The organism is Ruegeria sp. SATB045 (assembly GCF_059613525.1).
Window position 1 is genome coordinate 282728 of the sequence record NZ_JBXWSR010000037.1, and the last position, 55915, is coordinate 338642.

Annotated in this window: 56 protein-coding genes, 1 tRNA gene and 1 other RNA gene (1 of these 58 only partly in view); 23 read left to right on the forward strand and 35 right to left on the reverse strand. The window is 58.8% G+C overall.

The features are described 5' to 3' along the window. Positions 1-25: 25 nt before the first annotated feature. Positions 26-868: an HTH-type transcriptional regulator BhcR gene (gene bhcR, locus AC2FNR_RS21055; protein WP_353393648.1), complete on the forward strand. Its 843-nt coding sequence runs from the start codon at positions 26-28 to the stop codon at positions 866-868. On the opposite strand, the gene AC2FNR_RS21060 is transcribed toward bhcR, so the two are convergent. Further along, positions 833-1576 carry a rhomboid family intramembrane serine protease gene (locus tag AC2FNR_RS21060; protein ID WP_496851249.1) on the reverse strand — a complete coding sequence of 248 codons (744 nt, stop codon included), beginning with the start codon at positions 1574-1576 and terminating at the stop codon, positions 833-835. The two genes, bhcR and AC2FNR_RS21060, sit on opposite strands and share 36 nt — an antisense overlap. A gap of 42 nt (positions 1577-1618) precedes the next feature. Continuing rightward, a complete protein-coding gene (gene putA, locus AC2FNR_RS21065) occupies positions 1619-5020 on the reverse strand; it encodes a bifunctional proline dehydrogenase/L-glutamate gamma-semialdehyde dehydrogenase PutA (protein ID WP_496851251.1) in 3402 nt (1133 codons plus the stop codon). Between the two features lie 103 nt (positions 5021-5123). Between putA and AC2FNR_RS21070 the strand changes: the two genes are divergently transcribed. Together AC2FNR_RS21070 and AC2FNR_RS21075 are read left to right on the forward strand one after the other, a co-directional pair. Then, a complete protein-coding gene (locus AC2FNR_RS21070; protein WP_170753285.1) occupies positions 5124-5612 on the forward strand; it encodes an Lrp/AsnC family transcriptional regulator in 489 nt (162 codons plus the stop codon). Between the two features lie 30 nt (positions 5613-5642). Next, positions 5643-6209, forward strand: a complete 567-nt coding sequence (locus AC2FNR_RS21075; protein WP_496851253.1) for a tetratricopeptide repeat protein — start codon at positions 5643-5645, stop codon at positions 6207-6209. 45 nt (positions 6210-6254) lie between these two features. Here the strand turns inward: AC2FNR_RS21075 and AC2FNR_RS21080 are convergent, their stop codons facing one another. From AC2FNR_RS21080 to AC2FNR_RS21110, 7 genes are all read right to left on the reverse strand, one after another. Continuing rightward, the gene (locus tag AC2FNR_RS21080) at positions 6255-8144 is read right to left on the reverse strand and encodes a PhoX family protein (RefSeq protein WP_496851255.1); all 1890 of its coding nucleotides are present in this window, start codon (positions 8142-8144) and stop codon (positions 6255-6257) included. A gap of 207 nt (positions 8145-8351) precedes the next feature. After that, positions 8352-9344, reverse strand: coding sequence for an ABC transporter ATP-binding protein (locus AC2FNR_RS21085; RefSeq protein WP_496851257.1), 993 nt, complete (start codon positions 9342-9344; stop codon positions 8352-8354). Next, positions 9341-10375, reverse strand: a complete 1035-nt coding sequence (locus AC2FNR_RS21090; protein WP_496851259.1) for a Gfo/Idh/MocA family protein — start codon at positions 10373-10375, stop codon at positions 9341-9343. The genes AC2FNR_RS21085 and AC2FNR_RS21090 overlap by 4 nt, the downstream gene beginning before the upstream one ends. After that, positions 10372-11211, reverse strand: a complete 840-nt coding sequence (locus AC2FNR_RS21095; protein ID WP_170352414.1) for a carbohydrate ABC transporter permease — start codon at positions 11209-11211, stop codon at positions 10372-10374. The genes AC2FNR_RS21090 and AC2FNR_RS21095 overlap by 4 nt, the downstream gene beginning before the upstream one ends. Before the next feature lie 10 nt (positions 11212-11221). Continuing rightward, complete coding sequence (locus tag AC2FNR_RS21100; RefSeq protein ID WP_170352415.1) at positions 11222-12136, reverse strand: carbohydrate ABC transporter permease; 915 nt, start codon at positions 12134-12136, stop codon at positions 11222-11224. A 65-nt stretch (positions 12137-12201) separates the two neighbouring features. Then, the gene (locus tag AC2FNR_RS21105) at positions 12202-13455 is read right to left on the reverse strand and encodes an ABC transporter substrate-binding protein (RefSeq protein ID WP_170352416.1); all 1254 of its coding nucleotides are present in this window, start codon (positions 13453-13455) and stop codon (positions 12202-12204) included. Positions 13456-13472: 17 nt separating this feature from the next. Further along, a complete protein-coding gene (locus tag AC2FNR_RS21110) occupies positions 13473-14366 on the reverse strand; it encodes an N-acetylmuramic acid 6-phosphate etherase (RefSeq protein ID WP_496851262.1) in 894 nt (297 codons plus the stop codon). A 168-nt stretch (positions 14367-14534) separates the two neighbouring features. On the opposite strand from AC2FNR_RS21110, the gene AC2FNR_RS21115 reads away from it, so the two are divergent. The 8 genes from AC2FNR_RS21115 to AC2FNR_RS21150 all read left to right on the forward strand — a co-directional run bounded on the left by AC2FNR_RS21115 (position 14535) and on the right by AC2FNR_RS21150 (position 23441). Further along, complete coding sequence (locus AC2FNR_RS21115) at positions 14535-15410, forward strand: glucosamine kinase nucleotide-binding domain-containing protein (RefSeq protein ID WP_496851264.1); 876 nt, start codon at positions 14535-14537, stop codon at positions 15408-15410. Continuing rightward, positions 15397-16146, forward strand: a complete 750-nt coding sequence (locus tag AC2FNR_RS21120) for a GntR family transcriptional regulator (RefSeq protein WP_496851266.1) — start codon at positions 15397-15399, stop codon at positions 16144-16146. The genes AC2FNR_RS21115 and AC2FNR_RS21120 overlap by 14 nt, the downstream gene beginning before the upstream one ends. 19 nt (positions 16147-16165) lie before the next feature. Continuing rightward, positions 16166-17194, forward strand: coding sequence for an SIS domain-containing protein (locus AC2FNR_RS21125; protein ID WP_496851268.1), 1029 nt, complete (start codon positions 16166-16168; stop codon positions 17192-17194). Then, positions 17191-18327, forward strand: a complete 1137-nt coding sequence (gene nagA / locus AC2FNR_RS21130; protein WP_496851270.1) for an N-acetylglucosamine-6-phosphate deacetylase — start codon at positions 17191-17193, stop codon at positions 18325-18327. Before AC2FNR_RS21125 ends, nagA begins: the two co-directional genes overlap by 4 nt. Before the next feature lie 112 nt (positions 18328-18439). Continuing rightward, a tRNA-Gly gene (locus tag AC2FNR_RS21135) sits at positions 18440-18514 on the forward strand. A gap of 127 nt (positions 18515-18641) precedes the next feature. Beyond that, entirely contained in the window at positions 18642-20462 is a 1821-nt protein-coding gene (locus tag AC2FNR_RS21140; RefSeq protein ID WP_480867766.1) for an ABC transporter transmembrane domain-containing protein, read from the forward strand. Positions 20463-20614: 152 nt separating this feature from the next. Further along, a complete protein-coding gene (locus tag AC2FNR_RS21145) occupies positions 20615-22504 on the forward strand; it encodes an acyl-CoA synthetase (protein WP_496851271.1) in 1890 nt (629 codons plus the stop codon). A 13-nt stretch (positions 22505-22517) separates the two neighbouring features. After that, a complete protein-coding gene (locus AC2FNR_RS21150) occupies positions 22518-23441 on the forward strand; it encodes an alpha/beta hydrolase (protein ID WP_170753261.1) in 924 nt (307 codons plus the stop codon). Here AC2FNR_RS21150 and AC2FNR_RS21155 read toward each other — a convergent pair whose 3' ends face one another. The 16 genes from AC2FNR_RS21155 to AC2FNR_RS21230 all read right to left on the reverse strand — a co-directional run bounded on the left by AC2FNR_RS21155 (position 23442) and on the right by AC2FNR_RS21230 (position 40851). Next, positions 23442-24278, reverse strand: a complete 837-nt coding sequence (locus tag AC2FNR_RS21155; RefSeq protein WP_496851272.1) for an alkaline phosphatase family protein — start codon at positions 24276-24278, stop codon at positions 23442-23444. A 138-nt stretch (positions 24279-24416) separates the two neighbouring features. Next, positions 24417-26054: an ABC transporter ATP-binding protein gene (locus AC2FNR_RS21160; protein ID WP_496851274.1), complete on the reverse strand. Its 1638-nt coding sequence runs from the start codon at positions 26052-26054 to the stop codon at positions 24417-24419. Beyond that, entirely contained in the window at positions 26051-26866 is an 816-nt protein-coding gene (locus AC2FNR_RS21165) for an ABC transporter permease (RefSeq protein ID WP_170352427.1), read from the reverse strand. Before AC2FNR_RS21165 ends, AC2FNR_RS21160 begins: the two co-directional genes overlap by 4 nt. Then, on the reverse strand, positions 26863-27819 hold the full coding sequence (locus AC2FNR_RS21170) for an ABC transporter permease (RefSeq protein WP_170352428.1): 957 nt from the start codon (positions 27817-27819) through the stop codon (positions 26863-26865). Before AC2FNR_RS21170 ends, AC2FNR_RS21165 begins: the two co-directional genes overlap by 4 nt. 16 nt (positions 27820-27835) lie before the next feature. After that, positions 27836-29422: an ABC transporter substrate-binding protein gene (locus tag AC2FNR_RS21175; protein ID WP_496851277.1), complete on the reverse strand. Its 1587-nt coding sequence runs from the start codon at positions 29420-29422 to the stop codon at positions 27836-27838. A 125-nt stretch (positions 29423-29547) separates the two neighbouring features. Further along, positions 29548-31539, reverse strand: coding sequence for a CocE/NonD family hydrolase (locus AC2FNR_RS21180; RefSeq protein ID WP_496851279.1), 1992 nt, complete (start codon positions 31537-31539; stop codon positions 29548-29550). 51 nt (positions 31540-31590) lie between these two features. Further along, the gene (locus AC2FNR_RS21185; RefSeq protein WP_496851280.1) at positions 31591-32694 is read right to left on the reverse strand and encodes a DUF4147 domain-containing protein; all 1104 of its coding nucleotides are present in this window, start codon (positions 32692-32694) and stop codon (positions 31591-31593) included. Next, entirely contained in the window at positions 32694-33131 is a 438-nt protein-coding gene (gene dtd, locus AC2FNR_RS21190; protein WP_480867756.1) for a D-aminoacyl-tRNA deacylase, read from the reverse strand. Before dtd ends, AC2FNR_RS21185 begins: the two co-directional genes overlap by 1 nt. A gap of 15 nt (positions 33132-33146) precedes the next feature. Beyond that, positions 33147-33815, reverse strand: coding sequence for a nitroreductase (locus AC2FNR_RS21195; protein ID WP_496851282.1), 669 nt, complete (start codon positions 33813-33815; stop codon positions 33147-33149). Positions 33816-33904: 89 nt separating this feature from the next. Next, the gene (locus AC2FNR_RS21200) at positions 33905-34993 is read right to left on the reverse strand and encodes a TFIIB-type zinc finger domain-containing protein (RefSeq protein WP_496851284.1); all 1089 of its coding nucleotides are present in this window, start codon (positions 34991-34993) and stop codon (positions 33905-33907) included. Then, on the reverse strand, positions 34990-35532 hold the full coding sequence (locus AC2FNR_RS21205) for a hypothetical protein (RefSeq protein ID WP_496851286.1): 543 nt from the start codon (positions 35530-35532) through the stop codon (positions 34990-34992). The genes AC2FNR_RS21200 and AC2FNR_RS21205 overlap by 4 nt, the downstream gene beginning before the upstream one ends. 3 nt (positions 35533-35535) lie before the next feature. After that, positions 35536-36684: an SPFH domain-containing protein gene (locus AC2FNR_RS21210; protein ID WP_480867748.1), complete on the reverse strand. Its 1149-nt coding sequence runs from the start codon at positions 36682-36684 to the stop codon at positions 35536-35538. A 22-nt stretch (positions 36685-36706) separates the two neighbouring features. Continuing rightward, the gene (locus AC2FNR_RS21215; RefSeq protein WP_496851288.1) at positions 36707-37663 is read right to left on the reverse strand and encodes a DUF2927 domain-containing protein; all 957 of its coding nucleotides are present in this window, start codon (positions 37661-37663) and stop codon (positions 36707-36709) included. Positions 37664-37667: 4 nt separating this feature from the next. Beyond that, the gene (locus AC2FNR_RS21220) at positions 37668-38858 is read right to left on the reverse strand and encodes a toxic anion resistance protein (protein WP_496851290.1); all 1191 of its coding nucleotides are present in this window, start codon (positions 38856-38858) and stop codon (positions 37668-37670) included. A gap of 30 nt (positions 38859-38888) precedes the next feature. Next, entirely contained in the window at positions 38889-39803 is a 915-nt protein-coding gene (locus AC2FNR_RS21225; RefSeq protein WP_496851292.1) for a 5-bromo-4-chloroindolyl phosphate hydrolysis family protein, read from the reverse strand. A gap of 175 nt (positions 39804-39978) precedes the next feature. After that, positions 39979-40851 (reverse strand): pseudouridine synthase, encoded by an 873-nt coding sequence (locus AC2FNR_RS21230; protein ID WP_480867742.1) that lies wholly within the window; start codon positions 40849-40851, stop codon positions 39979-39981. Here AC2FNR_RS21230 and AC2FNR_RS21235 point away from each other — a divergent pair. Further along, on the forward strand, positions 40850-41305 hold the full coding sequence (locus AC2FNR_RS21235) for a nucleoside deaminase (RefSeq protein WP_496851294.1): 456 nt from the start codon (positions 40850-40852) through the stop codon (positions 41303-41305). The two genes, AC2FNR_RS21230 and AC2FNR_RS21235, sit on opposite strands and share 2 nt — an antisense overlap. A gap of 13 nt (positions 41306-41318) precedes the next feature. Here the strand turns inward: AC2FNR_RS21235 and AC2FNR_RS21240 are convergent, their stop codons facing one another. Together AC2FNR_RS21240 and AC2FNR_RS21245 are read right to left on the reverse strand one after the other, a co-directional pair. Next, a complete protein-coding gene (locus AC2FNR_RS21240; RefSeq protein ID WP_496851296.1) occupies positions 41319-42296 on the reverse strand; it encodes an adenylate/guanylate cyclase domain-containing protein in 978 nt (325 codons plus the stop codon). A gap of 7 nt (positions 42297-42303) precedes the next feature. Next, positions 42304-42996 carry a metal-dependent hydrolase gene (locus tag AC2FNR_RS21245; RefSeq protein ID WP_496851298.1) on the reverse strand — a complete coding sequence of 231 codons (693 nt, stop codon included), beginning with the start codon at positions 42994-42996 and terminating at the stop codon, positions 42304-42306. 58 nt (positions 42997-43054) lie between these two features. Here AC2FNR_RS21245 and AC2FNR_RS21250 point away from each other — a divergent pair, with 58 nt between their 5' ends. Continuing rightward, on the forward strand, positions 43055-43705 hold the full coding sequence (locus AC2FNR_RS21250) for a ceramidase domain-containing protein (protein ID WP_496851299.1): 651 nt from the start codon (positions 43055-43057) through the stop codon (positions 43703-43705). Here the strand turns inward: AC2FNR_RS21250 and AC2FNR_RS21255 are convergent. After that, positions 43702-44265, reverse strand: a complete 564-nt coding sequence (locus AC2FNR_RS21255) for a DUF4202 domain-containing protein (protein WP_496851301.1) — start codon at positions 44263-44265, stop codon at positions 43702-43704. The two genes, AC2FNR_RS21250 and AC2FNR_RS21255, sit on opposite strands and share 4 nt — an antisense overlap. Positions 44266-44390: 125 nt before the next feature. Continuing rightward, positions 44391-44549, reverse strand: a complete 159-nt coding sequence (locus tag AC2FNR_RS21260; RefSeq protein WP_496851303.1) for a hypothetical protein — start codon at positions 44547-44549, stop codon at positions 44391-44393. A 226-nt stretch (positions 44550-44775) separates the two neighbouring features. Here AC2FNR_RS21260 and gatC point away from each other — a divergent pair, with 226 nt between their 5' ends. The 5 genes from gatC (at position 44776) to rnpB (ending at position 48478) form a co-directional block, all read left to right on the forward strand. Then, positions 44776-45063 carry an Asp-tRNA(Asn)/Glu-tRNA(Gln) amidotransferase subunit GatC gene (gene gatC, locus AC2FNR_RS21265; protein WP_496851305.1) on the forward strand — a complete coding sequence of 96 codons (288 nt, stop codon included), beginning with the start codon at positions 44776-44778 and terminating at the stop codon, positions 45061-45063. Between the two features lie 3 nt (positions 45064-45066). After that, a complete protein-coding gene (gatA, locus tag AC2FNR_RS21270; protein WP_496851307.1) occupies positions 45067-46554 on the forward strand; it encodes an Asp-tRNA(Asn)/Glu-tRNA(Gln) amidotransferase subunit GatA in 1488 nt (495 codons plus the stop codon). A 35-nt stretch (positions 46555-46589) separates the two neighbouring features. Next, positions 46590-47300: a hypothetical protein gene (locus tag AC2FNR_RS21275; RefSeq protein WP_496851309.1), complete on the forward strand. Its 711-nt coding sequence runs from the start codon at positions 46590-46592 to the stop codon at positions 47298-47300. Further along, positions 47251-47952 carry an N-acetylmuramoyl-L-alanine amidase gene (locus AC2FNR_RS21280; protein ID WP_496851311.1) on the forward strand — a complete coding sequence of 234 codons (702 nt, stop codon included), beginning with the start codon at positions 47251-47253 and terminating at the stop codon, positions 47950-47952. Before AC2FNR_RS21275 ends, AC2FNR_RS21280 begins: the two co-directional genes overlap by 50 nt. A 132-nt stretch (positions 47953-48084) precedes the next feature. Then, positions 48085-48478: RNase P RNA component class A (gene rnpB / locus AC2FNR_RS21285), an RNA gene on the forward strand. 9 nt (positions 48479-48487) lie between these two features. Here the strand turns inward: rnpB and AC2FNR_RS21290 are convergent. From AC2FNR_RS21290 to AC2FNR_RS21300, 3 genes are all read right to left on the reverse strand, one after another. Beyond that, entirely contained in the window at positions 48488-48820 is a 333-nt protein-coding gene (locus tag AC2FNR_RS21290) for a GYD domain-containing protein (protein WP_496851313.1), read from the reverse strand. Between the two features lie 65 nt (positions 48821-48885). Beyond that, positions 48886-49728: a DUF2182 domain-containing protein gene (locus tag AC2FNR_RS21295; RefSeq protein WP_496851315.1), complete on the reverse strand. Its 843-nt coding sequence runs from the start codon at positions 49726-49728 to the stop codon at positions 48886-48888. Positions 49729-49740: 12 nt separating this feature from the next. Next, complete coding sequence (locus AC2FNR_RS21300) at positions 49741-50376, reverse strand: DUF1326 domain-containing protein (protein ID WP_170753217.1); 636 nt, start codon at positions 50374-50376, stop codon at positions 49741-49743. A gap of 293 nt (positions 50377-50669) precedes the next feature. Here AC2FNR_RS21300 and rpmG point away from each other — a divergent pair, with 293 nt between their 5' ends. Beyond that, positions 50670-50837 (forward strand): 50S ribosomal protein L33, encoded by a 168-nt coding sequence (gene rpmG, locus AC2FNR_RS21305; protein WP_010441901.1) that lies wholly within the window; start codon positions 50670-50672, stop codon positions 50835-50837. A gap of 215 nt (positions 50838-51052) precedes the next feature. Further along, on the forward strand, positions 51053-51559 hold the full coding sequence (locus tag AC2FNR_RS21310) for a hypothetical protein (protein ID WP_170352453.1): 507 nt from the start codon (positions 51053-51055) through the stop codon (positions 51557-51559). A gap of 131 nt (positions 51560-51690) precedes the next feature. Here AC2FNR_RS21310 and AC2FNR_RS21315 read toward each other — a convergent pair whose 3' ends face one another. Continuing rightward, positions 51691-52467: a Bax inhibitor-1/YccA family protein gene (locus AC2FNR_RS21315; protein ID WP_170352454.1), complete on the reverse strand. Its 777-nt coding sequence runs from the start codon at positions 52465-52467 to the stop codon at positions 51691-51693. Between the two features lie 180 nt (positions 52468-52647). Continuing rightward, the gene (locus AC2FNR_RS21320) at positions 52648-52857 is read right to left on the reverse strand and encodes a DUF1127 domain-containing protein (RefSeq protein ID WP_209195018.1); all 210 of its coding nucleotides are present in this window, start codon (positions 52855-52857) and stop codon (positions 52648-52650) included. A gap of 127 nt (positions 52858-52984) precedes the next feature. Here AC2FNR_RS21320 and AC2FNR_RS21325 point away from each other — a divergent pair, with 127 nt between their 5' ends. Continuing rightward, positions 52985-53866, forward strand: a complete 882-nt coding sequence (locus AC2FNR_RS21325) for a LysR family transcriptional regulator (RefSeq protein ID WP_496851318.1) — start codon at positions 52985-52987, stop codon at positions 53864-53866. A gap of 5 nt (positions 53867-53871) precedes the next feature. On the opposite strand, the gene AC2FNR_RS21330 is transcribed toward AC2FNR_RS21325, so the two are convergent. Beyond that, positions 53872-54828 carry an NADPH:quinone oxidoreductase family protein gene (locus AC2FNR_RS21330; RefSeq protein WP_496851320.1) on the reverse strand — a complete coding sequence of 319 codons (957 nt, stop codon included), beginning with the start codon at positions 54826-54828 and terminating at the stop codon, positions 53872-53874. Positions 54829-55160: 332 nt separating this feature from the next. Here AC2FNR_RS21330 and AC2FNR_RS21335 point away from each other — a divergent pair, with 332 nt between their 5' ends. After that, positions 55161-55532 (forward strand): helix-turn-helix domain-containing protein, encoded by a 372-nt coding sequence (locus tag AC2FNR_RS21335; protein ID WP_170352458.1) that lies wholly within the window; start codon positions 55161-55163, stop codon positions 55530-55532. Between the two features lie 44 nt (positions 55533-55576). Beyond that, positions 55577-55915 carry the start of a histidinol-phosphatase gene (hisN, locus tag AC2FNR_RS21340; RefSeq protein WP_353393718.1) on the forward strand. 453 nt of this gene lie beyond the right edge of the window, so 339 of the gene's 792 nt are visible here — the first part of the coding sequence; the start codon lies at positions 55577-55579; its stop codon lies off the right edge, out of view.

Here is a 55915-nt window from a genome sequence, read left to right on the forward strand (position 1 = left end):
GGCGTCGCAAACCGGAGAAAATGGGATGGAATCTTCAAAAAGACAGCGCGGTAGACCGAAGTCCTTGTTCAAGGAAAGCACGGCCGGGACGATGCAGTCGCTGGATCGCGCGCTAGGTGTTTTGACCGAAACTGCCCGGCTGGAGCGCGCAGCATTAAGCGATCTGGCACGTGAGACTGGTGTACCTACGGCCACCACCCACCGCATTCTGATGACTTTGCAGAAACACGGGTTCGTGGCCTTCGACGAAGAACGACAGGAGTGGATGATCGGGATCGAGGCTTATCGGACCGGGGCCTCGTTCCTGCGACGTAATAGTGTGATCGAGATTGGGCGGCCAGTCCTGCGCAGATTGATGCAGGACAGCGGAGAAACGGCCAATCTGGCGGTCCCGGACGGGGCGCAGGTGGTGTTTGTCGGTCAGGTTGAAACAGCAAACCCGATCCGGGCGTTTTTCCCACCGGGGGCGCGGACGCCGATGTATGCCTCGGGGACGGGAAAGGCGATTCTGGCCGCGATGGGAGAGGCCGCGCTGACCAGATTGATGACCGGGGCCAAACCGGAACGCTTCACGCCTCATACTTTAATAGACGACACCCGGTTGCAGGCAGACTTGGATCAAACCCGCGCGCGGGGATGGTCATTAGACCGGGAGGAGCGATATCAGGGAATGTCCTGCATCGGCGCAGCCATATTCAACGACCGGGGCGAGCCTTGTGCAGGTATCTCGGTGTCTGGTCCAACGGTCCGGTTCAACGCTGAACGCGCGCCGGAACTGGGGGCGCTGGTCCAGGCCGCCGCGCAAGAGGTAACGCGGCAAAGCGGTGGTCACTTACCGGCGCGGGATGCGGGGAATGCGGGATTGTGACAGCTTGTATTCGTGCTCGGGGTGGGGCGGGTGGCCGTGGGTGCGGTTCCAATAAGACATCGCGCCGCGCCTTAGCCACAAGGGGACGCAAAGGATCAGACCGACGAGGAACCCACCGGTATGTGCCCAATAGGCGACACCGCCCTTGTCAGGATCGCTTGCCAGGCTGCCGAGGAACTGCGTTCCCAACCACACCCCCAACATGACAAAGGCCGGGATAGTAAATACGCGGAAATAGACGACTAGGATCAACAGGATGTCGACGCGGGCTTTGGGGAACATCAGAAGATACCCGCCCAAGACGCCAGCAATGGCACCAGACGCGCCAATCGTGGGGATCACTGATTCAGGAGCCGTCACGACGTGGATCAACCCCGCTCCGATACCGGCCAGCACATAAAACAGCAGAAAGGGTAGATGCCCCATTTCGTCTTCCAGGTTGTCTCCGAAAATCCACAGAAACAGCATGTTGCCCGCCAGATGCATCCAGCCGCCATGCAAAAACATAGAGGTCACAAGCGTTTCCAGCGCAAATCCATCCGTGATACGGGCCGGGATTACCGCATAATCGAAGTAAAGTTGATTGAGTAACCGCGCGTTATCCATGATCCCCACATAGCTGAGGAAGATCACGATATTCGCTGCCATCAGCAGATAGACGACGTAAGGCGTGCGCCCCGAGGGGTTATGGTCACGGATTGGAAACATGGCGCGACGCTGGGCTTTTCGCGGCCCAGCGTCAAGGTCCGGTTACGCCGCACCCCCAAGCAGGGCGGCGTTGCCTCCTGCGGCGGTTGTGTCGACACAAACGTGACGTTCACTCAGCACACGCGCGCAGTCGGGCAGGCCGGGAATCAGAGGCAGGATCGGGCCATGGCGGCGGGCCAGATGCTGTTCGATCTGCCGCGCGGTGGCCTCATCGCCCCACCACAACACGCCTGAGATGTTCGCGATGTTCTCCAGTCGGTGCAGGTCGATCATGCCGGACGCACGGATCGCGGTGCCGCCAAGGGCCTCAACCGCTTGGGCCTGCGCCTGAACGGTATCTGTACCCGGACCCATGCATAGCAGCGGCGCGCGGGGGAATTCGCTGAGCCGGTTGGATTCGCCGGTGGGGCCGGGCAGCGACCGAGTGCGCAGCGGGGCCGGCTGGCCTGTGGGGTCGGGCAGGTCATTGGCGGTGTTGTCCCATATGGCATCCACCTTTTGCCGGTCCGGCGCGCAGAACCTCGCCATATAGTTTGGCCCGCCCGCCTTGGGCCCCGTCCCCGACAGCCCCTCACCCCCGAAGGGTTGCGAGCCGACAATGGCGCCGATCTGATTGCGATTGACGTAGATATTGCCCGCGTGAACGGCCTCGGTGATGTGCTGCACGCGGTCGTCGATGCGGGTGTGCAGGCCGAATGTCAGGCCATAGCCCGTGGCGTTGATGTCGGCGATGACCTGATCCAGATCTGAGGCCTTGAACCGCGCCACATGCAGCACGGGGCCGAATATTTCGCGCCCAAGTGCCGCAATGCCGGGGATTTCAATCAGGGTGGGGGCGATGAAAGTGCCCTCGGGCGGGGTTCTCAGTTCCTTCAGTACCCGACCTTCACTGCGAGCCTGTGCGATGTGGTCGGCGATGCCTTGCCGCGCGTCGCGGTCAATCACCGGGCCGCAATCGGTTGCGATCAGCCACGGATCGCCCACCACCAGGGCCTCCATTGCGCCGGTCAGCATGGTCAGCAGATCGTCGGCGATATCCTCTTGCACATAGAGGCACCGCAGGGCCGAGCATCGCTGACCCGCCGATTGAAACGCGCTTTCGATGATGGATTGCACGGCCTGTTCGGGCAGGGCAGTGCTGTCGACGATCATCGCATTCAGTCCGCCGGTTTCCGCGATCAGAGGCGTGCCGGGTTGCAGATGATCCGCCATCGCCGCGCGGATTTTCAACGCCGTGCCGGTCGAGCCGGTGAAGGCCACGCCCGACACGCGTGCATCGGATGTCAGCGCAGCCCCCACGCGTGGGCCACCCGGCAGCAGTTGTAGCGCATCGCGCGGCACACCCGCCTCGTGCAGCAGTTGCACGGCCCGATGTGCGATCAGAGGTGTCTGTGGTGCCGGTTTGGCCAGAACGGCATTGCCGGTGGCCAGAGCCGCCGAAATTTGCCCGGTGAAAATCGCCAGTGGGAAGTTCCACGGGCTGATACAGGTGAAAATGCCCGCGGGGTCGGCATTGGGGATATTGGCGGCGTAGTAGCGCAGGAAATCCACGGCCTCGCGCAGTTCTGCCACTGCGTCGGGCAGAGACTTCCCGGCCTCGCGCGCCAGCAGGGCGAACAGTTCGCCGAAATGCGCCTCGTAAAGATCAGCGGCTGCGTTCAGCACCTGCGCGCGCTGGGCGGATGGGGCTTGCCACGGTGCGGAAGAGGCCAGCGCCAGTTCCACATCTGCGGTACTGGCCGGGGCGACCGCTCCGGGGCGGTCTTGTGGCTGGGCGGGGTTGGTGACGGGCTGATCGCCTTCGGGGCGCGCATCGTCCGACAGCAGGGGCTGCGCGTACCAGTGATGTGCACGAAAGGCATCGCGCGCGGCGTCGATCCGATCCAGCGTTGGCGTGTGGTGCAGGTCGAACCCGCGCGAATTGGGGCGCTCGGGCCGGAACAGGTCGGGGCCGGTGGGCAGGGGGCGGGCGGCGTCGATGATCGTGACAAAGGGATCGGCGGCGACCACTTCGGGCGGCACGTCCTCATCCACGATCTGGTTCACGAAGGAGGAATTCGCACCATTTTCCAACAGGCGCCGCACCAGATAGGCCAGCAGGTCACGATGTGCACCCACCGGCGCATAGATGCGGCAGCGGGTGGCGTTCTGGTCCTTGACCAGCCCGTGCAGCGTCTCGCCCATGCCGTGCAAGCGCTGGAATTCGAAGGGCTGCCCATCAGCCATGTGCAGGATCGCGCTGACCGTATGGGCGTTATGGGTTGCGAACTGCGGATAGATCCGATCGGTCATGCCCAGCAATTTGCGCGCATTGGTGATGTAGGAAATATCGGTCGCCGCCTTGCGAGTGAAGACGGGAAAGCCATCGACGCCTTCGACCTGCGCGCGCTTGACCTCTGTATCCCAATAGGCGCCTTTCACCAGCCGCACCATCAGCTTGCGGTCGTGGCGTTGCGCCATGTCATAGAGCGTGTCCAGAACCACCCCGGCGCGGGGGCCATAGGCCTGCACCACGATCCCGAACCCGTCCCATCCGGCAAGGGCGGGTTCTGACATCACCTCTTCGATCACTTGCAGAGACAAAGACAGGCGGTCGGCCTCCTCGGCGTCCACGTTCAGGCCCATCCCGGCGGCTTTGGCCAGCAGGCACAAGGCGCGCAGGCGGGGAACAAGCTCATCCATCACGCGCTGTTCCTGCGCCAGCTCATAGCGCGGGTGCAGGGCGGACAGCTTGACCGAGATCCCGGGATTGGCGCGAATGTCATCATGCGTGCAGGCATCGGCAATGGCCGCAATCGCGCGCGAATAAGATAGGTGATAGCGGGCGGCGTCAGCCTCGGTCCGGGCGGCCTCGCCCAGCATGTCATAGGAATAGGTATAGCCTTTGGTTTCCATCCCTTTGGCGCGGTCCATGGCGGATTGGATCGTCTCGCCCAGAACGAACTGACGGCCCATTTCCTTCATCGCGCGGCCCACTGCGGTGCGGATCACCGGCTCACCCAGCCTTTTGATCGCCCCGCGCAGGGCACTGACCGGTGAGGCTTTGCCTTCGTCCAGAACCTTACCCGTCAGCATCAGGGCCCAAGTCGAGGCATTGACCAGCGAGGACGAGGATTGCCCCAGATGCTTGCCCCAGTCCGAGGGCGCGATTTTATCCTCGATCAGCGCGTCGATCGTGTCGGCATCGGGCACCCGCAGTAGCGCCTCGGCCAGACACATCAGCGCGACGCCTTCATCGGTGGAGAGGCCGTATTCGGCCAGAAAGACCTCCATCATCCCCGGCGAGGTGCTGGCACGGATGTCGCGCACCAGTTGGGCTGCGGCCGTACAGATGGCGGCACGATCCGTGTCGCTCAGATCGGCCTGCGCGATCAGGCTGTCCAGAACGGCCGACGGGTCGGCATAGGTTTGGGCGTCAATATGGGTGCGCAGGCTGTGTGACATGAATCCTCCGGTGCTTTGGTTAAATATAGGATCGCTTTGGCGGGCTGATTGCCCTAAATTTCGCAGTATGCAGTCGATTGGACTAATTTGAGGGGCGGATGTGATGCAAATGGACTTTCCCGACTTGGATCGGTTCGACCGCGCCATTCTGGCGATTCTGTCCGAGGATGGGCGCATCTCGGTCGCGGACCTCGCGCGGCGGATCGGTTTGTCAAAATCGCCCACTCAAGCACGTGTGAAGAAACTTGAGGCAGACGGGATCATCACCGGGTACCGCGCCCTGCTGGACCCGATCCGCCTTGGACTGGACCATGTGGCCTTTGTAGAAGTGCGCCTGACCGACACCCGAGAAAAGGCACTGGCCGAGTTCAATGCCGCAGTACGGAAGGTGGGCGAGATCGAGCAAGCCCATATGATCGCGTCGAATTTCGACTATCTGCTGAAAATCCGCACCGGGTCGATGTCGGAATACCGCGCGGTTCTGGCCGAGAAAATCTCTTCCTTGCCGCATGTGGCCAGCACCTCGACCTTTGTGGCGATGGAGGCCGTGAAGGAAACCGGCGTCTCGGGCGGGATCGATGCAGTGGGTTGACGAACGTGTATGGCGCGTCACCATTGAGACATGAAACAGATCGCTACAGCTTTTGCATTTCTGGTCTCGGGCACAATAGCGGCCCAGTCCGAGGGGTGCCCCGCTGCGCCGGACCACTCGGACGGAGTTGCCGGGATCATCACGCAAATCCAGCAAGCCGAGAATGAGCGCGCCGCGCAAATCCTTTCAAACCAGCTGTGGGAATTTTGGGCCGACGCACCGGACGACAGCGCACAGGCCGTGCTGGATCGTGGCATGACCCGCCGTAGCCAATGGGATTTGTTGGGCGCGATCGAGGATTTCGACAAACTGGTCGAATATTGTCCCTCTTACGCTGAAGGCTATAACCAGCGCGCCTTTGCGCATTTTCTGCGACAAGACTATCAGGCGGCGCTACCTGATCTGGACCGTGCGATCGAACTGTCGCCCAACCATGTGGCTGCGATCAGCGGTAAGGCGCTGACCTTGTTGGGCTTAAAGCGGGTTGATGAAGCGCGTGAGACTTTGCAACAGGCGTTGAAGCTTAACCCGTGGTTGTCCGAACGCCATTTGCTGGACGCCGGGGGACCACTTGCCCCGAAGGGCGAAGACATCTGAAGATCAACGCCCCCGAAAAGAACTCCGGGGGCGTTGGTGCGTTAGTTAACCGACAAGACCGTTATCAGCGCGCTTGATTGCGATGACAGACGAGCGTGGCGTACCACCATCAGGCCAGTTGCTGCCGGGGTGCTGGATGCCAACAAACATGGTGCGCAGATCTGTGGACCACGCCAGACCGGTTACCTCACAGCCGTTCGGGCCGGTCATGAAGCGTGCAATTTCACCGGTCACGGGATCACCAACCAGCATCTGGTTGTTGCCGTTGCCTGCGAAATCTTCCTCGTTGTCGTCATTCCCGTCTGTCTGGATCCAGATCAGACCGGTCGAATCGATCACCATACCGTCGGGCGAGTTGAACAGGTTGCCCTCGTTCACATTAGGCGATCCGGCGCGGTCATCCGAGTGTACAGTCGGGTTGCCCGCCATGACGTACAGGTCCCAATCGAAAGCGTCGGCGGCGTGGTCGTCATTGGCCGGGCGCCAGCGCACGATCTGACCGTATTTGTTGGCTTCACGCGGGTTGGCCGCGTTGACCGAGGTATCATCACCACCGGCGTTTGGTTTGACGCCGCGGTTCTTGTTGTTGGTCAGGCAGCAATAGGCTTCGACCGCAACCGGGCTGGAGGCGACCCATTCGGGGCGATCCATGGTGGTGCCGCCCGCTTTGGAGGCCGCCATGCGGGTAAAGATGCGAATCTCGGCATCGTCCATTCCGGTTGTTTCCGGGGTCAGAGCCAGCCATTCACCCTTCATGTCGTCGTTGAACTTGGCGACATAAAGCGTACCGTCGTTCAGCAGGCTCTCGGTTTCACCACCGGGCTGATAGGTGCCGTTCGAGACGAATTTGTACAGGTATTCGCCACGTTCATCGTCGCCCATGTAGACAACCACGCGACCGTCGGCAGCCAGGGTGACTTCGGCGTTTTCGTGCTTGAAGCGACCCAGACCGGTGTGCTTGACAGGCGTGCTGTCAGGTTTGGTCGGGTCGATTTCAACGATCCAGCCCGCACGGTGCGGCTCGTTGGGGTTTTTCGATGTGTCGAAACGGGGATCAAAGAACTCGTAACCGTTCCAGCTTTCGGCCTTGATACCGTAGCGCGCCATACCGTCCGCGACCTTCTGGTCATAGGCGGCATTTTCATCCGATGAGCCGAAGTAGCCATTGAAGTTCTCTTCGCAGGTCAGATAGGTGCCCCAGGGCGTCTTGCCCGCACCACAGTTGTTCATGGTGCCCAGCGAGGTGGTGCCGGTCGGGTCAGCCTCAGTTTTCAGCAGGTCATGACCGGCTGCGGGGCCAACGATTTTCATCGGAGTGTTGTGATGAATACGGCGGTTGAAGGGGCTGTCCTTGACAACCGACCAGCCGTCAGGGCCTTCGGTGATTTCCATGACTGTCACGCCTTGGATGTTTTGCAGCTTCAGAACATCGTCTGCGTTTGCCGGAACACCTTCCGCAGCGGCCGGCAGGTTGATCTTGCGGTTGGGGTATTCGTGGTTGATCGCGATCAGTTCGTGACCCTGGAACGAAAAGGTTTCCATCCCGTCAGTGTTCTCACCAAAGATACGGTCGGATTTTTCGACCGAACCACCATCGGCGATGTCATAGCCGTCGGCATCCGAGAACAGCGGATCGCCCCAGCGCATCATGACTTTCCACTCGTACCCTTCGGGGACGTGAACGGTGCCATCAGTCTGGGCTGCGATCGGGGTGAAGGCAAAGCGCGACGCGTCAGCGGCCTGCGCCGAGGTCGAGCTGAGCAGACCTGTGCCCATTGCGGCAGCACCCGATCCAAAGGCCACCACACCGGCCAGAAAACCACGGCGGGAAATGGCGCTTTCGACCACGCGGTCAAAGTCGTTTTCCTCGGGGCGGGGGAAGTGCAGCTCGTCCCAGTCGTCTGCGGATAGTGTGGTGTTGTCGACGTCTTTCATGGATGGCTCCTGGCTAAAATGAAAGTTGATGAACGGGATTTAAGAGGTCTTTGTGACAGGTTCTTAACAGCGCTATTAAAGCCGCTGTATTTCGACCTGAAAATAGATTCATTTTTGTTACGCTAAATCGCGCCGAAGCCCTGCCTGCGCGACGCAGACAGGGTTTTACAATCATCAAAATTGATTGATCACATCGCCGTGATCGGGTTAACACAGCCGCTGCCCATCGGCATTGAACCGATACGCTTTTTCGGGCGCGAACCCAAGGCGCAGGTCTTGGCCTTCGGATATTGCATGTTGCCCGAACAAGCGCGCCGTCACCGAATGGTTCTGAACGGTCGCAATGACGTTGGTATCACCGCCCAGCTTTTCGACATGGCTGACCTGCGCTGACAGAGGGCCGTCGTCAGACAGAAACAGATCCTCTGGCCGAATACCAAGGGTGTCTGACCCCTGATTCAGCAGGCTTTCGGGCAGGAAGTTCATCGAAGGAGATCCAAGGAATCCCGCGACAAACTGGTTGGCGGGGTTGTTATACAGCTCCATCGGGCTGCCAATCTGTTCGACCCGCCCATCGCGCAGCACGACGATCTTGTCGGCCAGCGTCATCGCCTCGGTCTGATCGTGGGTGACATAGATCATCGAGGCATCCAGCGCCCGGTGCAGGTTTGCGATCTCAATCCGCGTGTTCATCCGCAGCGCCGCGTCGAGGTTCGAAAGCGGCTCGTCAAACAAAAACAGTTTCGGCTCGCGCACGATGGCCCGCCCGATGGCGACGCGTTGGCGCTGACCGCCGGACAGCTCAGATGGATAACGGTCCAGATATTCCTCAAGGTTCAGCATCCGGCTGGCAGTGGCGACGCGCTCCTCGATCACCGCTTTGGGCTGTTTCTCCTGTTTCAGCGCCAGTGTCATGTTCCCGCGCACGTTCAGGTGCGGATAGAGCGCATAGCTTTGAAAAACCATCGCAATCCCGCGCTTCGACGGCGGCACCAGATTGACCTGCTGGCCGTCGATATTGATCTCACCCGAGGACGCATCCTCCAACCCCGCGATCACGCGCAGCAGGGTGGATTTGCCACAGCCCGAAGGGCCGACGAAGACAACGAACTCGCCTTCTTCAACCTCGAGCGAGATGTCTTTGAGGACATGCACCTCGCCAAAGGATTTGTTCACATTGGTCAAGGTCAGAGCAGTCATGTTGCGGACTCCTTAAGCGAAACGGGCTGGCCGGTGCGGATGCTTTCATTGGCGGCCAGACAAATGGCAAGGGATTGGACGGCGTCATTCATATGGCGCGTCAGGTCGATATCGTCAGTAATGGCGCGCAGCATATACGCCTGCTCGGCGTCACACAGTTCCTGATGGCCGGGCTCATCGTGCATCTCGACGGTACGATCGCCGCCCGGCGTGTGGATCAGCAGCCCGCCCACCTTGGTATGGCCGTCGATATCCGCCGACGCGTCCTTGTTGCCGTCGGTAATCGAGACCGAGCCATTGGGCGAGACGATATCTTTCACGAAAAACGCGGTTTCGGACATCATCGGGCCCCATCCGGCCTCATACCAGCCGACCGAGCCGTCCTCAAAGATCACCTGAAACTGGCCGTAATTATACATGTCCTCGGCGATCTCATCAGACAGGCGCAGGCCCATGCCATGCACGCGGACGGGCTGCGCATCGGTGATCTGGCACATCACGTCCACATAATGAACGCCGCAGTCCACGATAGGCGAGGTGGTCTGCATCAGCGCCTTATGAGTCTCCCACTCCGCCCCCGAGGATTGCTGATTCAGGTTCAGGCGGAACACGTAAGGCCCGCCCAGATCGCGCGCCTCGGAGATCAGGCGCATCCACGAGGGGTGATGACGCAGGATATATCCGACGACCAGTTTGCGGTTCAGGCGGGTGGCGGTTTCGACCACGCGCCGTGCATCGGCCACGTTGGTGGCCAGCGGCTTTTCGACAAACACATGCGCACCTGCCTCCATCGCGGCGCAAGCATAGTCGGCGTGGCTGTCGGAATAGGTGGCGACGACCACCAGATCGGGATTGGTCTCGGCCAGCGCGGTGTGGAAATCCGAATAGGCGGGGTATTGGCCCAGCTCGGGGTGATCCACGCGACCGGACCGGTTCACCAGCCCCACGATCTGCGCGTCGGGGTGGTTGTGATGGGCCAGTGCGTGGCTGAGACCCATATTGCCAAGGCCAGCGATCAGAACTTTGGTCATTTGACAGCTCCGGATGTGATGCCGCGGATCAGTTGGCGCGAGAAGATGACATACAGAACCAGCACTGGCAGGATCGCCATCGACAGTGCCGAAAGAACCGCGTTCCAGTCGGTGACGAATTGCCCGATAAAGACCTGACTGCCCAGCGTGAGGGTCTTGGTTTCCTCGGCCGGGGCGAGGATCAGCGGGAACCACAGGTCATTCCAGATCGGGATCATGTTGAACACCGCCACGGTCGCCATCGCCGGCCGGACCAGAGGCAGGACCAGCCGGAAAAAGATCGTGTATTCCGACAGCCCGTCGATACGGCCTGCATTCTTCAGATCGTCACTAACCTGCCGCATGAACTCCGACAGGATGAACACGGCCAACGGCAGCCCTTGCGCGGTGTAAACCAGGATCAGCGCCCAAAGCGTGTTCACCAGCCCGGTGGCCACCATCATCTCAAGGATCGCCACAGTGCCGATGCGTATCGGGATCATGATCCCCAGCGCCAGATACAGCCCCATCAGCAGGTTGCCCTTGAACTGATATTCCGACAGCGCATAGGCCGCCATCGCTCCGAACAGCAGGATGAAGAACAGCGACGCGACGGTGACGATCATCGAGTTTTGGAAGTAGAGGAAGAAATCCCCCTGCTTCATTACCGTCTCGTAGCCGATCATCGAGAAACTGTCGGCATTCGGCAGCGCCAGCGGCTCGCGGAAGATCGCGCGGCGGGATTTGAAGCTGTTGATGATGATCACAAAAACCGGGAACAGGGCGATCAGCGTGTAGAGGATCAGCGCCCCGTGCATCGCGGCGGTATTCAGCGGGTTATGGCGTGCTTTGTTCATCGCTGGACCCTCACAATTGATACCGGCGCATCCGGGTCTGGATGCCGAAGAGGTAAATGCAGACGCCCACAAGGATGATCGCGAACATGGCCCCGGCGATGGCTGACCCCATATGCGGGTCACCCAGTTGCAGCTGGAAGCCAAAGAAGGTGCGGTACATGAAGGTGCCCAGGATATCGGTCGAGAAATCCGGCCCGGCCAGCGCGCCTTGGGCGGCATAGATCAGGTCGAAGGCGTTGAAGTTGCCCACAAAGGTCAGGATCGAGATGATGCCGATCGAGGGCAGGATCAGCGGCAGCTTGATTTTCCAGAAGGCCGAGGCCCCGGTTATGCCGTCGATCTCTCCGGCCTCAAGGATTTCCTCGGGTATGGTCAACAGAGCGGCATAGATCAGCATCATCGGGATGCCCACAAACTGCCAGACCGAGATCAGCGCCAGCGTGGTGAGCGCGTATTCCTCTTTCCCCAGCCACGGTGCAAACAGGGATTTCAGGCCCACGGCATCCAGCATCGAGGGCGCGATGCCCCAGATGGGCGACAGGATCAGTTTCCATGCAAAGCCAACGATCACAAAGCTCAGGATTGTCGGGATGAAAATCGCCGACCGATAGAGCGCCGAGAACCTCAGGCGCGGGTGGCTGAGCAGCGCGGCCAGCGCGATCCCGATGGGGTTTTGAACAAGCATATGGATCAGGAAGAACCAGAAGTTGTTGCCCAAAGCGTTCCAGAACTGCTCGGACCAGATGGGATCGAAAAACAGCGTTTGAAAGTTCTGCAAGCCCACGAACACGCGGCTCTGATCCACCTCGGAATAGAGCGCTAGCCGCAGTGTGTTGAACAGCGGAAAGATCATCACCGCCGTATAAACCAGCACGGCTGGGGCCAGAAACACGACGATATGCCAGCGGAAGCGGGGGCGATTCATGGGTCAGCTTTCACAGGGGTGTCGGGTGTACCCGGGCGGGCGTTTCCGCCCGGGTAAGGATCAGCTTACTGATGCGGAGCGTACCAGGAGGCAAGACCTTCCTGCAGTTCGGCGCCCAGTTCTTCGGGCGATTTGGCACCCTTGATAGCCGCAACGGATGCGCCCCAGGTCTCATTCTCAAGGTTCGGTGTGCCGCGCGACAGGATTTGATAGGTCGAACGGATGGTCGATTCACACTCATCACGCCAGCCGACGATTTCCTTGGCCAGCGGATCCTGCAGCTCAACCGGCGTGCTGGACAGCGGGAAGAAGCCGGGCAGCGCGTTGCCGAAGATTTCCGCGAACTCTGGGCTTGCGACCCAGGCCAGGAAAGTTTCGGCCGCCTCGGGATTCTCGGTGGCGGCGTTCATGCCGATGCCGATATCGGTGTGATCCGAGATATAGCAGGTGTCGCCCGCATTGCGGACCGGCGGCTTGAATGCGCCCATTTCGAAATCAGCCTGCGCGTTGAAGCCCGAGATTTCCCACGACCCGGCAGGGTAAACAGCCGCACGGCCCAGCGTGAAGATGTTCTGGCTGTCGGGATAGGTCTGCGCCTCATACCCGTCGCCCAGATATTCGCCCCAACGGGCCAGTGTGGCGTAGGGGGCGGTCCATGCCTCATCGGTCAGCTTCTGCTCGCCTTTGATCAGCGCCTGACGGCCTTCCTCACCTTTCCAATAGTTCGGGCCGATGTTGTTATAGCCCATGGTGGCGGCTTCCCACTGGTCGTTGGTGCCCATCGCCATCGGGATATAGGTGCCGTCTTCCTTGATCTTGTCGAGGGCGGCAAAGAACTCATCCTCGGTGGTCGGCACGTCGATGCCCAGCTCGTTGAACGCGTCTTTGTTGTAGATGAACCCGTGAATCACCGACGCCATCGGAACACAGAAACTGACCGCGCCATCATCGGTCTGCCACGCCGATTTGGCGACATCAGAGAAATTGCCCATCGCCTCGACGCCCGACAGATCAGTCAGGTGCCCGGCTTCGTACAGCGCCAAAGAGGCGTCAAAAGGACGGCAGGTGATCAGGTCGCCAGCCGAGCCCGCGTCCAGTTTTGAATTCAAAACAGCGTTGTATTCAGCGGGGGCCGAGGGCGTGAATTGTACCTTGATGCCGGGGTTTGCGGCCTCAAATGCAGGAATGATCTGATCCTGCCACAGGGTCAGGTCATCGTTGCGCCAGCTTTCGATGGTCAGCGTGACATCTTCGGCCATGGCAGCCGTACCCATAAGGGTTGAGCCCAGCAGAGCCAGCTTCAGACTTGTGCGTTTCATTTCATTCTCCCAGTTGGTTAGCAGTTGTTATTCATGTTTAGTGCGACGCTCAGGATGCCGTCGGCTTCTTCAAGCCGCGCCACCGCGTCGCCCTTTGACACGCCAAGGGCAGCGATCAGGATGGCGGGTTTCACGTCGCCGTTCGTCTGAGCCAGCGCAGCCTGGGCTGCATCGGTGTCGACCTTGGCAATCCGTGCCACGATCCCGGCCGCGCGCGCACGTAGCTTGTGATTGTCAGCGCGCAAATTCACCATCATGCCGCCATGCACATGCCCCAGATCAAGCGCCATGAGCGAAGACAGCATATTGAGCGCGATCTTCTGCGCCGTCCCAGCCCCCATGCGGGTCGAGCCCGAGATCAACTCGGGTGGCGTGGCGAGCAGAATTGGTATGTCAGCGGTTTGAAGAAGAGGGCTTCCCGCGTTATTGGCGATGCCGATCAAGGTTGCCTTTTTGGCGCGCGCGATGTCACCCGCTGTCAGAGTATAGGGCGTGGATCCGCTAGCCGACACCGCGATGACGGTATCGGTAGGCTTTAAGTCGGACAGAGCTTCGGCAAGTCCTACGTCCGAGTCCTCTGTATCGCCGGGCATTTCAACACCGGTCGGTAAGCCGCCTGCCATGTGAATGCGTAAGTGACTTGGAGGGATCGAAAATGTACCGCCCAGTTCCTGCGCATCCGCTGCGGCCATCAAACCAGATGACCCGGCGGCGACGTAATGCAGCACGCCTCTGGTGCGGAGTGTTGCCGCCATTGCCGCAGCTCCCCGCGCGATCGCGGGTGCCGCACGCTCAACAGCCTGCGCAGCAGCGATTTGACCAGCGGCCAAGGCGCGGGCCGAGTTGGCCAGATCGCTCCGGTCAAGTTGGGCGGCATCAATGTGCAGTTGTTCAGTCGACGGCAGCGTCAAGAGAATCCCCCTTACAGTCCTTTTACAATACCTATGTAATACCACTTGTCTATAACTTTATTATTGCAAGCGATGTTTGGGGATTTTTGCGCTAAACTCCAGGAATTTGCGATTTGTGCCCGAATTTTGGTCTTTCCTGTGAAGTAAAGGTATTATAATGGTATTGCCATGACTGAGTCTCAAAACACCGCGTTTCTGGCCGTTGACGGTGGTGGAACCCGATGCAGGGTCGCTGCTGAGGTCCGTGGCGTCGTTCATTCGGTCGAGACCGGAGCGGCCAATGTATCAACAGATTTCGAGGGCGGGGTTCGTCAGATCGCTGCCGGTTTGTCTCAATTAGCAGCGGGGCTGGATACCTCTGTAGCAGAATTGGTGCGCTGGCCCGCCTTTATCGGGTTGGCCGGCGTAACGGGTGACAGCGTCGCCGATCGACTGCGAGTGGCGTTGGATATGCCCAACGCGCGGATCGAGGATGATCGACCTGCAGCGGTAAGGGGCGCATTGGGTTCCTCAGATGGCCTAATCGCGCATTGCGGGACCGGGTCATTTCTGGCTGTTCAGATCAACGGTGAAATCCGCCTTGCCGGAGGGTGGGGGCCTATCTTGGGCGACGAAGCATCCGCGCAATGGGTCGGTCGACGTGCGCTGTCCGAAGTGCTGAATGCGGTGGATCATATCCAAGCGAAGTCGAGCTTGACGCAAGAGTTTTCTAACCAGTTCGGCGGTGTTACTGGAATTGTCGAATTTGCGGGACAGGCCGCGCCGGGGGCGTTCGGCGCATTGGCACCTCAGGTCACAGCCGCTGCCGCCGATGGTGATCAGGTTGCGCGTCAGGTCATGCGGGCAGGTGCCGATTACATCGGTGGAATGGCGAAACGCCTTGGGTGGAAGGCGGGGTTAACTCTCTGTTTAACAGGCGGAATTGGCCCGCATTATGCCGATTATCTGCCCGCAGACATGCAAGCTGCGCTAAGACCAGCACAGGGCGAACCACTGATCGGGGCCTTGGCCTTGGCAAAGGAGGGCGCTCATGAGCATTGCTGACTTCTTGCGCGCAGAAGCGTGGCTGAGCCCCGAGAACGGCCCGCGATATGTTCAGCTGCGCCGCCGCCTTCAGGAAGGGATAGATACGGGCGTGCTTGCACCGAATTCATCTCTTCCGTCCGAGCGGGAATTGGTGGACATCACTGATCTGTCCCGCGTCACGGTGCGAAAGGCTATTCAAGAGCTGGTGCAGGAAGGTGTGATTGAACAACGTCAGGGTTCAGGCTCGTTCATCCGCGAGCGCGTGCCCCGGGTCGAACAATCGCTGACACATTTGACGTCTTTCACCGAAGACATGTCGAGCCGTGGAATGCAGACCACGTCAAAGTGGTTGGAGCGGGGCGTATTTGCGGCGACGTCTCAAGAGATAGTTGCGCTGAACTTGCTGGAAGGCGCGCAGATTGCCCGCATCTATCGTCTGCGCGAGGCAGACGGCCGCCCTCTGGCGCTTGAGAAGGCAGCACTGCCGTTGGACATTCTGCCGAACCCGATTGAGGTGACCACCTCGCTCTACGAGGTTCTGGACGGGTTAGGGCGTCGTCCCGTTCGGGCGGTCCAGAAAATCTCGGCACTTAATCTTGCTGCGCGCGAGGCTGAGTTGCTGGATGTGCCGGAAGGGGCGGCAGGGTTGAACATCGAGCGTCTTTCATTTCTCAAAAACGGGCGGGTCGCGGAATTGACCCGCTCTCTCTATCGCGGTGACGCTTATGACTTCGTCGCCGAGCTGCGTTTATAACCGGAAGGATCAAAGGCCGATGTCCGACAATACATCCAAGATGCGCCAGGAGATTTTGGAAATCCCTGCCGCGGTTGACCGGCTGCTAGGCAGTGGCGCGGCCAGTATTCAAAACGCGGCCGCGCTGGTCCGGGAAACCGACCCGCGGTTCCTGATCACGGTGGCGCGCGGGTCATCCGACCACGCGTGTAGTTACCTGAAATATGCCAGCGAGCTATTGCTTGGGCTGCCTGTGGCCTCGGTTGGGCCGTCGGTTAGTTCGATCTATGGGGCCGACTTGATGGCGCGGGGCGCTGTATGCCTGTCGGTGTCTCAATCTGGCCAAAGTCCCGATATTGTCGGACTGACACGCTCGCTGCGGTCATCAGGGGCTGTTGCGCTGGCGATCACCAACAACTCGGAATCGCGATTGGCAGACGTTGCGGATGCGATGCTGCCGCTGCACGCCGGCCCTGAGTTGAGCGTGGCCGCCACCAAGACATTTGTGACTTCGCTGGTGGCAGGGTTGTGGTTGCTGGCCGAAGTCAAGGGCGATGCTGAACTGTTGGGGGCGATACGGGCGCTTCCCGCCCAGTTGGAGCGCGCAGCACAGTGCGACTGGTCTGCAGCGGCGGCCACGATTACAGGGCGTTCGCTGTTTACTTTGGGCAGGGGGCCATCTTTTGCCATATCGGGCGAAGCGGCGTTGAAGATCAAGGAAACCTGTCAGATCCATGCAGAAAGCTATTCAGCTGCCGAGGTGCTGCATGGACCGGTCTCAATCGTCGAGGACGGGTTCCCAACCATTGTCTTTGCGGCTGGGGATGCCGCGGAGTATACCACGGCGCAGGCCGCTGACGCGCTGGCCGATAAGGGGGCCATAGTCTTCGCCACCACGGATCGCGTCACGCGGGCGCAGCAGTTGCCAGTGGAGCGTACGGATCATTGGATCACCGATCCGATCACGACGATCACCGCGTTTTACTCTATGGTCGAATCCGTCGCCAGTATGCGCGGCATTGACCCGGACGCGCCGCGTCACCTCAAGAAAGTGACCGAGACGGTATGACAATAGATAGAGTGATCTTTCGAAACGGTGCAATCTTTGACGGCAAGCGGTTGCTGAGTGATCATGCGCTTGTATTCAGCGGCGGTCAGAGTGCGGAAATCGTAGCTGACGCAGAGGTAGCGGCTGTTGGGGATCACATTGATCTGAACGGAGATATCGTCAGTCCGGGTTATGTGGACTTGCAGGTGAATGGCGGCGACGGTGTCATGCTGAACGATGACCCTTCGGTCGAAACGATCCGCCGGATCGCGCAGGCCCATCACCGGTTGGGAGTCGCGGCTTTGCTGCCGACTTTGATCACGGATACCAGCGAAAAGACTCGGGCGGCGATCGCAGCGGCCATTCAGTCAGTGAAAGAGGGCGTTCCGGGTGTCGCGGGATTGCATTTGGAAGGCCCCCATCTGTCGGTTGCCCGCAAGGGGGCGCATGACGGTGATCTGATTTGCCCCATGTCTGATACCGACCTTTCCATGTTGCTTGAGGCGGCGCAGCATTTGCCTTGCCTCAAAGTGACTGTGGCACCTGAAACGGTCTCGGAACAGCATGTTGGGGCGCTGAGTGATGCGGGCATTCTTGTCTCGCTCGGGCACACGGATGCAGATTTCGCGACCTGTCAACGTTACGCAGCAGCCGGGGCACGCTGTGTCACCCACTTGTTCAATGCCATGAGCCAATTGGGCAACCGCGAGCCCGGTTTGGTTGGCTCTGCTCTTGCTAACGGCGGTCTTTCCGCCGGGCTTATTGCGGACGGCATCCACGTCCATCCCGAAACGATGCGAGCCGCGTGGGCTGCAAAATCCGGCCCGGGCCAGATCTATCTGGTTAGCGATGCAATGGCCGTTGCAGGCACTGATTTGTCCGAGTTCAGATTGGAAGGTCGTCGGATCACGCGAACCGATGGGCGACTGACTCTGGAGGATGGCACTTTGGCTGGGGCCGACCTGGATTTGACGACAGCCATCCGCGTGCTGGTGACGCAGGTGGGTGTTCCCTTGCCAGATGCTCTGACAGCTGCCACGACATATCCCGCCCAGTTGATCGGGCAAACGCATGGACCGTCGATGAAGCGCGATCAGATGATCCGCATCAGTGCAAACCTTGAAAAATGCACGTGGTTATTTCCTACTGAATGAACTGCTTGGGAAGGACTTGTCGGTTGCGCAATTTTTCGGCGCTGAATTTCAAAACAGCGACCGAAGGACGCTTGACGCCATCTGACGCATCGCTTAAACCGACCTCCGCTGAGCGGGCGTCGTATACTGGCTATTACCTCAGCCTTCCAAGCTGATGAAGCGGGTTCGATTCCCGCCGCCCGCTCCAAGTCAGCCCCAAAATTCTGCGTCAAAAGGCCCGTTTGGTGTTCGATTTTGCCATGGCAGCTTGACCCCACGCGCTGTCATCGCCAAGAAGCGCTGAAATAAACGCGAACACCACGTAAGGGCCAGTCATGGCAAGAAACGCCTCAGCCAGTCCATCGGCAAAATCCGCGCCCGGCGCCAGCGAAGAGCGCGCGCGTTCCAGAAAAATTGGTGTTCTGGGCTCGTTGTGGCCGTTTATGAAGCCCTATAAGCTGTTGATGATCGGCGCGACATTGGCATTGATCCTGACGGCCAGCATGACATTGACTCTGCCGTTGGCCGTGCGCCGCGTGGTGGACAACTTCCGCATCGAAGATGGCGAGTTGCTGGATTGGTACTTTCTGGCTGCGCTGGGCATCGCCGGTGTCTTGGCCATCGGAACAGGTATTCGCTATGCACTGGTGACACGGTTGGGTGAGCGCGTCGTGGCCGACATTCGTAAGGCCGTGTTCGACCGCGTCATCGGGATGAGCCCCGAATTCTATGAACGCATCATGACCGGAGAAGTCCTGAGCCGGATTACCACTGACACGACGTTGATCCAGTCTGTGCTGGGCTCTTCGGTATCAATCGCGCTGCGCAACATGCTGATGTTCATTGGCGGTTTGGTGCTGATGCTGCTGACTTCGGCCAAACTGACCGCGATGGTTTTGTTGCTGATTCCGCTGGTTGTGGTGCCGATTTTGGTGTTGGGGCGCCGGTTGCGCGTGATCAGCCGCGAAAACCAGGACTGGATCGCAGCCTCGTCCGGAAACGCAGGCGAAGCGCTGGGTGCGGTTCAGACTGTTCAGGCCTTTACTCACGAACAGGCAAGCCGCGCCCAGTTCGGAGAGATGACGGAAACTTCGTATGAGGTTTCTTTGCGCCGTATCCAAACCCGTGCCGTTTTGACTGTGATCGTGATTTTTCTGGTCTTCTCCGGCATCGTGGGCGTTTTGTGGATGGGCGCGAATGACGTCCGCAACGGTGTGATGACCGAAGGTGTTTTGATCCAATTCGTGATCTATTCGATCATCATGGCCGGCTCGGTCGCGGCCTTGTCAGAGATCTGGAGCGAACTTCAACGTGCAGCCGGCGCGACCGAGCGTCTGGTCGAATTGCTGAACGCGCAGGACACTGTGAACGACCCCACGCAAGCCAAGGCCCTTCCCGCGCCCGTGCGGGGCGAGATACGGTTCGACGGCGTGACGTTCCGCTATCCTGCGCGGCCGGATGTGGTCGCGCTGGATCAGATGACGCTTACAGTCAGCCCGGGCGAAACGGTCGCCTTTGTCGGGCCTTCGGGGGCAGGCAAAACGACTGTCATTCAGATGATTCAACGTTTTTACGACCCGGATGCCGGCGGGGTAAGCCTGGATGGCGTCGATCTGCGTGACTTGGACCGATCTGAATTTCGACGTCACATGGCGCTGGTCCCCCAAGACCCCACGATCTTTGCCGCTTCGGCCCGTGAGAACATCCGCTTTGGCCGATTGGACGCAACGGATGCCGAAGTCGAGGCCGCCGCCCGCGCCGCCGCCGCGCATGATTTCATTTCGGCATTGCCGGAAGGCTATGACAGTTTCGTAGGCGAACGGGGCGTCATGCTGTCGGGTGGCCAGAAACAGCGCATCGCCATCGCGCGCGCCATCCTGCGCGATGCACCAGTTCTGCTGCTGGACGAGGCGACCTCGGCGCTGGATGCGGAAAGCGAGCGGGCGGTGCAGGGTGCTGTGGATCAGATGCGTGCGGGACGCACCACGTTGATCGTCGCACACCGGCTGGCTACCGTGAAAAAGGCGGACCGGATCGTAGTGATGGATGCAGGTCAGATTGTGGCGCAAGGTACTCATGATGATCTTGTGGCGCAGGATGGTCTGTATGCACGTCTGGCGCGGTTGCAGTTCACCGATGGTGTAGCTGCCGAGTAGTATGACGTCGGGGAAACGGATTTTCGCCGTAGCGTAATTTAGTTTTTTACCCCCTCCCTCTCTAACCCGTTGCTTGAACCCGCGTGGTTTTACTTCCATCCTGTGATGGAAAAAGCCGCGCGCAGAGTGCGAAATAAAACGGGAGGAGACGCATGTCGTTTGTTGGCATCGACGATAAGAAGAAACTTGAACAGGAAATGCCGTGGGAGGATCGGGACGTTCCGGTCACATTCCACCAGTTATTGTCGCGAACCGCGACCAAGTTTCCGAACAACAATGCGATCAGCTTTCAGTTGTTTTCTGGTCCCACAGACAAGGCCGAGACGCTGACATGGTCGGACCTGCTGGGCAAGGTCAATCAGGCCGCCAATCTCTTCCGGTCGTTGGGTGTCGGGGAAAAGGACGTAGTCGCCTATATCCTACCCAACTGTAATGAGACGCTGATCACCATGATGGGTGGCGCGGTTGCAGGTATCGTCAACCCGATCAACCCTTTGCTTGAACCCGAACAGATTGCAGCCATCCTGCGTGAAACCGGTGCCAAGGTTGTTGTCACGCTGAAATCCTTCCCCAAGACGGATGTGGCCCAAAAGGTCGAAGAGGCCGTGCGGCATGCGCCCAAGGTCAACACAATCCTCGAAATTGATCTGAACCGCTATTTGACCCCGCCCAAGTCATGGATCGTGCCTCTTTTGCGTCCCAAGATGGGCGACAAGGAACATCTGGCACATGCGGACTACAAAAGCTTCAGTAAAGAGCTTGCCAAACAGCCGACCACTCTGACTGTCGAAGACAGTAAGGAAGACCGCGTCGCCTGCTATTTCCACACCGGTGGTACAACGGGTATGCCCAAAGTGGCACAGCACAAGTACTCGGGCATGATCTATAACGGCTGGCTTGGCGACACGCTGCTGTTCTCGGACGAAGACGTTGTTATGTGCCCGCTTCCGATGTTCCACGTCTTTGCCGTACATGTGATCATGATGGCGGCTGTGTCGTCGGGTGCGCATGTGGTATTCCCGACGCCGCAAGGCTATCGCGGCGATGGCGTGTTCGATAATTTCTGGAAGCTGATCGAGCGTTGGAAGGTGACATTTATCATCACTGTCCCAACGGCGATTGCTGCCAAGATGCAGCGCCCGGTAGATGCCGATATCTCAAGCGTGAAAACTGCGTTCTCGGGCTCGGCCCCGCTGCCGGTCGAGCTGTTCCGCCGCTTTGAAGAGGCCACGGGCGTCACGATCATCGAAGGTTATGGCCTGACCGAGGCAACCTGTCTGGTGTCGTGTAACCCGACGGATGGTGAGAAAAAGATCGGTTCGATCGGGATTCCGTTCCCCTATACGGACGTAAAAATCCTCAACGACAGCCCGGACGGCCCGGTCGAGTCTGCTGCCAATGAGATCGGCGAGATCTGTATTTCGAACCCGGGTGTCTACGCTGGCAATACCTATACCGAAGCAGACAAGAACGTAGATCTTTATCATTTCGACGAATACCTGCGCACAGGCGATCTGGGCCGCTTTGACGAGGACGGATACCTGTGGATTACGGGCCGCGCCAAAGACCTGATCATTCGCGGAGGTCACAATATCGACCCGGCTGAGATCGAAGAGGCCCTGCTGGGCCATGAGGCAGTCGCATTCGCTGGTGCCATTGGCCAGCCCGATGCCTATGCGGGAGAGGTGCCTTGCGCCTTTGTCGAACTGGTCGATGGAGCGAAGGTCACCGAACAGGAACTGATGGAATACTGCGACGTCCACGTTCACGAACGCGCCGCACAACCCAAGCACATGACCATTTTGGACGAGCTTCCCAAGACCGCCGTCGGAAAAGTGTTCAAACCCGAACTGCGCAAACAGGCGATCACCCGTATCTACAACGGTGCGCTGGAAAAAGCCGGTGTCGAGGCCCGTGTTGTCTCGGTGCTTGATGATAAAAAACGCGGTTTGGTCGCACAGCTTGACGCGAACGGTTCCTCGGACGACGATGTCAGTAAAGTGCTGGGCTCATTTACCCGGCCATGGGAATGGGCTGCCTGATTGCGGAGGACACATGGATTATGAACGCCTGATCGACGAAGAAACCTGGGCGTTCATAAGACGTACCGCTGAAAGCTATCCAGATGATGCGGTTGATCTTTCCATCGCGGATCAGCGCAACGTGTATGACGCCATGTGCCGCGACTTTCGCCAACCGCGCCCGGTGGGCGTTGAAACAGAAGACAGGCACGCCGAGGGTGTGCCTGTTCGCATTTACACTGCCGGTGATCCGACACGGACGGTCGTCTATCTGCACGGCGGTGGGTTTGTTGTCGGAGGACTGGACAGCCACGATGACGTCTGCGCTGAAATTTGCGCGCAGACCGGGTACCGAATTGTTGCCGTAGATTATCGGCTCTGCCCCGAACATGTGCATCCGGCGCAGTTTCAGGATGCGTGGACCGCAGTGCAATGGGCCGCGAGTGAATTCGGTGACCCGCTTGTTCTGGCCGGAGACAGCGCCGGAGGCAATCTGGTCGCCGCTGTATCTCATCACGCGCGGGGTCGGCTGGATGGGATTCTGGGGCAAGTTCTGATCTATCCGGGATTGGGCGGGGACCGCTCTAAAGGGTCTTATATCGAACATGCCCATGCGCCGCTTTTGACGTTGGAAGACATAGTCTTTTACGAAAAGGTGCGTTGCGGTGGCACGCCTCCGCAAAGTGACCCGACCTACGCGCCTTTGCAGGATACGGATTTCGCCGGGCTGCCGCCCACAGTGATTGTGACGGCGGATTGCGATCCGCTGCGGGATGACGGGCCAGACTATTGCGCACGGATCAAAAAGGCCGGAGGGAAGGCACATTGCATCAACGAAGCGGGGCTGGTGCATGGCTATCTGCGGGCACGAAGCTCGGTCAAACGTGCCGCAGATAGTTTTGAGCGGATTTCGATCGCGATTGAAGCGCTGGGCCAGCAAATCTGGCCCTATGACTGATCACTTCAGAAAGGGTTGCGCCTTCATGGTCTCGGCCACCGGTGCGCCCATCCTCGTCAGGATCGTTGGTGCCAGCTGAAGCTGGTCTATGACCGTATCCGCCTCGGGGCCTTCCGCGTCGCCGAAGTAATACAGCGCCGTTTCCTGTTGCAGTGGACTGCGCCCTCCGTGGTGGCCGCGGTCGTCCTGACCGTGGTCGGCGGTGACGATCACCTCGTACCCCAACTGGCGCCAGCGGGGAATAAATGGGGCCAGCATTTCGTCCATGACAAAACAAGCGTGGTCCATCTCTTCGCTTTCGTGGAAAAAACGGTGCCCCATGCTGTCCAGAGTGCAAGTGTGCAGGATTCCGTAATCAAGCCCGAACCGAAAGCACATGTTGGTGAGCTGGGCAAACAGATCCACATCGCAGGGCGTCATCTGATTGGCTTTGCCGTAGCCCGTCATGGTGTGGAACCGGCCGTGGTTGATCGTCTTGCTGTTGGGTTCGTCATATTCCACGTCGCGCACGTAGTCGAAGGGATGGCGGTTGAAGAACTGTGACCAATAACTATGAGTGACTGCCCCTGTGACGCCCCCGGCCTCGCGTACCTGGCTGAACACGTCCTTGTGGCTGAGGCGGAAGACATTGCCATTGCCGGTGCAGCCATGTTCCTGCGGTGAGACACCTGTGTGGATCGAGGCGTAGCAACTGGCCGAAATCGACGGCAACACCGCGCGGTGTTTCCACGCGCGCGCCTCGCCGCTGTCGACCCAACCCTCGAGGTTGCCGAACAGGCGGCGGAAATTACGCCAAGGGACACCGTCAAGGATGATGAGAAGAAGTTTGCGGTCCATGGTTCGGCCTTTTCGTGGGGTCTTTCGGCGACCCTACGATATTCGCAGGGCAGGGGCAGCTTGTTCCCGCCCCAAATAGCAAAATCCCGACACCTGTTTGTGACAAGCGTCGGGATTTTATGATTGTTTTGCGTGGGATCAGTTCCCGGCGCTCTCCATCTTGCGGTGCGCGACAACCTCTTCCAGCCAACCCAAATGCATCTCGGGCACCGAGCTTAGCAGAAGGTCGGTATAGTCGTCGAACGGCGGGCTCAAAACCTGCGATTTCGGGCCGTAGCGGACCACACGGCCCTGATACATCACCGCAATACTGTCGCTGATCGCGCGGACCGTCGCCAGATCGTGAGTGATGAACAAATAGGCCACATCCTCAATCTTCTGCAGGTCCAGAAGCAGCTTCAGGATGCCGTCTGCCACCAGCGGGTCCAGCGCCGAGGTGACCTCATCGCAGATGATCATCTTGGGCTTGGCGGCCAAAGAGCGCGCAATACAGACACGCTGTTTCTGTCCGCCGGACAGCTCTGCCGGGTAGCGGTCAATGAACTTTTCGCCCAGCTCGATCTCGTCCAGAAGTTCCACAATCCGCTTGCGTTTTTCAGCGCCGCGCATGTTGAAGTAGAACTCCAGCGGGCGTCCGATGATGGTGCCCACGGTTTGACGAGGGTTCATCGCAACATCGGCCATCTGGTAGATCATCTGCAATTCACGCAGGTCCTCGCGGGTGCGGCCCTTGAGGTCGGGCGACAGCTTGCGCCCGGCAAACGTGATCTCACCATCGCGCGGCGGCAGCAGGCCGGTGATCACCCGCGCCAGCGTGGACTTGCCCGAACCCGATTCACCCACAACCGCCAGCGTCTGCCCTGGATGAAGCTCGACATTGACGTTGTGCAGCACATCGAAATTCAGCCCCTTGTAACGCGCGGTGATGCCGTCGACGCTGAGCACCGGTTCAGGTGTGGGCTGCTTTTCCTCGTGTTCGATCGAACGCACCGAGACCAGGGCCTTGGTGTACTCTTCCTGTGGGTTGTTGATGATCTGGTCGGTGGTGCCGTATTCGACCGTATTGCCCATGCGCAGAACCATGATGTCATCACTGACCTGCGCAACGACCGCCAGATCGTGCGTGATATACAGCGCGGCAACGCCGGTATCTGCAATAGCCTCCTTGATGGCCATCAGAACGTCGATCTGCGTGGTCACGTCCAGTGCCGTAGTGGGTTCGTCGAACACCACCAGATCAGGCTCGGGGCATAGCGCCAGCGCTGTCATGCAGCGCTGTAGTTGACCGCCCGAGACCTGGTGCGGATAGCGCTCGCCGATATTGTCGGGGTCGGGCAGACCCAGCTTGGCGAACAGCTCGCGCGCGCGGGCCTCGGCCTCTTTGCGGCTGAATTTTTTCTGTTCAACCGCAGCCTCGACCACCTGATCCATGATCTTTTTGGCGGGGTTAAAGGACGCCGCAGCGGACTGAGACACATACGTCACCTCACCCCCGCGCAGCTTGCGAATATCGCCATAGGACGTCTTCAGGATATCACGCCCGTTGACCCAGACCTCGCCTCCGGTGATCTGAACTCCGCCCCGACCATAGGCCATCGAGGCCAGGCCGATGGTGGACTTGCCAGCCCCGGATTCACCGATCAGCCCCAGCACCTTGCCGCGTTCAAGGTCAAAGCTGACCCCGTGCACGATTTCGATGTCATGGGGCTTTTCGCCCGGCGGATAGACGGTCGCGCCGATCTTGAGGTCGCGGACCTTGAGAAGGGTATCACTCATCCCCGGCCTCCTTTCAGCGATGTGGTTCGGTTCAGGACCCAGTCAGCCACGAGGTTGACCGAGATTGCCAGCGTCGCGATAGCCACAGCGGGATAAAGCGCCGCGCCGATGCCGTAGACGATGCCGTCCTTGTTTTCTTTCACGATCCCGCCCCAATCGGCCAGTGGCGGCTGAACGCCCAGCCCCAGGAACGACAGTGTCGAGACGAAGAGAACCGCAAAGATGAAACGCAAGCCCAGTTCCGCCACCAGCGGCGACAGAGCGTTAGGTAGGATTTCGCGGAAGATGATCCACGATTGCCCCTCACCGCGCAGCTTGGCGGCCTCGACATAGTCCATTACGGCGATATCTACCGCGACTGCGCGAGCCAAGCGATAGACGCGGGTGGAATCCAACAGACCCATGACGATGATCAGAACCGGAATGGTCACTGGCACCATCGCCAGCACCACCAGCGCGCTGATGAGCGTCGGGATCGACATGATCAGGTCAACTGTTCGGGACATGACCTGATCGGCCCATCCCCCCAGAACAGCGGCCAAAAATCCAAGGATCGAACCGGTCACAAAGCTGAGGATCGTCGCAGCCGTCGCGATAAAGATCGTTGTGCGTCCGCCATAGATCATGCGGCTGAGAAGGTCGCGCCCGATATTGTCGGTCCCAAGCCAGAACTGCGAACTTGACGGTTCCCAGACATCGCCCACGACCTCGGCCATACCGTATGGGGCCAGCACAGGAGCCAGCAGAGCAATCAGAAAGTAGAGGGCTGTAAAGGCCAGCCCGATCATTGCAGAGATTGGGATGTTCTTCATTTCGGATGCCTCAGCCTTGGGTTGGCCAGAATGGCAACGATATCTGCAACCATGTTTAGTCCGATATAGATTGCGGCAAAGATCACGCCGCAGGCCAGAACCACGGGAACATCTCGCTTAGTCACGTGGTCTACAAGGTACTGCCCCATGCCGGGATAGACGAACACGACCTCAACCACGACAACGCCGACGACCAGATAAGCCAGGTTCAACATCACCACATTGACGATAGGTGCGACTGCATTGGGCAGCGCGTGGCGGTAGATGATTTTAAAGTTGGTCAGACCCTTCAGTTCAGCCGTTTCGACATAGGCCGACTGCATCACGTTCAGAATAGCGGCGCGCGTCATACGCATCATATGCGCCAAGACAACCATGGTCAGCACCATGACGGGCAGTGCGATCGAGTTCAGCTTTTGCCCAAGTGACATGCTGTCATTGATCATTGCCAGCGGCGAGAACATACCCAGTTTTACGGCAACGAAATAGACCAGCACATAGCCGATCAGGAATTCCGGGATCGAGATTGTGGTCAGCGTGACAGCCGAAATCAGCTTGTCCGGCCACCGGTTGCGGTAGCGCACTGCCAGCAGGCCCAGAAAAATGGCCAGTGGAACCGAAACCAGCGCGGCCCAGAACGCCAGGAACAGAGTGTTGTTCAGACGGCCGCCAACAGATTCGGCGATGTCCAGCTTGTTTGTCAGGGACTGGCCCAGATCGCCTTGCACAATGCCACCCAGCCATTCGAAATAGCGGGTCAGGGCAGGGCGGTTCAGACCCATTTCTTCGCGTAGGTTAGCCAGAGCTTCAGGGGTTGCGGACTGCCCCAGGACGGCTTGCGCGGCGTCTCCGGGAAGGGCTTCGGTCAGGCCAAAAATCAGGGCCGAAGCGCCGAGCAGCAATAGGAGTCCCAGCGCCAGGCGCTGGGAAACCAGTTTCAGAATAGGATGCATTCGTCCGTGATCCGTATCAGGCGAACCACATCTTACGAGACATCTGGCCGTTCATCAGCTCTTGGGTCGGGTCGGTCTCCCAACCTTCCAGCTGGTTGCTGACGCCTTCGACAAAGTCGTTGAACATCGGGCAGATCAGGCCGCCTTCGTCGCGGACCATCTGGCCCATCTGGCTGTAGATGTTCTTGCGCTTGTCATTGTCCAGCTCGGCACGGGCCTGGAACAACATTTCGTCAAAGCTGGCAACCTTGAACCGCGTGTCGTTCCAGTCAGCGGTCGACAGATACGCGGTCGCGTACATCTGATCCTGAACCGGACGGCCACCCCAATACGAGGCGCAGAAGGGCTGAACGTTCCAGACTTCGGACCAGTAGCCATCGTTGGGCTCACGCTTGATTTCCAGCGGGATACCGGCCTGAGCGGCGGTTTGCTGGAACAGAGCGGCGGCATCCACGGCACCCGGGAATGCACCATCTGCGACCCGCAGGATGATGGGTGATCCGTCATGGCCGGACTTCTTATAGTGCTCGGCGGCTTTTTCGATGCTGAATTCACGCTGTGGGATCGAGCCGTCGAACAGAGGATATGCCGCGTTGATCGGCATGTCGTTCCCGATCGAGCCATAACCACGAAGAACCTTGTCGACCAGTTCCTGACGGTTGATCGCATATTTCAGTGCCAGACGCAGTTCGTTGTTGTCGAACGGTGCGGTGTCGCAATGCATGATGAACACATAGTGTCCACGACCAGCTGTTGAATGCACTGTCAGGTTGGGTGCGCGGCCCAGCAGGTCTGCCACTTTGGGCTCGACCCGGTTGATCGCGTGAACCTGGCCCGACTGCAATGCGGCTGTACGGGCGGTTGCGTCGTTGATTACAACCACTTCGACGCTGTCGAAGTTGCCAAAATCACTGTTCCAGTGGTTGGCAAATTTCTTGAACACATGGCGTACGCCGGGCTCGTCGACCTCCAGTTGGTAGGGGCCGGTGCCGACACCGGCGCCGGGGTTGTCCATGCCGCCGTCTGGCTGGATGATCAGGTGGTAGTCGGCCAGCAAATAGGGAAGGTCGGCATTCGCTTCGGTCAGTGTGACCTGGAAATACTCGCCATCGGCCTTCATGGACTCGATGCCCTTCATGATGCCCAGAGCACCGGACTTGGAGTCTTCGTTCGAATGGCGCTCCATGGTTTTCAGCACGTCTTCGCTGGTCATGGTCTTGCCGTTGTGGAATTCCACGCCTTGGCGCAATTTGAAAGTCCAAACCTTAGCGTCCGCGCTGCCTTCAACGCTTTCGGCGACGCGGGGTTCGATCGAGCCATCGGGCGCGACCTCGACCAGCGTGTCACCGAACTGCTTGCCGTTCGCGAACGGAACCGAGCTGGCATAGGTTGCCGGGTCAAGCGAGTTGGTGGATTCGCCGCCCTGAAGGCCCAGCTTAAGATCGCCGCCCTTTTTTGGTCCCGCTGCGCGAGCTGCATCTGCAAACATGGTGCTGGCCATCGCTGCCGAAACACCCAATGCCGCCGCTTTTCCCATAAATTCGCGGCGGGTCAGTTTCCCGGCTGTGACCTGTTTGGTCATGTGAGTGAGTTGTTCGTTCATCCAAAGATCTCCCAGTTGATTGGATTCCAGCCCTTGCGCGGGCTTTTTATTGACGCATGAGTCAAAGTTGGCTGATTTTTGCCCACCGGGCAAGTTTTATTGTCATACATTTGCATCGCACTGAGTCACATCTGCTCGCGCGGGATCGAATCCTCCGTTTCCTTTGAAAAAACCTCTGTCCCGTCCTCATAGGCGGTCAGTTTGGCTTTCAGGTAAAAGGTGTTGATATCCGACCACATTTCACAAGTGGTCACGGTGCGCAGGTGAATGTCATCCCGGCGCATTTCCTGTGTCCAAACACATTGACCGCGCGCTGAAAGTGGATCTTCGGGGTGAATAGACCATTTTTCAGTGGCCGTGCCCCCGTGTGTCAGACCGTGGTGTTTATCTGTGATCAACCCAAAATCATCTTCGATGATCAAGTGCGTTTCGCCCGTGTTCATGTCTGTTTCTACACGGCGTTTGTTGCTGTCTGCACGCAGAGTGTCGACATTGCGAGGGGTTTCAGAATCGGCGGGTTCGAACACCCATTCGTCCCCGGATGACGGGCGAAGAGGGATATCGATCTCACCATTGGTCATATGAAGCTCGGTCGCCTCGGGCGAGGGCCAGATCAGCGGCCAGTAAGCGCTTGAGATTGCGACACGCAAATGGTGCCCTTTGGGAACGCGGTACGCGATATGGTCGAGGTCTAATTCTATCTCGAAGGGTACGTTGGGTGTCAGGGCAGACGGGGTCGCGTGGCTGTCTCGGTGTGACAGATTAAGGACCCCATAGGTGATACGCGTCGACGCACCGTCGGGGTGCACGTGGTTCAGACGCACGGCAATCTGTGCTTGTGGTTTGTCAGCGCTGACGCGAAGCCGTAGCCGAGGTGCGCCAACGATGTCCAAATCATCGGACAGTACTGCGCCGTCGAAACAAGCAGACAGCGCGTCATCCCCCCGCTGATCACCGGGCATGTCCGGGCCGAGCCAGATGGCGCAATACTCGCCGCCTTCCATCCCGCAGGTGTGCGGCGACCGGATGCGAGCGTCCAACGCGCCTGACGCGCCCAACCCGTCCTCGGTCAGCGCCAACGTCTGAACAGGCAAGTGCGTGGTCGCGCCCTTTTCTTCAGCGATCCAGCGGCCGGGACGTTCGGTGTACCACCGTTGCGGGCGAACGCCGTCCATAAGATAGGCACGGTAATCCGGGTCCTGGTCCACTCCGGTATTTCGGCCTTTTAACCAGTGGTCCCACCAGCGCAGCGCCTCTTGCAGGAACCCAATCCGGGGCTCGGGGATCGCGAAATGCGGATACTTGTGCACCCATGGTCCCACGATCCCTTTGGCTGGGGCGTCAAGTTGTTCGACCAGCAGAGGAACAGTGTTTTTATAGGCGTCACCCCATCCTCCGACGGCAAGGGTTGCGGCCCGGATAGCACCGAAATCCTCGCAGACCGAGCCGTGCTGCCAATAGGCATCCCGAGTCTGATGCCGTAGCCAGACCGACGGCAGGAATGGTTCATTTTCCAGTCGATCCAGCCATAGTTCGCGCCAGTTCGGGCGCAGTGCCGGATCAGGAGCGCGTGACGAATACGACCACATTGTTGCCCCCCAGCCGAGGTTTTCGTTCAGCAGGCAACCACCCTTGTAGTGGATGTCGTCGGCATAGCGGTCTGCGGTTGAGCAGAGGGTGATGATCGCCTTTAGGGCCTCGGGCTGCATTGCAGCGACCTGCAACGAATTGAAACCGCCCCAGCTGATCCCCATCATCCCAACTTGACCCGTGCACCAGGGTTGGTCGGCCAGCCACCGGATCGTCGAGACGGCGTCGTCCAACTCTTGTTGGGTGTACTCGTCCTCCATCAGCCCTTCGCTGTCGCCATTGCCGCGCATATCGACCCGGATGCAGGCGTAACCGCGCTTAGCGAACCAAGGATGTGTCAAGGCATCGCGCGTCGCGGTGCCGTCGCGTTTGCGGTAAGGCAGGAACTCCAGAATGGCGGGGACAGGATCGTCCTGCGCATCCACCGGTCGCCAAACGCGGGCAGACAGGCGGCACCCATCTGGCATGTGAATACCGATATCTGGCAGGTCTTCGATCTCGCGCAGCGCATTGGAGGGATGAGTCATCGGATCAGTCTCGTGGTCTTGTGCGTTTAGGGTGAGATAAAAATCGTCAATTCAAGAGCGAATTGCGACAAGCAGATCCATCACGTTTGTTCCGGTGGGGCCGGTCACCAACAAAGCATCTGCACGCTCAAGGTAAGTGCCGCTGTCGGCATTCTGCAGCGCTTGCTCTGCGCCGTCTGCCCAAGTGGTTCCATCGACAATACCGCCTGCCGCCTGCGTCGGACCGTCGGTGCCGTCAGTGCCGCCTACGACCACCGTCAGCCCTTCGACGCCAGCGATTTCCTTGGCCAATGCCAGCGCCAGCGCCTGATTCCGCCCGCCGCGTCCCGGATCGTCCGGCAGAACAACCGTCGGCTCGCCTCCAAAGATCATAACTCCCTTTGGCATGTCGCGCAGGCGTGGGCCTAGGGTCGCTGCCACGGCAAGAAAATCGTCGTGCAAAGCTTCTTCATCGGCAAATACCGCTGCGCCTTCGATTTCGGCTTGTCGGACAGCGGCCGCACGGGCGTGGGCGTTTGAGGCCACAATCTGTGCCGATGCTTCGAAATCACGGGTATCGGGTAGCGCTCCAATCCCTGAGCCGATGACATTCAGATCATCCCCAGGCACATCCGAGATCGCCAGAACCGTTGCTTTGCGCCCCTTGAAATGGGACAGCAATCCGGCCCCCTTGATCCGGGATATCTTGCGACGTTCGACATTCATCGCAGTGATATCAAGCCCTTGGGACAAAAGCCGTTTGTTCAATCGCTCAAGATCATCCAGCGTCTGGCCCGGTACCAGATCTTCCGCCAGCGATGATGCGCCGCCTGACACGAGCAGTAGCAGGTGCGACGAAGCTCCCATTTCTTCCACGGTTTGTCGCAGCGCACGCCCACCGTCCAGACTGCGCGCGTCAGGAACAGGATGAGACGCCTCGATCACCGTTACATGATCAGGCAGGCCCCGTCCGTGATCGTCCTTGGTGACGACAAGGGTTGGCACCGGGCCGAAATGCTCAAGCGCGGCGAGGGCCATTGCCGCTGCAGGTTTTCCCACTGCCAGAATTTGGTCGGGCGCTGGGATATCACCAAGGGCTGTCTGCGTTGCGGCGTGGCCGCCAACGGCATCCACGCCTGCTTGCCAGATGCGTATTGCCTTTTGCGTTTGATTCATCAGTTCTCCACCCAGATTGTGACCGGCCCGTCATTTACCAGTTCCACGGCCATATCCGCACCGAATTGCCCGGTTTCGACAGGTATGCCTTGCGCGTCCAGAAAGCGCGCGAATTCTTCGTACAGGTGCTCGCCAATCTCAGGCGGGGCAGCTTCTGAGAAACCGGGCCGGTTTCCCCGTGTCGTATCTGCCGCCAGCGTGAACTGGCTGATCACAAGCGCCGAGCCCCCGATATCCAGAACCGACCGATTCATCTTGCCGGCGTCGTCCTTGAAAATTCGCAGTTTTGCGATTTTGGTCGCCAACTGCTCTGCTTTAACCAAGTCATCGCCCTGCATGGCACAAACCAGAATCATCAGGCCGGGACCGGTCCGCCCAACGACAACACCATCTACGCTGACCTTGGCTTTGGAAACTCTTTGTAAAACGGCCCGCAAGTGCTGCTCCTTTAGTTAATCGGCCCAGGTGATAAATTCACTTGGTGCAGCGCGTGTTGTACGAAATCCATTTGCCGGATGCTCTGAATCCGCATAGCCGAAGGAAATTGCGCAAAGGATCAGCCGGTCGTCAGGGATGTTGAAAAACCGGTGCAGGAATGGGCCGTAGCTGGCCACGGCTGCCTGCGGGATGGTCGCCACGCCCAAAGCCTGCGCTGCCAGCGTAAAGGCGGTGACAAAACCGCCGCAATCCATTGCACCATATGAGCCCAGCTCGGCCGGGCTGGACACAATCGCGCAATGAGGCGCACCGAAAAGGGTGAAGTTCTGCATCATCTGTTTTGCGGAGGCGGGTCGGTCTCCGCGTTCAACGCCCACCGCTTCGTATAAGGCCCAGCCACATTCGCGGCGACGGTCCTTGTAAACGCCAGAATATGACGTCGGAAAGGGCAGATCAGGCGCAGGCGCGCCAGTGGTCGCCTCTTCTTGTAGCGCTTTTCGGAAGGTGTCGGTTTGGGCACCGCTGGTAACGACAACGTCCCATGGCTGTGCGTTGCACCAACTTGGCACACGTGCCGCGCTTGTCAGTATTTGCTCGATCTGGTCTTTTGGAATCGGATCAGGGCGAAAAGCGCGACAGGAATGGCGCTCGTCCAGCAATTTGTTCAATTCGGATAGCGTCACACTGGCCTCTCCCCTCGGCGTTGACGACGCGCAGGATGGCGTCTGACCAAAGGATGTTCAAGCAGTTATCCGGCTGGTAGTGTGTCTGTCTATTGCTGACCGGTCGCGATCAGATAGCCAACCCCCGCGGCAACCAGCAAACCAAGCGCAACGGCGATGGTGATCTTGATTGCAGACCATGGGCGTTCGCCCTGTACCCGTCCCGTGCGGCCATTCACCACGAACCGATAGGTCTGGCCGCGATACTTGTAGGCCGCCATCCAGACGGGCAACAGGATGTGTTTGAAGGTGACATTCCGCACATCGGTATCAATCGCGTGTATGCGCTGACGGTCGCCGCCAATATCAAAGCGCACGTCCCGCTCGATCACGCGGGCCATATGGCCGCGCGCCTCGGTATAACCTTCCTTCAGCTCGACCGAGTACGCCTCGGCCCGGAACCCGGCCAGATATTCGGGCTGATAGGGTTCCAGCGCAGGCAGATCCCAAGGCTCCAGCGCGTCGGTATAGGTTTTGGGCAGGGACCGAGAGGCCAGCACCAGCACATCGTCAAAGAAACGCGCCACCCGCCCGGATTTGGGCGACCATCGCACTTTGGGAACCTGCTGTTGCACCCGCTGGCCATCGCGCATGACAGTGCGGGTTTCGTAATAGACCGTGCCGCGCTCACCTCGGTAGCTGGACTGGGTGTCGGCATCAAAGGTCCAGTAGGGCACATAGATACCCTGCATTTTCCGGCCCTTGCGGGCATAGTCCTTGAGCCCGTTAGGCGCAAACCACAGCCGGCCCAGCCAATCGCCCATCGCCTTATGCGCAGCCCGCTCATCCAGCGCAAAAGGCAGCACGCCGCGCGGCTTGATGTGCCGGTTGACTCCGGTATCCGTCACCACGGGCGTGGCGCAGAATGGGCATTCGGCGGCATGGGTGGCTGGGTCGAATTCGACCTGGGCCGCACAATTGGGACAAGAAAGAACGCGCGTTTCCTCGATCTCGGTATCGGGCAGCCGGTCGGCGATGGCGGTGTCGAAATCCAGCTCTTTCAGGCTGGCCCCGCCCCACGGACCTGCGCCGATGGGTTCCGAATGGCCGCAATGGTCGCAGGTCAAAGTGCCATCGCCCGGGTTGAAACGGTAATCCGCGCCGCATTGGTCACAGGGGAAACGGTGTTCTTCGGTCATAGCTTGGCCTCTGTGGTCGTGGCGCTGCTCCCGGGGCCAATTATCAAACGAACAACCAAGGCCGAGAGGATGCAGATTGCGACGAAATTCAGAGAGTTCTTTGCAAATACCCACCAACCATAGTCGGTGTAGACACCGTTGATCGAGATGGTGTCAGTCCCGTCGCCATAGCTGGATGTGCTTTTAGGATCCTGCGACATTAGCCAGCTTCTGAAGAACCTGAAGGTCAGTCGAATGGCGATGAGGTTTACCGCAATCCCTGCGCCCCAAATGGCCGCACGTATATAACTGATCCGGCGGCGCATCATGAAGCGCAGAAAGGGTTTGACCAACAGCCAGCAAATAAAAACCGATATTGGCAGGCCAAACAACGCGTACCAAAACACAAGGAACACAGAGTCCACGTCCAGAGCTTCACGGCTCAGGCTGGCAAACAGCGGTACGCCGATAACGCCCACCCAGCCCAACAGCGCAGAGAGTTTCACCGCACATCCCAGATCGCGCCGAGAATACGGAGACTCCGCCTTGACGTCGGCCACCGATTACGCCCCCGGCGGCGGTGGCGGCAGGATGGTGAACAGCTGTGCCAGTTCCTGCACCTCGCCCGCCTTTTTCCAGCCGTCCTGACCGGCGGTCCAGACATGGGTGTCACGGGTTAGCTCTCCGTCAGTGGCCATTCGGCCCATCTTGGCCTTGGAAAACGGCCCGCTGGTCTGCCCGTCGACGGCGATATGCCAAACATGCTCAACCGGAGGCGGGGGCGGCGGTGCCGCATGTGCAACTGTTTGCGGGGCAGCGGGGGCGGAGCTGCCCCACGGGCCGCTCGGTTGACCCGCTGCCATATTCGCCATCTGCTGCGCCATCGCCATTCCCATGCCCATACCAAGACCGGCCCCCATGCCACCGCCCTGACCGGGGTTGTTGGCGGCTGCGGTCATCGCCTCGGCTGCAGAATACTCGGTGAACTTGCCCAAATCACCGGCCAGACCCATGGATGTGCGCTTATCCAGCGCCGCCTCGACCGCCGGCGGCAATGAGATGTTTTCGATGTAAAACTCAGGCATCTCCAACCCGTACCCATCCAGCACGGGCGAGACCTCAGCCGCGATCAGTTTGCCCAGATCGGCGGTGTTGGCCGCCATGTCCAGAACCGGAATGCCCGATCCCGCAATCACGCGGCTGAATTCCTGCACGATGATGTTGCGGATCTGAAAGCTGATCTCATCCATGGTGAATTCGCCATCGGTGCCGACGATCTCGACCAGAAACTTCGCGGCATCCTTCACCCGCACCGTATAGGTGCCAAAGGCCCGAATGCGGGTTGGCCCAAATTCGGGATCGCGCAGCATGATCGGGTTCTTGGTGCCCCATTTCAGATCGTTGAACCGGGTCGTGTTGACGAAATAGACCTCGGATTTGAACGGAGACTGAAAACCGTGATCCCAATGCTGCAGGGTCGTCAGGATCGGCATGTTGTTGGTTTCAAGCATATAAAGGCCCGGCGTGAACACATCCGCCAGTTGCCCTTCATGCACAAAAACGGCGGCCTGACCTTCGCGCACGGTCAGCTTGGCACCGTATTTGATCGCATGGCCTTCACGCTCGAACCGCCAGACCATTGTGTCACGGGTGTCGTCGACCCAATGAATGACGTCGATGAATTCTCCGGTCAGAAAATCGAAAATACCCATTGGGGCCTCCTTATCCTTGGGCCTATAGCGGCTGGCCCATCAATTCACGTGCCAGTATCCGCACCACGGGGCGGGCATCCTGTGCCGTCACGCCCGGTTGCAGGCGCGGATCGTAAAGCATTGAAAGCAGTTTCTCGTCATGGCTGGTCAGCAGAGCAAACTCGTCATCGTCGTTAAAGATCGAAGGCCGTGCGGCCGGACTGTCGTTGGACAGGCCAAGACCCTGCGCCATTTCTTCATGGATGCAACTGCGGCGCAGCAAGTCCGGCAATTCCGTTCGGATGAGTACCACGGCCCGCACGAACTGGTTCGGCGCCCGGTTAGTGGGGGACGCAATTACAAAGCAATCAATATTGGCCCGAGGGTTTGCGACCAGTTCAAGGACCGGTTGGCTGATCCCCGGCGCGAGCTCCTTTAGGCGTGACACCACGTATGCGCTGTCGTCTTTGCCTGCAAAAAAGACATGAAAATTCGGTTTTCTTGTGACGACAGAAATCGGGTGGCTGGTAAGTCTCGCTAACCTTTCGGTGTAGGCGTTGACCTGAGCGGTATCCTGTTCGCGCAACTTTGGTTCCACGGTGGGCGCAAACTCAATTTGGACACGAACCGGGGTGGTCCAGCGGCTGAGTTGCCCCTCGGTGCTGTACGTCGTCGCCGTGACGGCGTGGTCGGGATATTCGTTGTAAAACGCAATCACGTCGAAATTGCGCTCAAGGTCGCTGGCGTCGTAGGGCGTATCTGGCCCCCCGCCATCTGTGCGCAGCAGGCCGCGCGTGACCAGATCGCGCTCGACCCGCTGGTAAAACCGCGCAAGATCCTGACTGGCGGCCGAGGGCGCGACATAGGCGTTGGGCGCGGGCGTTGCCGGCGCAGGGCGGGGTTCAGGCACTGCAGACGCGGTCAGGGTTTCGTCGCAACTGGCCAAGGCCCAAAGCGCAACGCACCCTAACGCATGTCTGAGTGTCCTTAGTCCTGCCACCGTATCAGCCCGGAACAGCGGTGCCGGAATTGTCGCCGATGCCGTCCTTGCGGGCCTTGGCGGCGGCCAGCGTGTCGCGCAGCTCGGCCTCCATCTTCTGCAGCTCTTCTTCGGCGGCGGCGCGTTTGGCTTTGCCCTCATCGGCAATAGCAAGGCTTTCATTGATCGTTCCGATCAGATCAGCATTGGCCTGTTTTACAGCTTCGATGTCGAACACGCCGCGCTCCATCTCTTCGCGGATCATCTTGTTCGACTGCCGCAGATTGGCCGCGTTCGAGGTCAGCAACTCATTTGTCAGGTCGTTGGCCTCACGCACGGCCGAGGCAGCCTCGGAACTGCGCTGGATAGTAACCGCCTGCGCCAGTTGGGTTTCCCACAGCGGTACGGTGTTCACCAATGTCGAATCGATCTTGGTCACCAGCGACTTGTCGTTTTCCTGTACCAAGCGGATTGAGGGCAGCGACTGCATCGTCACCTGTCGGGTCAGTTTCAGGTCATGCACGCGGCGTTCCAAATCATCCCGCGCGGCGCGCAGGTCGCGCAATTCCTGCGCTTTCATGACCTGATCATCTTCGGGGGCGGCCTGAACGGCGGCCTCTTTTTCGGGAATATCGTGGCTGTCCAGTTCGGTCAGCTTTTCCTCACCCGCCGCGATATACAGCGCCAGCTCGTCGTAAAAACCCAGCGTCTTTTCATAGAGCATATCCAGCGATTTGATGTCTTTCAGCAGCGTATGCTCATGCGCCAACAAATCGTCAGTAATGCGGTCTATCTGGCCCTGTACTTGTTCGTATTGCGCGGTGAACTTGGCAAATGGCGCCGCGCGGCCCATTAGTTTTTCCCACCAGCTTCGTTCGCGCCGTACGTCCAGCTCGCTGACCGAAAAACCGCGAATGGTGGTCACGATGTTGCGCAGGCTGTCTCCGGCTGGTCCAACATCCTTGTTGCGTACGTCGGCCAACATGGCTTGGCTTATTTCCTGCAGTTCGGCTTGCGCTGAAGACCCGAACGCGACGATCGAGTTGGTGTTGCCCATATCGATCTCGTCCATCCGCTTGCGAATTTCGGCACTGACAGGCTCGTCGGCATCCTCCAGCGAGATGACCTCGGCGGTGGGGTCGGGAAGGGCAACTGCAGTAACTTCCTGCACCATCGTCTCGGCTTCGACCGCCTTATTCTTGATTTCGTCGGACATGGGGAAATCCTCTCTTGCAATAGTGGCCGGTCAGTCCAACCGGACGCCTTCGCGCTGCAACCGTTCGCGCAACACGTCAATTTCAACCGTCAGATCACTGCGGTCATCCAATAGCATCTTGCGGGTTCGAGCCGCGAAATTCTGCTCCAAATCGTCTAGCAATTCCGAGTAACCGGCAAGGGCTTGTGCGTCCCGCGTGCGGGCATAGACATCCGAGAATTTGACGGTCGCATCACGTGCACCTTGCAGATAGACGGTCAGGTATTTGCGCGCCCCCGCGAGATCGCGCGGGTCCTCTTCGACCGTACGAAATAATTCGCGCGCAGTGTCCTGAAATCGTTCAACGCGAGCCTCGATCTGTCGGTCGCCTGCGCGTTTGATTGCATCCGTCATCTCGGCCAGATGGGTCTCGGCATCTTCGATCACGCGGGCCACGCGGTCCTGTTGAAAGGTATCGATGCCCTCCATTCCCTTGTCTTTCATCGGATCCAGTCCGAAAGACACGGAATGCAGCGCCGCGGCTGCTAGGCCAAACAGAACAGGCGCGATGATGCCGACGTCTGACGCCGCTGCTGCGTCCAGAAATTCCACTCTGTAAGACGCCAACGCCGTACCAAGCCCCGTGAGAACACTGGCAAAGATCTTGCGCGGAATAGCGGGCCGTCGCGCCGTTCGACGGGCGTTATAAGCCGCTTCGGCGCGCAGACCCTCGCGCAGAAGAAACGCCGCGCCGGTCAGCAGCGCCGCTGCAATCAGGCCAATGGTCATGCCAAGTGCGCCATCGTTCAGCGACAGAAACACCAATGGTATGGGAGGGATGAACAGAATGTTGGTGCGGGCACCAGCAGGTTCTACCCGGACGCCGTCGAACTGACCACGCGACGGCTGTTCGGTCGGGTCGGCTTCACCGTGTGGGCTATATTTTCCGCCATAGCGTTTGGCCATGCGTCTACAAGCCCCCCAGAAGGCCGGTGCAAACGCCAAACAACAGCACCACCAGGGCCGCGTAGGCCAGTTTCTGCACTCCGGTTCCGGACATGATGCCCCCCAAAGACGATCCTCACATAAAATTTAGGGCATGAGGGGCGTGTACGCTAGGGGGAAGGTTGCCTAACCCGCGTCACTTGCGAGATTTCTTGCCGATCGGTGCCCGTTTTCTTTGCGGTCGAGCCTTGGGTTTGGCTTGCGCTTCCGGGGCCGCGTCCAAACCCAATTGGTCGCGCATCACGCGGCGACGAATTTCTTCGACCTCGCCGGGCTTCAGGCTGCCCAGTTGAAACGGCCCGTAAGACACACGCAACAGGCGGTTCACGGCGTAACCGATATCCTCCATCGCGCGGCGAATTTCGCGGTTCTTGCCTTCGCGCAAGCCGATGGTCAGCCATGCGTTCGCGCCCTGTTGACGGTCCAGCGAGACGTCCATGGGTAAAAACCGCTCGCCTTCAATAACCAGCCCTTTGCGCAAGGGGGCAAAATCCTCGTCCTTGGGGCGGCCATTCACCCGCACGCGGTATTTGCGCAGCCATCCGGTCGAGGGCAGCTCCAGTTTGCGCTTGATGCCGCCGTCATTGGTCAACAGCAGCAACCCTTCGGAATTTAGGTCCAGCCGCCCGACGCTCATGACTCGGGGCATGTCCTCGGGCAGGTTGTCGAAGATCGTCGCGCGGCCCTTTTCGTCCCGCGTCGTTGTCACCAGACCGGGGGGCTTGTGATACAACCACAAGCGCGACGGTTCCGGTTCGGACACCGGCTTGCCGTCAACAGTGATCCTGTCTTTGCCGGTGACGTTCAGGGCGGGGCTGGTGATGGGCTTGCCATTCACGGTCACACGACCAGCTTCGATCATGCGTTCGGCTTCACGGCGCGAGGCGACGCCCGCGCGGGCAAGCACTTTGGCGATCCGGTCGCCGGGAGGAGGGGTTTGTGTCATCCGCAGCCCATAGCGCATCCCGCCGCCTTGCGAAAGACAGGTTTCTGATGCAGTCAGGGGCATGGCATTCAGGTCTTACATGAATATCGCGATAGATCAGGCGCGCGCGGCTGCCGAACGCGGCGAGGTTCCCGTGGGCGCCGTCATTGTGCAGGGTGGCCGGGTGGTCGCAGCAGCGGGAAACCGAACACGAGAACTGAATGACCCGACTGCACATGCCGAGATACTCGCTTTGCGCGCAGCCTGCGCCGAGGCTGGGTCCGAGCGTCTGCTCGAGCATGACTTGTACGTCACGTTGGAGCCCTGCGCGATGTGTGCTGCGGCCTTGTCTGCTGCACGTATTTGTCGGGTGTATTATGGTGCAGCCGATCCCAAATCGGGCGGCGTGGCGCATGGCGCGCGGGTGTTTTCGCATCCACAAGCGCATCACAAGCCCGAAGTATTCGATGGTATTGCTGCGGCCGAGTGTGAAGATCTGTTGCGCCGGTTTTTTGCTGAAAAAAGAGAGCAAAAGTAATTTGGTCTTTGCTTCAATTCGCAGACCAATCCAGTTGATAGACAACTTGCTGCCCGCCGAATCCTTTCAGCGAAACTGACGCAGGTGGTCTGAATACCAAGTTATCCTCTGCCCCGACCAAAAGGCGCGTTACGTCGGTGACGTGAATTTCGTTTGGCCCGCTGATATCGGTGACACGGGCTGCCTTGTTGACGACCGATCCGAAAAAATCCTCGTTCCGCTGTATGACATCTCCGGTGTGAATGCCGATCCGCAGCCCAAATGGGGCGTCGGAATCTGCTGCAGCGTTTCGGCTCTGGATTTCGATCGCCGCCCTTAATGCGTTTTGAGGAGAGGCGAAAATCGACATGGTTCCGTCTCCAAGCGATTTGATCATCCGGCCGCGGGTCGCCTCGATCATCTGCGAGGTCAGGGCAAAATGGTCCGCAATAACCTCTGCCCATCTGCGATCACCCAATCGCCGGGTGATCACCGACGAATTCGCGATGTCAGTAAACATGACCGAAGCGGTGCCTTCGGTCTGGTCATGTTGAAATTCGTGACGCGCTGCGTCTATCAGGACGTTCAGCGCAGTGTGCTCGATCCCGATTTTTTTCATGTTCGAGGTGGGGTTGGACACATGCGCCTGCACGACTTTCCAGACGCCGTCCTCAAGATGCAAAACAAATGTAAACCGGTGAAATGCAGACTTTCCATTCGAGGCAAAGGTCAATGTCGCGGTGCAATGCGCCCAGCCCGCGCTGCCGCATTCAAACGCTTCTAGCGAGTGTTCATCCCACTCAAAGTCGGGGATTTCTTTCGTGTGATCGGCAAACCCTCGGCGAAAAACCTGCCCCGACCACTCCTCGTTTTCCGCTGATCCCTGATACCGCAGATGCTCAGAAGACGAGAGCATGTTGACCAAGGTCGCGCGGTCCTTGAGGCGTACGGCATCGTTCCACCGTCTGACAACGGCGATCAATTCGGGGGAAGGAACGATACCTTGGCTCATTCGTGCGCTATAGTTTGATCGGCTGCATCACCACGGGCTCGATCACATCTACGCCGGGCAGCCTGTCGATCAGCGTTTGCGCGGATTGTTCCAGGATCGGGAATGTTTTGTAGTGGCATGGAATCACGGTTTTGAAATTGAAATACCGCTTGGCAGCGTATGCAGCCCCCTTCATATCCAAGGTGAAATGCCCGCCTGCCGACAGGATGCCGATATCGGGTTTGTAGTAGTCGCCCATCCAGTCCATGTCGGCCATTATGTCCGTATCCCCAGACACATATAGCATGTGCCCATCACCCGCGATCATGAACCCGACTTCGCTGCCACCGGTGCGCAAACCATCGGGCGTAGCGAAGGTCGAGCTGTGCGACGCGGGAACCATCGACACCATCACGCCGTTCAGGTTTACCGTGCCACCTTTGTTGAAGCCCACGGTTTCGATCCCTTCGGATTCGCTCCAATACCCCATCAAATCGTATTGGCCGACGACTGGAACCTTAAGGTGCTTGGCCAGTGACACAACATCCGCGACATGGTCGAAATGTGTGTGCGTCAACAGGATGTGGGTTGCCCCCTCAAGGGCTGCGTCGTGCTGGTCTTCGGGCAAAACCGGGTTTCCGGTCAACCACGGGTCGATCAGCAACACTTGCCCTTCGGTCTCGATGCGAAAGCTGCCGTGACCCAGCCAGATGATATTCATGAAAAAACCTCCCAATCAGTCTGTTGGCTTCAACCTAGCATCGGCTATGTAAAAATTCATGGACTGGTTTCAGGAAATTGACGGGTATTGCGAACGGTTGTCGCCCGCTTATTGGGCCGAGCCGATAAATGCGGTCACGAACGCGGCCTTTCTGGTTGCCGCGTTGATTATGTGGATGCGCGTTCGGGGGCAGGGGATGCCGCTGGCCGTAGCCCTGGTGGCGATTCTGGCTGCGATCGGAGTGGGCAGCTATCTGTTCCACACACATGCACAAGTCTGGGCGGCGCTAGCGGATGTCGCGCCTATCCTGCTGTATATTTTGGTCTACATTTTCGCGATCAACCGTGATGTCTGGCAGATGCGGCCGCTTTTTGCCGCCATCGTTACGGCGTTGTTTATCCCGTATGCAGCCGCGGCCATACCTGTTTTCCAACTCGTGCCGGGTCTCGGCGGGTCGGCGGCCTATGCGCCGGTCCCGTCGCTGATCCTGATCTACGCCTTCTTGTTGCGCACGCGCGTTCCGGAAACGGCCAAAGGGCTGGCCATCGGCGCGATAATCCTGATCGCCTCAATTACATTCCGGGCGCTGGATGAACCGATCTGCGGCCATCTGCCGTTGGGTACACATTTCATGTGGCACATCCTGAATGCGACCATGCTGGGCTGGATGATCGAGGTCTATCGCAGGCACATGATACGTCTGCGTTAGTTTTCGAAAGCGGCGGCAAGCTCTTTGGGTAGGTCAAATTCCTTCAATACCCGCGTGCGACCCTCGTCAGACATTTTGCGGGCGGTCTTTTCGACGATGCTTTGGATTTTCTCGGCAGAGTGCTTTGCGGCGAAGGGTGCAAAATACCACTTTAGAAACACGAAACAGATCACATCTTCCAGCGCCTGAACCTCGTCGTCGCGCTTGATGCCCTGTTTGCGCAGCATTCGCTCAGCCGCTTCGATGTCGCCGGCGCCATATTCACTAAGCTCCATCAACCCGGCGACGACTTCGGCGTGATGAACCGCTTGCGCTTTGCGCCATGCCAGATAGCCCGCACGACCTTCGGGGTATTCACTGCGGGCAAGCTTCCAACGTTCCACATGCTGACCGCGCGCCGCGATTTGCAGTGGGTCCGAGGCGTTTGGGAACAGCCGGTCCAACTCGGCGGTCATGCGCTGACCGTAGAGCAGGGCGGCAGGTTGGCCATCTTCCAGATTGGGGTCTTGTGCGTTGGCCGCGTCAATCGCGTCCAGAACTGCTTGTTTGCGCGGGTTCATCTTGTGCTCCGTCGAATGGCTGACTTTGTGTCCATCCTAGCGTGTCATCAGATTAAGCGCAGCAGGCGATTGTATAAAATCCGGGTCGGGGAGAGGAGGACCCGACCCGGACGAAGGGGGTCACATCACTTACCGACCTTCGTTTTATCTTGAGAGACAGGTTCCGAGACCGTTTCGGGGAAGGTCAGGTCGCGGGTCAGGCTGCCCATGGTCGGCCCGAATGCCTGTGCCTGCGCTGCCAGAAGGGTCGAGGTCAATACAAGGGCGGTCATGAGCGTTTTCATCGTCTTAACTCCGATTGTGCGTTTCCGTGAGTATGAAATGAACAGTTCAGTTTAGTTTTTCAAGAGGCAAAGTGAACTAATCGGTTTATTTTTTGCATGGCGGGTATGCTTCATTTGCAGTCGGCTTGGGTCGCCTGGGCGAAAGGCGGGAAAATCCGCCCCCTGCCGCTCTTGCGACCGGGGCGGCAGACAGGTAAACGCCACCTAACGCATATGAGGTTTTCCGATGTCGATTGACCAAAGCACAGCCGCCAAGGTGGCCAAACTGGCCCGGATCAAGGTCGAGGATGACGCGCTACCCGCGCTGGCATCCGAATTCAACACCATCCTTGGGTTCATCGAGCAACTGAACGAAGTGGATGTTGAAGGTGTCGAGCCCATGGTCTCGGTCGAGCCGATGCGCCTGAAACGGCGCGAGGATGTGGTCACCGACGGAAACCAGCAGGACAAGGTTCTGGCCAACGCCCCCGACGCGCGCGAGGGCTTTTACGCAGTCCCCAAAGTGGTGGAGTAAGATATGAGCGATCTGAACAAACTGGGCCTGGCCGAGGCCCGCGACGCGCTGCGCAAGGGTGACGTAACCTCGGTCGAGCTGACCGAAGCCTGCCTGAAAGCGATTGATGACGCCGACGCGCTGAACGCTTTTGTCCACAAGACGCCCGAGATCGCGCTGGAACGCGCCAAGGCGGCGGATGCCCGGATCAAGGAAGGCGATGCGCCTTCCATGTGTGGTCTGCCGATCGGCATCAAGGATCTGTTCTGCACCAAGGGCGTGCCCTCTCAGGCGGCCTCGAAGATTCTGGAAGGCTTCAAGCCGGAATACGAGTCCACAGTGTCTCAGCAACTGGCCGACGCCGGGGCTGTTATGCTGGGCAAGTTGAACATGGACGAATTCGCCATGGGCTCGTCCAACGAAACCTCGGTTTACGGAAACGCGGTCAGCCCGTGGCGGCGCGGCAATGACGACGCGCAACTGACACCTGGCGGCTCGTCGGGAGGTTCGGCGTCTGCTGTGGCGGCTGACCTGTGTCTGGCCGCAACCGGCACCGACACTGGCGGTTCGATCCGTCAGCCCGCCGCGTTTACCGGCATTGCCGGCATCAAGCCGACCTACGGCCGTTGCTCTCGCTGGGGCATTGTGGCCTTTGCGTCCTCGCTGGATCAGGCCGGTCCGATGACCAAAAACGTGCGCGATGCGGCGATCATGCTGGAAACCATGTGTGGCCATGACCCCAAGGATTCCACCAGCGCCGAATTGGCTGTGCCGAACTTTGAGGCGATGCTGACCGGCGACATCAAGGGCAAGAAAATCGGAATCCCTAAGGAATACCGTATGGACGGTATGCCGGCCGAGATCGAAAAGCTCTGGGCAGATGGCGCCGAGATGCTCAAAGCTGCTGGGGCCGAGATCGTCGATATCTCGCTGCCGCACACCAAGTACGCGCTGCCTGCCTATTACGTGATTGCCCCGGCCGAGGCGTCCTCGAATCTGGCGCGCTATGACGGCGTCCGCTATGGCCGCCGCGCCACGCTGGCGCAGGGCGATGGCATCACCGAAATGTACGAGAAAACTCGCGCTGAAGGCTTCGGTCACGAAGTTCAGCGCCGTGTGATGGTCGGCACCTATGTGCTGTCGGCGGGCTTCTACGACGCCTACTACAACCGCGCCCGCCGCGTACGTACCCTGATCAAGAAAGACTTCGAAGACGTCTTTGCCGCAGGTGTCGACGCAATCCTGACGCCCGCTACCCCGTCGGCGTCGTTCGGGCTGGGTGAGATGACCGAAGCCGATCCGGTGCAGATGTATCTGAACGACGTCTTCACCGTCACCGTGAACCTTGCGGGCCTGCCCGGTGTCTCTGTCCCGGCAGGTCTGGACGCACAGGGTCTGCCGTTGGGTCTGCAGTTGATCGGACGTCCTTGGGAAGAGGGTGATCTGCTCAACACGGCCTACGCGCTGGAAAACGCCGCCGGGTTTGTGGCCAAGCCGGGCAAATGGTGGTAGGTCTGGGCGCAGGCAAGACAACACGGAGCAGCCGGATGCGATTTACGTTTCTGATCCCCGCAATCGGGTTTGTGGCCGCCTGCAACACGGTGGCCCCGATCCAGGGGACCGACTTCAATACACCGTCTTATCAGGCCCAGCGTGAGGCCCAATTGGCTGGCCAAGGCTACAGGGGCAACCCTCTGGTCGGCCCAGTAGACGTGTCAGAGCAGGCGCTTGGCGCGCCGGGTACAGCACTGCCCCCATCGGGAGACAACGCAGACCTGGCCTCTGCTACTGCGGCGGCTTTGGCTAGTACTTCTGCCTCTGGTGCACCTTTGACCGCTCCGGTTGCGACAGAGCTTCCGAGCAACAACGCCATCTCGGATGAGCAGGATTTTGGGGCTGTATCTGACCGCCGTTCCATCGAGTCAGATGCGGCACGGATCGAACAGAATCGTCAAACCTACGAGGTGGTTGCCCCAACAGCGATCCCTCAGCGGGGCACCGATGGACAGCCCAACATTGTGCAATACGCGTTAAGCACTTCAAATCCGGTTGGTACGCAGCTCTATAGTCGGGCAGGGTTCAACCTACAGGCCAAGGCGCAAAGGAATTGCGCAAAATTCCCGTCGGCGGATCAAGCACAGATCGAGTTCCTGTCCAATGGTGGCCCGCAGCGCGACCGTAAGGGGTTGGACCCGGACGGAGACGGGTATGCCTGCGGCTGGAACCCCAGCGCGTTTCGCAGTGCCGTCAACAACTGACCTGAATCCGATCTGGCACCCTTCCCCCAATTTCGGCTCACGCAGAGACGGGTTGGGGCCGTCGCTGGTCGTTCTGCACTATACCGCAATGAACAGCGCCCAGGCGGCGTTGGATCGCCTCTGCGACCCGCAATACGAGGTGTCCGCCCACTACCTGATCGGTTGTGGCGGCACGCTCTGGCAGATGGTGCGCGAAGAAGACCGTGCTTGGCACGCCGGGGCAGGTGAGTGGCGCGGCCAAACTGACATCAACTCGCGCTCGATCGGGATCGAGCTGGACAATCGCGGCGACCACCCCTTTTCCGAGCCGCAACTGACGACACTCGAAATCCTTCTGCTCGCAATCATGTCGCGCTGGAATATCCCGCCTTCCGGTGTAATCGGTCATTCTGACATGGCTCCGGGCCGCAAAATCGACCCCGGCCGGCGCTTCCCTTGGTCTCGGCTGGAACACCAAGCCCTTGCCGCCCAATCGGGCGCAGGCGATTGTCCGCAAAATCTCACACAAGAGGCGTTCCGCGCTGCTGCCCGCGCCGCAGGCTATACTGCCCAAACCGACGACGATACGCTGCTGGCAACTGTGCGCCTGCGTCACCGTCCAAGTGCAACAGGCCCTTTGCACCCTGCCGATTTCGCCGCGCTTATCCCCTAGAACCTGATCCGTCCTTCATCTGGCCAAAAATACCTCGGGGTTGAATTGGCCGTAGGCCAAGAAGGGGCTGGCCCCTTCTACCAACCAATCCACCCTTGACGCCGCCTGGCCCAAAGCCTACCCAGCCCACGCGCGGAGGGCCGGATGGCCGCTGGGGTCGCAAGGCCCGAGAGGAAAGTCCGGACTCCACAAGACAACGGTGCCGGGTAATGCCCGGGCGGGGTAACCCGACGGAAAGCGCCACAGAAATCAGACCGCCACACGCGTGTGGTAAGGGTGAAACGGTGGGGTAAGAGCCCACCGCGCCGCTGGCAACAGCGGTGGCACGGCAAGCCCCACCGGGAGCAATGCCAAATAGGGTCCCAGCGCGGGCCGGTCGGCGCCCGCCGATACCGCCGCTAAGCCTGTCTTGGCCCAGAGGGACCGGGTTGGCAGCTTGAGCCGCGCAGCAATGCACGGCCTAGAGGAATGGTCATCGAAGGGGGTAACCCCGGAACAAGATCCGGCTTACAGGCCCTCCGCGCATATTCCCTGCTCACTTGCCCGGGGGTGAATAGGCTTCGGCAAGTTTGGCAGCTTTTTTCTGAATCGCGACAAAATCTTTGGCCTTCCATGCGCGAACTGTCTCGACCTTGGAAACTGCGCCCGAGGCTGCGACGGCCATGCCGACGGCGACCGCATCAGTTCCGTCCGGTGCCTCGCTGATAACAACCACGTCGTTTTCGCCAGTTGTCACATAAAAAGCCAATAACTTGCCTCCGACTGTCTTTAAAAGAGCTTTCACCGGTCCCGTCCGATCCGCCGGCTTCTTAAGCATCCCACGGACACCGCCCTGCGAATAAGTGGCGTAAGTAATGAAAATTGGCATGTCTACCTCCTGAAAAAATGAAGGGGACCCTTAAGTTGGCCGGCCCCGAAAGCCGAGTATTTTGATCACGTCACCGGAATCGAAAGCCCTGCGATCAACCAAGCACCGAATACGATCAAGGCAATGCCGGTCAGGGGAACCAGCCATCTTGCATGCGGGATAAGTTTTTCCAGCGCGACATACACGGCGATCCCGACAATCCAATAAAGGTTCATAACGCCGCCAACAAACAGCAGCAGCATCAGCGCCCAGCAGCACCCAAGGCAATATGCCCCATGCAGTGCGCCGGTACGAAAGGCGCCAACTGCACCCGGTCTGCTGTGGTCGGCCAAAAAATGCGCAGGGTTGCGGCAATGACGCAGGCATGCAGTTTTAAGGCTGGACAGTTGATAGAGCCCGGCCGCCAACAGAATAATCCCGGCAAAGGTTCGGGATCGGATCGTCATCATCGGCCCGTCAGATAACCCGGCTTGTTCCAACCCCCATTGCGCTCCTGTTGCCAATGCGCTGAAGGCCGCCCAAGTTACCAGATAACCGCTCAGAAAAACCATGCTCAGGACAGCGGACCGGGCCTTTTCAGGCCCCATGCGTTTGATCGCGGTATAAAGCAAAACGGTAGGAGCAGCGCTGGGTGTCATCATGGCGACCATCATCACCCACCACATTAGAAAAATAAGGATGGCGTAGGGCAGGGACCACGCCGTTTGACCTGCCATTGTCATTGGCTCTCCGATCGGTCCGGCCATGCGGGTCATGTCTACTGCGGACATGTTCATACCAATGCCAACTGTTGTGTACCACGCAGCGCCAAGGACGACTGCGAGGACACCCAGCAACACGATTAGTCGGTCATGGCGTAAAACACGATCAATGGCTCCGGCCGAGGCCGGGTCGTTCTCAGAGGTCATGATCGCACCTGTTCACGCGCCAAGAACGCCGTGGCCTGATATGTTAAGATGCGCCAAATGCGCGTGGGTGGCGTCAAAGCTCAGGCTGATCTCGCCACCCGTTGTCTGTGCTTTCCCCGAGGCGGCCTCGGCCTGACGATATTCAAACCCATTCGGTAATTGTATGGATGCCCGATGGGGCAGACCCGATACGATATGTGGAATCGGATTGACCTCAAGATCGAAGACACCATGAACCTTTGCGTGGCCTGTGCGGTCTTCGCGGGACCAGCTCAACTCGATCGGTACATAGAGTGTTTCGTGTTTGGTTGGTGCCATGGCGCTGTAGACGAACCAGAATGTCGCCATTTCATCCGTGTCCTGACCAGTCATGATAGCTTGCATCGCCGCCCGCTGATCGGCCGAGGCCGAGACGTCGATCACCAATTGCATTTGGCCGTTGCCTTCGTGAATCGGGCCCGGCCAATAGTAGACGCCTGCCGCGCGGATTCCCGCAAGATCGGTGTCTCCGTAGTGGCCGCTTTGGATATCATAAACAACAACCGCTTCGCAGTTGCCATGCGTCGGCAAAACGCTGAATTGGCACGGGCAACCGAAGTTGCAGTTGCAATTGGCCAATTCCTCGGCCTGAAGTTCCCATTCCGTCATAATAGCCCCCCAAGTGTACGGCATGATAAAACCGCGCTACCCCAAGGTTTTGCCTGTGATCCGATGCCTCGTGCATCCCGCCGGAATGCAGCCTTTTGGCTTGCTCCGACCGCAGAACTGTATCACGGAACCGTGATCCCACCAAATCGACACGGTTCGGCCGTCGCGCGTCAGATGGAATTGTGCGGAAAAGACACCGATTCAGGTTGACTCGGCTGTGCGACCGGGTAAAAGCGCACGCTCATAGGAATTCAACCGAAAGGCCCCTGCCTTTTCGGACGCAGGAGATAACCATGGCGAAGCCGACGACAATCAAGATCCGTCTGAACTCGACCGCGGGCACGGGCCACTTCTACGTGACCAAGAAAAACGCGCGTACCATGACCGAGAAAATGACCATTCGTAAATACGATCCGGTCGCTCGGAAACATGTCGAGTACAAGGAAGGCAAGATTAAGTAATCTGCCGTCCCTCTTGGACAGCTTAGAAGGCCTCGTGTTTACGGGGCCTTTTTTCGTTTGAAACTGGTTGGATGGTGGATCTCGGACGACCTTGTGCTGCATCTGTGCCGTTGCAACGGCGCATCAGCCGTAAAGCTATTCGCTACGGCTGCGGGTTGCTTTTTGGAACGCCTTTCTCATACGCTTCAGCTAATCGTTCCAAAATGTTGGCCGTCATGAAAAAAATCTTGTTATCCACAGCTACCGTTCTGGCCCTTGCGGCCTGTGAAGACCCTTACAATCGCTCAGGTGTCGGCTTTACCGGCATTGATGGTGAGCCCCGGACAATTGCGGATGTTCCGGGTGCGGTCGCCTTCCTGCCTGAGGCAACGAACGTACCCGCAGAACTCGCCGTCTTGCCGGCGGTGCCCGTGACGACAAGCGAAACCGATCCGCAGAAAATCGCACGGATCGCGATTGACAATGGCGGCCGCAGTGACGCCAATTCAGTCGTGCTGACCGGTTCAGACACAAACCTGTTCCTTAGCACAGTAAGCGTAAACGGAACGCTGTATGGTGTCTTACGCACCGCGAATAACTCGACCCGTATCGACAACGAAATCGGCGCAGCCTTCGGTCGTAACGCCGAACAGTTCACTGGTTGTTTGCCTGCGGGTAATGTGTTCCGCAAAGGGTCGTCGCAGCGCAGCTCGGGCTTTGCTGTTCCTCTGAACTGCAGCTGATCTTTTCTTTAAGCCGTCTAAGACGAAAGGCCCTCACTGGATGGTGGGGGCCTTTTTTGGTGTACTAAATAGCCCGCGAAAAAAAGGGCGAGCCATTGGCTCGCCCTGAATTGCGTGGTCTGAAGACCGCGTTACTCGCGGTTGCCGAATAACTGCAGCAGGAACATAAACATGTTGATAAAGTCGAGATACAGGCTCAGTGCGCCCATGATCGCTGCTTTACCCAACCATTCCTGATCACCCGAATGGGCCATTTGCAGGTAAGTGGTTTTGATGTTCTGCGTGTCGTATGCGGTCAGTCCAGCGAAGATCAGCACACCGATGACCGAGATTGCAAAGGCCATGGCCGAGGATGCAATGAAGATGTTCACGATCGATGCTACGATCAGACCAATCACGCCCATGATCAGGAACGTGCCCATTGCCGACAGATCTTTCTTGGTCGTGTAGCCATACAGCGACAGCCCCGCAAAGGCGATGGCAGTGATAAGGAAGACCTGAATGATCGACTCGCCGGTAAAGACCAAGAAGATCCAGCTGATCGAAACGCCCATAACGGCTGCGAACAGGTAGAATACCGTCTGCGCAGCTGCTGCCGACATACGGTTGATCCCGGCGCTAAAGCCAAAAACAAAGGCCAGCGGCGCGAACATGATCACCCATCTCAGCGGCGATGAAAACAGGGCGGCACCTAGCGATGTCAGGTATTTGTCAGCGCTCAGTTGCGCCGCTGCCGCCGATGGGTCGGTTGTTGTTGCCAGGCCGGCAATTGCCCAAGCCGCCGCAAATGTTATCAGCATGCCGACGGACATTGTGCCGTAGACTTTATTCATGTGGGCGCGCAGGCCCTCGTCAATCTGGGCAGCGCGCGCGCCGGCCGCCGTCCGGATCGTGTCAAATTGTGCCATAAAAGGGTCTCCCTTCGTTAATTCTTTGCGCGCCCGCAAGAGGGCGGCGTTCCCCGCAAATATCGGCAACTGCGGGCAAGCTTTCAAGGGTTTAGCGCAGGATTCCGGTTAAAACTGACAACAAAAATGGCGACCTGCTGATGCGGATCGCCATTCCAGGAAAAAAGATCAATTTAAAAATCATCTTTGCCAGAATTCCGGCGCATCCCAGATTTTGCGCGAGGCCTCTGCCTCGGCCTGTTCGCGGGTGATTCCGATGTCTTCCAACGCGCGGGCATCCAGCCGAGCCAGGGTGCAGCGCTGGCGATACAAAGACACGGCGTCCAGCAACGTTTTCAAGCCAAACCGGCGGCGCGGTGGACAGGGGTGGTGGAGTGCAACTTGGGTCATAATTTATGTCCTTTCCTCTATTTGCGATGAATATCGCCTGTCTCATCAACTTTCTTGATTTATATGGCGTGGTGTGACACATTTTAAAAATGAATGTTTTTGATCTGATCCATAAGGAATCGTGAAGATGCGAAATCTCGATATTACGACGCTGCGATCCTTCGTGGCTGTAGCCGACCAAGGCGGAGTAACCCGCGCCGCCGGGTTCCTGCATCTGACGCAATCTGCCGTCTCAATGCAGCTGAAGCGTTTGGAAGAGCTTTTGGGTCTGGATCTGCTGGACCGCAGCGGTCGGACCATTGCGCTGACACCCTCGGGCGAACAGCTGTTGGCGTACGCACGGCGAATGGTCGCGTTGAATGATGAGGTGATCTCGAAGCTGACGGACCAAGCCTATGAGGGGGAAGTCGTGCTTGGTGTACCGCATGACATCGTATACCCGGCCATTCCGCGTGTTTTGAAGCAGTTCAATGCAGATTTCCCTCGGGTGCGCATCCAACTGGTGTCGTCTTTCTCATTGCAGCTCAAGGAAATGTTCAAGAAAGGCGAATGTGATTTGATCCTGACAACCGAGGGCGGGGCGGCCGATGGTGCTGAGTCGATCGCAGAATTGCCTTTGCGCTGGGTCGGTGCGCCGAATGGGTCTGCTTGGCGTAAGCGTCCATTGCCCTTGGCCGAGGGGCGCCGGTGCCTTTTCCGACCCAAGGTGATCAGCGCCCTTGATGCACAGGACATTCCCTGGGAACTGACCGTCGACGCCGAAGATGATCGTACAATCGAGGCAACGGTCAGTGCCGACTTGGCTGTAAGCGCGATGCTGGAAGGGACCGAGGCCGCACATCTCGAGCTTATCGACTCCGGCGGTGCTTTGCCCGATCTGCCTGTGCAAATGATCAACTTGTACGGTGGAGAGGCGGGCCGAGGTGATGTGGTCGAGGCCCTGGCTGCTTTGGTCCGTCAAAATTTCCGCATGTTGGTCGGCACGCCCTTGAAGGCGGTCGCGGGGTAGGGGGTTCAGATAGTGATCACGACTTTTCCGGTCGCGGTCCGATCCCGTAGCATCTGCAAACCTCTGGCTGCTTCGGTCAGCGGAAACGTATGACTGATATAAGGTTTTATGCGCCCTTCGGTATGCCACTGGAACAGGGTTTGAAAGCTCTTTTGCACGATTTCCGGGCGGAAGTTCAGATACCCACCGATATAAAAACCTATGACGGTCAGGTTTTTGACCAGCAGATGATTCGCTGGGATTTGCGGGACTTCGCCGCCGGCGAAGCCGATTGGCACTAATCTTCCTTCGGGGTTTGTGGCGCGAAATGCGGCTTTGAACACATCGCCGCCGATTGCATCATAGACGACATCAGCGCCGCCCAGTTCCTTGACCCGCATGCGAAGGTCTTCAGAGCTATCAATCAAGTGATCAGCTCCCGCCTTGCGGGCCACCTCCAACTTTTCAGAGCCACGTGCTTGCGCGATGACGGTAGCCCCCATAAGTTTGCCGATTTCAACCGCAGTTAAGCCAACGCCTCCGGCGGCGCCGGTGACTAAAAGTGTTTCGCCCGGTTGTAGCTGCGCTCTGTGATCCAAAGCCATATGCCCTGTTCCGTAGGCAATCTGGATCGCGGCGGCGTTTTCAAAGCTCATGCTGTCTGGCATCGGGATCGCCCGCGCAGCCTCGAATACACCATACTCGGCTAGCCCACCTTGGCCTGAATAGATGGCGATGCGATCGCCCGGATTAAGGTGCGTGACGTCAGGCCCGCAGCTGTCGACAATCCCAGCGATTTCCATGCCCTGGGTGAATGGGGCCGGAGGCGTGTCCTGATACGTACCCTTTTGCATCAACAGATCGGCAAAATTCAGGCCACAGGCTTTGATGGCAACGCGAATCTGTCCTGGACCGGGCTCGGGTATATCCAGATTGCACAGCCGGGGTTCGGCCCCGGTGGTTTCGATTCTAAAAGCCTGCATCAACTCGCTCCGTGTTTGCGGCATAGATTCGGTTTGTCCTGCCGTTGTCAATTCATTACCGGGCGAGACAACCTAAGGCAGCGCAGGAATTACATAATATTGCAATGCGTGTACGCGTTTATGTCTATTGCGATTGCACAACCGTAAACCATTGTTGGGTAATCTCGATTCAACCCGCTTGAAAAAATCACCAAAAGGCGCAATATTGCGCTATGGTGCTGATTTGGGGGCATGTTCCAAATTAGGGAGTGGTTAAGCGCGACTCGCTAGTGATGCGGTGGTGGTGTACGCCGTGCGTCCCTGGGAGTTGTGTGTAGTAGAGGAGAATACCGATGACCCATCACGTCGATGTCCATGTGGGCAAGCGCGTACGGCATCGCCGTTGGCTGATTGGGATGACTCAACAGCAGCTGGCGCAGCAGGTTGGTATCAAGTTTCAGCAAATCCAGAAGTATGAAACAGGGGCTAACCGAATCAGCGCATCCCGCCTGTGGGACATTGCCGAGGCACTAGATGTTCCGGTCAGCTTTTTCTTTGAAGGTCTGGAAGAGGCCGAAAAAGAAACCGCTGGCAAGAAATCGGTTCCTGCGGATCTGATGGGGGACAAGGAAGCACTGGATCTGGTCCGCTCGTATTATGCGATTCCTGAAAACCAGCGCCGCCGTCTTTTCGAACTGGCTCGGGTTCTCAGCGACGTTGCTTGAATTAGCGGGTTGACTCTGATGCCGGTGATCCTCACGGGTGTCGCATGCAACAGATCTCGCTCAGTGACATAGAAGTAGCACAGGAAATGGCCGACGCCGCGCGCGAGGTCATTCTTCCTTTTTTCCGGAAACCGGATCTGGAAACCTCGAACAAGCTGACTGACGGGTTTGACCCGGTCACTGTCGCGGATCGGGCGGCGGAACAAGCCATGCGGGCGGTTCTGGCGCGTCACCGTCCAGACGATGGCATTTTTGGCGAAGAATATGGGCAGGTCGAGGGTCTCAGCGGTCGAACCTGGGTGTTGGATCCGATCGACGGAACCCGAGGCTTCATCAGTGGTACTCCGACTTGGGGGGTTCTGATTGCCCTCAGCACTCAGGAC

Excerpts from the sequence above, each read along its gene's own strand:
- bhcR (WP_353393648.1), top strand. The coding sequence starts at position 26 with ATGGAATCTTCAAAAAGACAGCGCGGTAGACCGAAGTCCTTGTTCAAG.
- AC2FNR_RS21060 (WP_496851249.1), bottom strand. The coding sequence starts at position 1,576 with ATGTTTCCAATCCGTGACCATAACCCCTCGGGGCGCACGCCTTACGTC.
- putA (WP_496851251.1), bottom strand. The coding sequence starts at position 5,020 with ATGTCACACAGCCTGCGCACCCATATTGACGCCCAAACCTATGCCGAC.
- AC2FNR_RS21070 (WP_170753285.1), top strand. The coding sequence starts at position 5,124 with ATGCAAATGGACTTTCCCGACTTGGATCGGTTCGACCGCGCCATTCTG.
- AC2FNR_RS21075 (WP_496851253.1), top strand. The coding sequence starts at position 5,643 with ATGAAACAGATCGCTACAGCTTTTGCATTTCTGGTCTCGGGCACAATA.
- AC2FNR_RS21080 (WP_496851255.1), bottom strand. The coding sequence starts at position 8,144 with ATGAAAGACGTCGACAACACCACACTATCCGCAGACGACTGGGACGAG.
- AC2FNR_RS21085 (WP_496851257.1), bottom strand. The coding sequence starts at position 9,344 with ATGACTGCTCTGACCTTGACCAATGTGAACAAATCCTTTGGCGAGGTG.
- AC2FNR_RS21090 (WP_496851259.1), bottom strand. The coding sequence starts at position 10,375 with ATGACCAAAGTTCTGATCGCTGGCCTTGGCAATATGGGTCTCAGCCAC.
- AC2FNR_RS21095 (WP_170352414.1), bottom strand. The coding sequence starts at position 11,211 with ATGAACAAAGCACGCCATAACCCGCTGAATACCGCCGCGATGCACGGG.
- AC2FNR_RS21100 (WP_170352415.1), bottom strand. The coding sequence starts at position 12,136 with ATGAATCGCCCCCGCTTCCGCTGGCATATCGTCGTGTTTCTGGCCCCA.
- AC2FNR_RS21105 (WP_170352416.1), bottom strand. The coding sequence starts at position 13,455 with ATGAAACGCACAAGTCTGAAGCTGGCTCTGCTGGGCTCAACCCTTATG.
- AC2FNR_RS21115 (WP_496851264.1), top strand. The coding sequence starts at position 14,535 with ATGACTGAGTCTCAAAACACCGCGTTTCTGGCCGTTGACGGTGGTGGA.
- AC2FNR_RS21120 (WP_496851266.1), top strand. The coding sequence starts at position 15,397 with ATGAGCATTGCTGACTTCTTGCGCGCAGAAGCGTGGCTGAGCCCCGAG.
- AC2FNR_RS21125 (WP_496851268.1), top strand. The coding sequence starts at position 16,166 with ATGTCCGACAATACATCCAAGATGCGCCAGGAGATTTTGGAAATCCCT.
- nagA (WP_496851270.1), top strand. The coding sequence starts at position 17,191 with ATGACAATAGATAGAGTGATCTTTCGAAACGGTGCAATCTTTGACGGC.
- AC2FNR_RS21140 (WP_480867766.1), top strand. The coding sequence starts at position 18,642 with ATGGCAAGAAACGCCTCAGCCAGTCCATCGGCAAAATCCGCGCCCGGC.
- AC2FNR_RS21145 (WP_496851271.1), top strand. The coding sequence starts at position 20,615 with ATGTCGTTTGTTGGCATCGACGATAAGAAGAAACTTGAACAGGAAATG.
- AC2FNR_RS21150 (WP_170753261.1), top strand. The coding sequence starts at position 22,518 with ATGGATTATGAACGCCTGATCGACGAAGAAACCTGGGCGTTCATAAGA.
- AC2FNR_RS21155 (WP_496851272.1), bottom strand. The coding sequence starts at position 24,278 with ATGGACCGCAAACTTCTTCTCATCATCCTTGACGGTGTCCCTTGGCGT.
- AC2FNR_RS21160 (WP_496851274.1), bottom strand. The coding sequence starts at position 26,054 with ATGAGTGATACCCTTCTCAAGGTCCGCGACCTCAAGATCGGCGCGACC.
- AC2FNR_RS21165 (WP_170352427.1), bottom strand. The coding sequence starts at position 26,866 with ATGAAGAACATCCCAATCTCTGCAATGATCGGGCTGGCCTTTACAGCC.
- AC2FNR_RS21170 (WP_170352428.1), bottom strand. The coding sequence starts at position 27,819 with ATGCATCCTATTCTGAAACTGGTTTCCCAGCGCCTGGCGCTGGGACTC.
- AC2FNR_RS21175 (WP_496851277.1), bottom strand. The coding sequence starts at position 29,422 with ATGAACGAACAACTCACTCACATGACCAAACAGGTCACAGCCGGGAAA.
- AC2FNR_RS21180 (WP_496851279.1), bottom strand. The coding sequence starts at position 31,539 with ATGACTCATCCCTCCAATGCGCTGCGCGAGATCGAAGACCTGCCAGAT.
- AC2FNR_RS21185 (WP_496851280.1), bottom strand. The coding sequence starts at position 32,694 with ATGAATCAAACGCAAAAGGCAATACGCATCTGGCAAGCAGGCGTGGAT.
- AC2FNR_RS21200 (WP_496851284.1), bottom strand. The coding sequence starts at position 34,993 with ATGACCGAAGAACACCGTTTCCCCTGTGACCAATGCGGCGCGGATTAC.
- AC2FNR_RS21210 (WP_480867748.1), bottom strand. The coding sequence starts at position 36,684 with ATGGGTATTTTCGATTTTCTGACCGGAGAATTCATCGACGTCATTCAT.
- AC2FNR_RS21220 (WP_496851290.1), bottom strand. The coding sequence starts at position 38,858 with ATGTCCGACGAAATCAAGAATAAGGCGGTCGAAGCCGAGACGATGGTG.
- AC2FNR_RS21225 (WP_496851292.1), bottom strand. The coding sequence starts at position 39,803 with ATGGCCAAACGCTATGGCGGAAAATATAGCCCACACGGTGAAGCCGAC.
- AC2FNR_RS21235 (WP_496851294.1), top strand. The coding sequence starts at position 40,850 with ATGGCATTCAGGTCTTACATGAATATCGCGATAGATCAGGCGCGCGCG.
- AC2FNR_RS21230 (WP_480867742.1), bottom strand. The coding sequence starts at position 40,851 with ATGCCCCTGACTGCATCAGAAACCTGTCTTTCGCAAGGCGGCGGGATG.
- AC2FNR_RS21240 (WP_496851296.1), bottom strand. The coding sequence starts at position 42,296 with ATGAGCCAAGGTATCGTTCCTTCCCCCGAATTGATCGCCGTTGTCAGA.
- AC2FNR_RS21245 (WP_496851298.1), bottom strand. The coding sequence starts at position 42,996 with ATGAATATCATCTGGCTGGGTCACGGCAGCTTTCGCATCGAGACCGAA.
- AC2FNR_RS21250 (WP_496851299.1), top strand. The coding sequence starts at position 43,055 with ATGGACTGGTTTCAGGAAATTGACGGGTATTGCGAACGGTTGTCGCCC.
- AC2FNR_RS21255 (WP_496851301.1), bottom strand. The coding sequence starts at position 44,265 with ATGAACCCGCGCAAACAAGCAGTTCTGGACGCGATTGACGCGGCCAAC.
- AC2FNR_RS21260 (WP_496851303.1), bottom strand. The coding sequence starts at position 44,549 with ATGAAAACGCTCATGACCGCCCTTGTATTGACCTCGACCCTTCTGGCA.
- gatC (WP_496851305.1), top strand. The coding sequence starts at position 44,776 with ATGTCGATTGACCAAAGCACAGCCGCCAAGGTGGCCAAACTGGCCCGG.
- gatA (WP_496851307.1), top strand. The coding sequence starts at position 45,067 with ATGAGCGATCTGAACAAACTGGGCCTGGCCGAGGCCCGCGACGCGCTG.
- AC2FNR_RS21275 (WP_496851309.1), top strand. The coding sequence starts at position 46,590 with ATGCGATTTACGTTTCTGATCCCCGCAATCGGGTTTGTGGCCGCCTGC.
- AC2FNR_RS21280 (WP_496851311.1), top strand. The coding sequence starts at position 47,251 with ATGCCTGCGGCTGGAACCCCAGCGCGTTTCGCAGTGCCGTCAACAACT.
- AC2FNR_RS21290 (WP_496851313.1), bottom strand. The coding sequence starts at position 48,820 with ATGCCAATTTTCATTACTTACGCCACTTATTCGCAGGGCGGTGTCCGT.
- AC2FNR_RS21295 (WP_496851315.1), bottom strand. The coding sequence starts at position 49,728 with ATGACCTCTGAGAACGACCCGGCCTCGGCCGGAGCCATTGATCGTGTT.
- AC2FNR_RS21300 (WP_170753217.1), bottom strand. The coding sequence starts at position 50,376 with ATGACGGAATGGGAACTTCAGGCCGAGGAATTGGCCAATTGCAACTGC.
- rpmG (WP_010441901.1), top strand. The coding sequence starts at position 50,670 with ATGGCGAAGCCGACGACAATCAAGATCCGTCTGAACTCGACCGCGGGC.
- AC2FNR_RS21310 (WP_170352453.1), top strand. The coding sequence starts at position 51,053 with ATGAAAAAAATCTTGTTATCCACAGCTACCGTTCTGGCCCTTGCGGCC.
- AC2FNR_RS21315 (WP_170352454.1), bottom strand. The coding sequence starts at position 52,467 with ATGGCACAATTTGACACGATCCGGACGGCGGCCGGCGCGCGCGCTGCC.
- AC2FNR_RS21320 (WP_209195018.1), bottom strand. The coding sequence starts at position 52,857 with ATGACCCAAGTTGCACTCCACCACCCCTGTCCACCGCGCCGCCGGTTT.
- AC2FNR_RS21325 (WP_496851318.1), top strand. The coding sequence starts at position 52,985 with ATGCGAAATCTCGATATTACGACGCTGCGATCCTTCGTGGCTGTAGCC.
- AC2FNR_RS21330 (WP_496851320.1), bottom strand. The coding sequence starts at position 54,828 with ATGCAGGCTTTTAGAATCGAAACCACCGGGGCCGAACCCCGGCTGTGC.
- AC2FNR_RS21335 (WP_170352458.1), top strand. The coding sequence starts at position 55,161 with ATGACCCATCACGTCGATGTCCATGTGGGCAAGCGCGTACGGCATCGC.